The organism is Flavobacterium sp. ov086, assembly GCF_900187965.1.
Taxonomy (GTDB): domain Bacteria; phylum Bacteroidota; class Bacteroidia; order Flavobacteriales; family Flavobacteriaceae; genus Flavobacterium.
This window is the reverse complement of sequence record NZ_FZNL01000013.1, coordinates 57,672-115,342: the sequence shown is the minus strand read 5'-3', so window position 1 is coordinate 115,342 and position 57,671 is coordinate 57,672. Positions and strand designations below refer to the sequence as shown.

Genomic DNA, 57,671 nt, shown 5'->3' with positions numbered 1-57,671 from the left:
GAGTGCCAAGGAAAACGTTTACCAACAATGGAAGAATGGGAATATGCAGCTATGGCCGATGAAAAAAAGATAGACGCGAGAACCAAAGCAGAATTCAACAAATACATTTTGTCGTGGTATGAAAAATCAAAAACATACGAGAATCCAATTGGCAAAACCTTCAAAAATTATTGGGGCGTTTACGACATGCACGGATTGGTATGGGAATGGACTTCTGATTTTAACAGCATTTTTTTATCCGGAGAATCCAGAAAAGACAAAAGCAATGATAAAAATCTCTTTTGTGGTGCTGCTTCTGTCAATGCAACAGATTTAATGGATTATGCCGCTTTTATGCGATACGCTTTTAGAGGAAGTCTTAAAGCACAATATTCAACACGAAATTTAGGATTTCGATGTGCCAGTACAACAAAACTATAATTACAAAATCATTTTAAAAATGAAAAAATCAATAATTGTGTTTTTTATGCTTCTTTTTACTTTACAAAGCTGTAAGGATTCTAAGAAAGAAGAAAACAAACCAAAAGTAGAAACTAAAGAAATAACAGATCTGTCCATTTATAATTTGCCTTCTCAATGGACTACGCAAGATGGGAAAAACATCGAACTAAAAAGCCTTAAAGGGAATGTCCTTGTTATGGTTATGATTTATACTTCCTGCAAAGCTGCGTGTCCCAGATTAGTGGCAGATATGAGAGATATCGAGAAAAAACTAGATCAAAAAACCAAAAAAAATGTCAAACTTATTTTGGTAAGTATAGATCCGAAAACTGATACACCTCAAAAATTAAAAGCTTTTGCAATAGTCAATAAAATGAATCAAAACCCTTGGATATTTCTTCGTTCTACAGAAGAAAACACACGTGAATTTGCTGCTGTTCTGGCAATAAATTACAAACAAATTTCTCCTATGGATTTTTCTCATTCTAATATTATAAGCGTTTTTAATCCTGATGGCGAATTGATATTTCAGCAAGAAGGCTTGGGCGTGAATAATGCAGAGACAGTGAAAACAATAAATAACGAAGCTCAAAAAATATAATTTTTAAGGTTGATTCGGAAGAAAGCAAGAGGCGATTTTAATTAATCGACTCTTGTTTTTTTTGTTTTTAGTATTGAAGTAATCATTAATATCAAACCGATGATTATAAAAATACTGGCTCCAAAAACACTTTCGTAATACCCAAAAAGTAATCCCTTATTTTGATAAAAAAAGATTCCTTGTAAAAACAAGAATATTTCAGTCAACGCATATCCCAGAAAAAAAGATTTTATTCCAATTTTAAACCAATAGGATTGACTTGATAAAAGTTTGTTCTGAAACAATATACCCAATAAAAATCCTGTTATGATTCCTAATGTTGTTAAGTGAATAAATCCAATAACCCAATTTCTAATTTGATGTGAAACTTCAGCAAGATCAGGTATAACAACCATTAATTGTATTCCAATTTTTAGAAATAAAGACCATAATGCCAAACTATAAGCCAATTTCGCTGTTGCATCTAAATTCGTTTTGAACTGCTTTATTTGAGGTTTCAGCATTCTGTAGAAATAAATAAAAGAAACCAATTGCAACAGAACTCCAACTGTATTGGTCGCATTCAAAATACTATTTTTAATATACCAGCTTACAGGAAATGCAACCGTAAGCAAAGTAGCTATTATAAGTAATGTCGAAAAAATTCTAAATTCGTTTACCGCTATTTTATTTTTAAACTGTTTAAGAAACAAAGCCAAAACAGCAAATAAAAACCAGCCATTAAATTGAAAATGCAGAAAAAACTGAATGGCTATTTGATAAAAAGAACTTTGTTTTCCCAACATATTTATTGTTGGTCCTAAACACCAAACTCCAAATGTAGAAAATACCATAAACAGAATTGCCATTTGCAAAAGTCTTTTATCACATATTCTGCCATTAGAACAATCTCTCCAAACTAGCCAGCAAAAAACATAACTCAATAAAATATGTAACGTCGAAAATACAATCGAAAACAAAGCATATCCTTGAATTGGAAATGAAATCATCATTCCGATAACACTAAATTCAGTAATCCAGAATAATTGATTATAAATTGGTTTCTGACTTTTATCTTTTGGAATAAAAAAATGAACTACCAAAACGTAAATCATCAAATAAACCCAGCCCAACATCGCAACATGAGAATGCGCATGAAGCGTATAAATATAGTTTATACTTTTTAAAGGAAACAAAAAAGAGAAACGCATTAACAATCCCATAACTGCCGCTATCAGAAAATTAAAAAAGCAACATATTATCCAACTTCTTTGTGAGTTCATTACAGATCTGGTTTTATTTTCTTTTAAATAAAAATGCACTAAGAACAATCCATTTTGATAGGATTCGCTTAGTGCATTTCTTTCTAACCTTATTATTCTAAGCGAACTCTTGTTCTAAAATTACAGCTTTAGGAAACAAAATATTATTCTCAAGATGAATATGCTTGTGCAAATCTTCTTCAAACTCTTTTAGCATTGCAAAAGTTACTTTATAAGTGGTACAGCCATCACTTGGCGCAGTATAATTATTAGTTAAAATTGCGATTTCTCTAAAGCGTTCTCCTTCATTATCATGTTCCTGCATCATCATTGCAATTGGATTTGATACCGTCCCAAAAGAAGGTTGAGATAAAACACCATTAGCTTCTTTGGTTTTAACCATTCTTTTGATAAAAGGGAATAACATCAATTCTTCTTTTTTCATATGTTGAGAAAGCTCGCCCGCACCTGCTGTAAACAATTCATTTATTTTAAACAATTCCGGATGACCTGCGCCATGAACACTGCATAATTTATCTAAAAACTGAATAAGAACCGTTGTTTTCTCTTCTACATAACGGTGATGCGTTTTCTCAATATAATCTACTAATAAATCTAAAGGCCAAGAATTAAAGTCAATTGTATTCCCTTTTTCAGACTGAAGAACATCATAAACATTTTGCAGTAAAACATCTGCGTCGATTTCTTGTTTTTCGCAAACTTCAGCAAGAGTTCTGTTGCCTTTACAGCAAAAATCGATTTGATATTTTGTAAATACCGCAGCTGTTCTAAAATCCTGTGCTACAAATGAACCAATTGTTTTATTTTTTAAATTTTCCATTTTACTTTTATTTAATTTATTATTTATTGAAATCACAATAAAAGACAAAACTATCTTTTATTGTGATATTAAAAAACTCCAGCACTTAAAAGCATTAGAGTTTATACTTTATTCTACTATTAAAACACCTTTCATCATTGCATAATGCCCCGGAAAAGTACATAAAAAGTTATAAGTTCCTTTTTTATCAATAGTAAATTCGATTGTATCCTCTTCTCCTCCACCAAGTAATTTAGTATGCGCTACAATTGATGCTTTTTCTGATGCAGGAATATAATCAGTGTCTTTTGCCGCCATTGCTTTTGTTGCAAAAGCAGCTTCATCTGTACCTTCTTGCAAAATCACTAAATTATGTCCCATTGCTTCTTTTGGCGTTTGACCAACATGTTTTAGCGTTAAGGTAATTGGTTTTCCGGCAACAGCATGCAATTCTGTTTCATTAAACTGCATTTGATCGTTTCCTTCAATAACCAAAACATTGCTTACAGCAGGAGTTTCTCCCTCACCAGTTGATTCGTTAGCTTCTGTTTGCTCATCAGTTGGTGCTGTTTCTTTTTTTCCGCAAGAAGTTACTGCTAAAAATCCCATTAGCATTATCATCGAAATTTTAATTCTTTTATTCATTATTAAGTATTTAAATTATAATATTTTATTCGTTTTTAATTAATGTTTTCAAATAAAAATCTCCGGAATTTACTCCCGAAGCCAACTGTTCTAATGTAGTATTGGAAAGCATTGCCAGTAATAATTCACGGATTTTTTTAAACTCATTATGAACCGGACAAGGATGCGTTTCTGAACATTCTTTAAGCCCAATACCGCAGCCTTTATAAATGGCATCGCCATCAATTGCATCTACAATTTGGATTAGTTTTATAGATTTTACAGCTTCATTTGAAACCTCAAAACCGCCACCAACTCCTTTTGCCGAAATAATAATACCATTCTTAGTCAGAATCTGCATTATTTTGGCCGTAAAAGGTTCCGGAGAATCTATTTCTTTTGCCACATCTTTTATCCCGACCCGAATTCCTTCTGACGATTTGGTAGCAATAAATATAGAAGCCCGAATGCCGTACTCACATGCTTTTGAAAACATAAAAAATGGATTAAATTGATTACAAATATATTCAAAGAAGCATTAAAAGACAAATTTATCCTTAATTAATTTTTATAAAAAATATCTTATTTATAATCAAAATAATTAATATCCGGAAAAAGACTTATTTAAGATCAAATTCCCATAAAACCAATTTTAGTTTTACCTTTGAATTTATCTAATTTTTTTAATACCTAAATAATGGCTTTAAGCAACTCTAAAGATCTAAAATTAGCCGTTCTTATTGATGCCGACAACGTTCCGTACAGCAACGTAAAAGGTATGATGGAAGAAATAACGAAATTTGGAACACCAACTACAAAACGTATTTATGCAGACTGGACCAAACCAAATTCTAATGGCTGGAAAGGTGTTTTACTCGAACATGCCATCACTCCTATTCAACAATACAGTTATACTGTTGGAAAAAACTCCTCAGATTCTGCCTTAATTATCGATGCAATGGATTTGCTTTATTCCGGTAAACTAGATGGATTTTGCATTGTTTCGAGCGATAGCGATTTTACCCGTTTGGCAATTCGCCTTCGTGAATCTGGCATGAAAGTTATTGGTATTGGCGAAAAGAAAACGCCAAACTCCTTTATAGTAGCCTGTGACAGATTTATTTATATTGAAGTTTTGGATGGAGCAATCCAGAAGAAAAAACCAAAAGTTACCGCTGCCGCTGATGCCAAAAAACCTGTAGAAAAACCCGCCGAAAAAGCTTTACATAAAATTGACAAGCAAACCATCGAACTTATTGAAGCCACTATTGAAGATATTGAAGACGACGATGGCTGGGCATTTTTGGGCGATGTAGGAAATTTAATCGTTAAGAAGAAACCTGAATTTGACCCAAGAAACTATGGTTTTTCTAAGCTTACGCCAATGTTAAAATCTTTGACTGAAATTCTTGAAATCGACGAAAGAGAATCAGACAAAAAAGGAATTAAACATGTTTACGTTCGATTACGTTTCAACTAATTATTAAATTATCATATATTAAAATTTTAAAAACATGAGAAAAAAATTCTTTATCTACGGATTCTTATTGTTTCTAATTGTTGCAGTAACTTATTACTATACTGACCGCGGTTTTTTACTCGTTATTCTTTTGCCAATACTATTAATTGTTGGTGTTTACAATACAACTCAAACTAAACATGCTATTCTAAGAAATTTCCCGGTTTTAGGCTATTTCAGATATTTATTTGAAATGATTGCTCCTGAAATTCAGCAATATTTTATCGAAAGATCGACTGATGGAAAACCATTCTCCAGAAATCAGCGTTCCTTAGTGTACCAAAGAGCCAAAAATATCGATTCAAGCACACCTTTTGGAACACAACAAAACTTAAATCATGATAGTTACGAAGGAATAAAACATTCTGTTTTTCCCGCAAAAGTTAACGAAGAATTACCTCGTGTATTAGTAGGCGGGAAAGATTGTAAACAACCCTATCTTGCTTCTTTATTTAATGTTTCGGCTATGAGTTTTGGTTCGCTAAGCGAAAATGCGGTTCGCGCCATAAACATTGGTGCTAAAAAAGGAAATTTCTATCAAAATACTGGAGAAGGTGGTTTAACCGAATTTCATCTTGCAGGCGGTGGCGATATTACGTGGCAAATTGGAACAGGATATTTTGGATGCCGAAATGCTGAAGGAAATTTTGATCCTGAAAAATTCTCAGAAAAAGCCAATCTTCCTAACGTAAAAATGATTGAGATTAAGCTTTCGCAAGGTGCAAAACCAGGTCATGGTGGTGTACTTCCTGCGGCTAAAAACACCGTACAAATTGCAAAAATAAGAGGCGTTGAACCACATACAATGATTCTTTCTCCTCCCGGGCATCATGCTTTTTCAGACAGCAAAGGACTTATTCATTTTATTGCGCGATTGCGTGAATTATCAAACGGAAAACCTATTGGATTTAAATTATGTATTGGTAACACCAACGAATTTGAAGCTATTTGTCACGAGATGATTGCCGAAGATATTTTTCCTGATTTCATAACCGTTGATGGTGCCGAAGGAGGTACCGGAGCTGCTCCGTTAGAATTTGCAGATGGCGTTGGAATGCCTTTTGAACCGGCTTTAATCTTTGTAAACAAAACATTGGTCAGACTGAATATTCGAGATAAAATACGCATTATTGGCAGCGGAAAAATTATTTCCGGATATTCTATTTTACATGCCGTTGCTTTGGGGGCAGACATGTGCAATAGTGCTCGTGGTTTCATGTTCTCCTTAGGTTGTATTCAGGCATTGCGTTGTCATAATAACGAATGTCCTACCGGAGTTGCAACTCAAAACAAAATGCTTATGAAAGGTCTTGTTGTAACCGATAAATCAGATCGTGTTTATCATTTCCATAAAAATACTTTGCACGCTGCAAATGAACTTTTGGCTGCAGCCGGCAAGAAAAATTTTGCTGATGTTGACATTAACATCTTTATGCGTGGCGACGAATTTGGAAACCTATCCGATTCTTATTTTCCGGATATTTTAACGAATGTAGCTAAACACATTAATGACAAAAAGTCTCTTTGAATTCACAAAGAAACTTTTCATTAGAAATATTTTCATCAAATGCTGTTTAAAACAACATTCTTGTTATTTTAATAATCCGGCTATTTCTTCCTTATTAATTATTTGCTTCATAAGAACGGTATTGTCATTCGCCAGATAATAAGCATCAAATTGCACTCCTTCTTCAACCAATTGCTTAGGAATCTGATCTTTATTTATCATTTGTTTCAACAAGTTTGGAAAGTCTTTATTAGCCGAAGCTTCATTCGATACATTTTTTTCTAAACTGGTTTCAAAACGCAATTCAATTTTATTGTCGTTTATATAGCCCCTTGCAGTTGTAAGTGTTACGTGATCACCTTTAAAACTTTTGGCAGCAGCATTATAGGAAACAACATATTCCTGAAGTTTTTGTTTGGTATTTTTACAGCTTACCAGCATTAAAACAACCATAATTGCAAACGAGATTTGACTTATTTTCCTGATCATAATTTTATAATTTTATTTTAATTTCTGAAGTCTTAAAAGTGCTTCAAGATAATAATAATCGGCGTAATTTATAGAACAATCTATTTCACTTCCGCCAGGTTTGTGTCCTGTTGAATGAAGTAAAAAAGCAAAGTTTACATCGTGACTTTGATAATGATCTGAAAGCGAAACAATCATTTTTTTAGATTTAGTCAGATATTCGTTTTTTAAAGTTTTATCTTTTGTATAAGAACTCAGCTCAATTAATGCCGAAGATACAATTGCAGCTGCAGAAGCATCTCTAGGCTCATTTGGAATTCCCGGCGCATTAAAATCCCAATACGGAATTAAATCATCAGTTGTTAATCTATCTAAATAAACACGCGCTACTTTATGAGCAAAATCTAGAAATTTAGAATCTTTTGTTTCTCTGTAAACCATTGTAAAACCATAAATCGCCCAAGCCTGACCTCTCGCCCACATACTGTCATCGCTGTAACCTTGTGCAGTTCTCCCTTTTATTTTTTTACCAGTTTCATAATCATAAATTATAACATGATAGGATGAATAATCAGGTCTGAAATGATTATTCATGGTAGTTTCGGCATGTTTTACTGCAATATCATACAACTTCTTATTTCCTCCGTTTTTAGAAGCCCAGAAAAGCAACTCTAAATTCATCATATTATCAATAATCGTATTGTGCCCACCCATTTTATTATGTGGCCAAGACTGAATCGTTCCAACTTTTGGATTAAAAAGTGTTGCCAAAGTATCGGCTGTTTTTAGGATAATATCTTTGTATGCCGGATTTTTAGTCAATCGATATCCGTTTCCAAAACTATTAAAAATCTGAAAACCTAAATCATGATCGTTTGCTTTACTTACCGATAGTGGTTTTAAAAATTGGCTAAATTTATCCGCTTCTTTTCCCCATTTTTTATCTCCCGTTGCTTCATATAAATACCATAATTCTCCCGGCCAGAAACCGCTTGTCCAATCTTTATAATCAACAAACTTCCATTCCTTGCTTCCTGTTGCAATACTTCTTGGAGATGTTCCATCATTCGGAATTACTTTTAAAGTCTGAGAAGCCTGATTTGCACAATATTCGAACTGCTTTTTAATATTAAATGAATTGTCTTTTTGAGAATAACCAATATTTCCTAAAAGAAACAAAGTTAAAATCAGTATGGTAAATCTTGTATTCATGTGGTTATTTTAATATGAGGTTTATAGAATTGATAAATTTATAAAATAAGAACAACCAATCCGAATCTTTGTATTTTTGTTTACCCAAAAAAGTACTAACGATACCAACCAAAGTTAAATTTTGAAGAAATCCAGAATCTATTATTCCATTTTATTTCTAATGACAATTTTTCTTGGAATTCTGTCAAGGAAAATTTCGCAAATCCCTTTAATTACTGGCGATTTTCTGTATGCCGTTATGATTTACTTATTGGTCCGAATTGTATTTACAGATAAAAAAGCCTTATATATTATAGTCGTCTCCTTATTAATATGTTATTCTATAGAATTTTTGCAGCTTTATCAGGGAAACTGGATGATCGAACTTAGAAAAACTCTTTTTGGCAGATATGTTCTCGGACAAGGTTTCCTGTGGAGTGATATTCTTGCCTATACTTTTGGGATTGCCAGTGCTTTTTGTATTGAACAAATTGTTTTGAAATACACTAATCGAGTGTCTGCGTGATTTTATCAATATTCAAACTATTTGCCATCGCTGTAAATATCTCATAATAGACAGATCTGTTATCATAAAGTTCATCATGCTCACCTTGTTCTATACATCTTCCTTTTTCTAAAACTATAATATGAGAAGCGTCGATGATTTGAGAAATACTATGCGAAATAATAATTACTGTTCTGTCTTTTTTTATAGCATCCAGCGATTTCTTTATTTGCTCTGTTGCAATGGCATCCAAACTTGCTGTGGGTTCGTCTAAAAAGATAATTGGCGGATTTTTCAGAAACAATCTCGCAATCGCAATTCGCTGTTGTTGACCTCCGGAAAGCAAATGCGCATCAGAATCATATCCTTTTGGCAATTGCATGACTTGCTCGTGAATATAAGCTTGTTTTGCCGCATCTATAACTTCGTCTTTTGTAGCTTCAGGATTTCCGTAGAGAATATTCTCCGCAATTGTTCCTTTAAAAATGTGATTCTTTTGCAAAACCAATCCAATATTCTTTCGGAGAAAGTCTGTATCATAATCATTCAAATCAATTCCGTCTAAGTAAATTTTTCCCGAAGAGGGCAAATAAAATTTATCCAGCAAATTAATAATCGTGCTTTTGCCGGCGCCGCTTAAACCAACCAAAGCTGTTGTTTCATTTGGTTTTATAGTGAAATTAATGTCCGAAAGTGCTTTGGTTCCATTTGGATAGGCGAAATCAACATCTTTAACTTCAATCAATCCTACTATTTTCTCCGGAATATAATCTCCGGTAGTTTCTTTTTCATTCTCCGATTCTAAAATATCAAAGAAACCTTCCGAATAAATTAAAGCATCATTTACTTCATCATAAATTCGGTGTAATTGCCTGATTGGAGAAGAAACGTTATTAAACAACATAATATGGAACATAATTGCACCAATAGTCATCTTATTATTCAAAACAAAATAAGCGGTAAGAATAATGATAATTACCACTCCTATTTGTTCAATAAAACCTTTGATACTTTCAAAAATGAAACTCGTTTTTCTGGTCGCTAGTTGATTTTCGGTCATTTCAAATTGAATTTTCTGATGCCGATCTGCTTCCATTGGTTCCCGAACAAAAGACTTAATAACCGTAATAGATTCAATTAAACTGATGACTCCGTTGTTCTTTGTTTCGCGATAATTGCGCATTCTTCTTCTAAAACCACTTAATTTACTGGCTTGTAATTGACTTACATAAAAATAAATCGGAATAATACACAAACTCACTAATCCAACATAAATATTAGCGTAAAACATAAGCACTAAAGCAACGAGGGAATTAGCAAATAAAGGCAGAATATCAATAAAAAAGTTCTGAACCAATTTTGTCAAACTACTGATTCCTAAATCTATTCTGGTTTGAAGTTTTCCGCTTTCATTTTCACCTGAAGTGTAAAACTCCATTCTATAACTTAAAATTTTCTCTACAATAGTTTGAGAAATATCGCGGGTTATAAAGATGCGTAGTTTTTCTCCATAAAATTTCTGTCCAAATTGCACTACTGAATAAATCAGTTCTTTAGAAAGCAAAACGATGCTTATTATACCTAATAAATGAAAACCCTTTGACAACGGTTCGTGCGCTACCATTAAATTACTAATTTTATCAACGGTATACTTTATTATTAAAGCATTTACCTGTGCGGCAAACGAACCCAAAAAAGTAAGCAGTAAAGTTGCAATTACCATTTTTCGGTATGGTTTTACAAATGGGGTTATTTTTTTGTATAATGCGGATATCTCCATTTATTTTTTATTTTTTGGGCAACTATCAAATATAAGAATTCTAAATTTGTGTTTCAAAAATAGTCGTACCTTTAAATCAATATTTATGAAACTCGTTTTCGCATCAAACAATCAAAATAAAATCAAAGAAATTCAAAGTATCCTAAACGGATCTATACAATTATTAAGTCTTGAAGAAATTGGTTGTTTTGAAGAAATAGAAGAAACTGCTGATACAATTGAAGGAAATGCAATTTTGAAAGCCAATTACGTGACCGAAAAATATGGTTACGATTGTTTTGCAGATGATTCAGGTTTGGAAGTTACCGCTTTGAATGGAGAACCAGGCGTATATTCGGCCAGATACGCAGGTAAACAACGCAATGCTGATGATAATATGAATAAACTTTTGGATGCTTTAAAAGATAAATCAGATCGCAGCGCACAGTTCAAGACCGTTATTATATTAAATATAAAAGGAGAACAACATTTATTTACCGGAATCGTTAAAGGAAATATTACTTTTGAAAAAACAGGAAATCAAGGTTTTGGATATGATCCGATTTTTCAACCGGAAAATTATTCAGAAACTTTTGCCCAATTGCCTTTAGAAATCAAAAATAAAATTGGGCATCGGGGAAAAGCAACTCAGCAACTGATTGATTTTCTGAACTCCACAAAATAATTGTTTAAAATACAACATTTTAGAGTGCTAATTTTATATTTCACGACGTTTTTTCGCGGAAATTTCTTCAATATGTTATGAAAATGATTTTACACTAAACATAACTTTTTGATAATCAAATCATAACAAATATATAATTCTTAAAATAGCATTAGTTTATCTGAATAATTAACAGTAATTTTGCACCCTATTTTAAAAACACATATGAATAAATTTGAACAATTAGGATTGAATGAATCGTTACTGAAGGCGATTTTAGATCTAGGATTTGAAAATCCGTCAGAGGTACAGGAAAAGGCGATTCCCCTATTATTGGAAAAAGACACAGATATGGTTGCGTTGGCTCAGACAGGGACAGGGAAAACGGCAGCTTTCGGTTTTCCGCTAATTCAAAAAATTGATGCTGACAACAGGAATACACAAGCATTAGTTTTATCGCCAACACGAGAACTTTGTTTACAGATTACCAACGAACTTAAAAACTACTCAAAATACGAGAAAGGTATTAATGTGGTAGCAGTTTACGGCGGGGCTAGTATTACAGAGCAAGCTAGAGAGATTAAAAGAGGAGCACAAATTATTGTGGCTACTCCAGGAAGAATGCAAGACATGATTAACAGAGGTTTAGTAAACATTAAAAATATAGATTACTGTATTCTTGATGAGGCTGACGAAATGTTGAACATGGGATTCTATGAGGATATCGTATCTATTTTATCAGATACTCCAGATCAAAAAAACACATGGTTGTTCTCTGCAACTATGCCACAAGAGGTTGCCAGAATTGCTAAACAATTCATGAGCGAACCGGTTGAAATTACAGTTGGAGCTAAAAATTCAGGTTCTGCAACGGTTTCTCACGAATTTTACTTAGTAAATGCACGTGATCGTTATGAAGCTTTAAAACGTTTAGCCGATGCAAACCCAGACATTTTCTCTGTGGTTTTCTGTCGTACTAAAAGAGATACTCAGGCTGTAGCCGAAAAATTAGTTGAAGATGGATACAGCGCTGCTGCATTGCACGGAGATTTATCTCAGGCGCAACGTGATGGTGTAATGAAATCTTTCCGTGGAAGACAAATTCAGATGCTTGTTGCTACTGACGTTGCTGCACGTGGTATTGACGTTGATAATATTACTCACGTAGTAAATTACCAACTTCCTGACGAAATTGAAACATACAATCACCGTTCTGGACGTACTGGTAGAGCTGGAAAATTAGGAACTTCTATTGTAATTGTTACAAAAAGTGAGTTGCGTAAAATTTCTTCTATCGAAAGAATCATCAAACAAAAATTTGAAGAGAAAACTATTCCATCAGGAATCGAAATCTGCGAAATTCAATTATTGCACTTAGCAAACAAAATTAAAGATACTGAGGTTGATCACGAAATTGACAACTATTTACCAGCAATCAACAATGTTCTTGAAGGTTTATCTAAAGAAGAGTTGATTAAGAAAATGGTTTCAGTAGAATTTAACCGTTTTATTGCTTACTATAAAAAGAACAGAGATATTTCTAATCAGTCTTCAGGTTCTGAAAGACGCGAAAGAAGTGATTCTGAGCCAAGAGAATTCAACAACAACGGAGCAGTTCGTTATTTTGTAAACATTGGTTCAAGAGATAATTTCGATTGGATGTCACTTAAAGATTACTTGAAAGAAACATTAGACTTAGGTCGTGATGATGTTTTCAAAGTAGATGTAAAAGAAGGTTTCTCTTTCTTTAACACTGATCCTGAGCACACTGATAAAGTAATGGAAGTATTAAACAACGTACAATTAGAAGGACGTCGTATTAATGTTGAAATTTCTAAAAATGACGGTGGCGGAAGACGTGACCATAATGGACGTAGCGGCGGAGGTCGTAGTTCTGGTGGACCAAGAAGAGAAGGAAGCTTTGCTCCAAGACGTGAAGGTTCTGGTGGTGGAGGTTTTAGAAGCGACAGAAACTCTGCTCCTAGAGAAGGTGGTTTCAGAAGCGACAGAAACTCATCTGCTCCAAAAAGAGAAGGTGGTTTTAGAAGTTCAGCTCCAAGAAGCGAAGGTAGTTCTGACAGAGCTCCTAGACGTTCTGAAAGCTTTGGTGATTCACCAAGACCAAGAAGACCAAGAAGAGATTAATTATTTAATATCTTAAAATATAAAATCCCAAATTCCAGACATAATTGGAATTTGGGATTTTTTCTTATATAGAGAACCTTACACTCTATGAATGAGTTTTGCAATTCAAAACAATGTAATCTAATCTTTCTTATCACTTTTTATTTAAATACCAAAAGCAACACTGCTTCCTTTGTTAATTTTCTGATAATTATATTCAAAGACTGCAAAATATTTAATCCTGATTTACTACTTTTAGTGCTTTAAATCAGGATATGAAATATTTCGCAGTTTTCTTTTTCACACTACTATCAGCCGTTGGTTTTGCACAAAATACAGAACCTACAGTCCCGCAAAGAGTCTCAGGCTATATTATTAATGATAATAGCAAACAACCTCTTGCCAATGTAAATGTTATCAATACAAATAAGGTACGGGGCGCTATGTCTGATGCTAAAGGGTATTTTGAAATTGATGTGCAGCCAAATGATACTATTCATTTTTCTATACTTGGATTTCAATCTTTACGCGTTAGAGTTACTAATGACTGGATAAAAAATAAAGTAACGCGAATTCAACTTACTGAAAAAGCTATTGCACTTGAAGAAGTAATCATTGCCCCTTTTAACCTGACCGGCTATCTTGAAGTCGATTCTAAATTAATTCCAACCAAAGAAAACTACCGTTATAGCATTTCTGGTCTTACACAAGGTTATGAAGCGGGTGAATATTCTCCAAATGCTTTTGGAAAAGTACTAGGATCTATCTTTAATCCTGCCGACGTATTGTATGGTTTCTTTGGAAAAAACGGAAAAGAACTCAAGAAGTTAAAAGAAATGAAGAAAGATGATACGATTCGAAACTTATTAGAATCAAAGTATGATCGTGAAACTATCTCAGTACTTTTAGGGATTAGCAAAGACGAAATTCCTGAAATTTTGCAGCGTTGCAATTATTCTGATTCTTTTATACAAACAGCTAACGATTTACAAATTATGGATGCAATTAGTGGCTGTTATGAGCAATATAAAATACTAAAAAAGAATTAAACTTTACTTTTAAATCAAAAATATACAAATCCTCATTTACAATAGTAATTGAGGATTTTTTGTTTTTTCGCTATATTTGATTACTAACTGAATAAAACACAAACTATGCCTTTAGTACCTTTTCAAAATATTGACTGGAGCTTAATTGCCAAAACAGAGCATTCCGGAGAAACTGGAACAGCATATTGGCAGACCTTACAATTAGAAGGTTTACGTATTCGAAAAGTTACCTATTCTGAAAATTATATTGCCGATCATTGGTGTCAAAAAGGACATATTGTACATTGTCTGGAAGGAGAATTAATTAGCGAACTGGAAACCGGAGAAAAGTTTAAACTTTCTAAAGGAATGACTTATGTCGTTTCAGATAATGCAAGCTCTCATCGTTCAATAACTACCAATAGAGTTGAGTTATTAATAATCGATGGAGATTTTTTAAAATAACATTGCAAACAAATCAAAATACACAAATCCTCAATCTCAAAGCTGAGGATTTTTTTATGCTTTTTAGAAATAATAAAACTTTAGTTCTTTATATATTGCAACACTTACCTTAATAAATGTAGGGCTTCACGTTTTTTTTGACTAAATTAGATTTTGCTACTTTTATCAAAATTCAGATTCCAAACATAACCATACCGAATACAATGACTGATATCACACAAAAAATTCTAAACTTTATTGATCTTCACAAAGGCGAAGAAAATAAAAAATTAGTAATCGAAAACATCACAAGTGCTGTATCTTTTAGAGGTTCTAATATCTGGATTTTAGCATGTGCTATTATCATTGCCTCTGTTGGATTAAATGTAAATTCGACCGCTGTGATTATTGGTGCCATGTTAATTTCGCCTTTAATGGGACCAATTGTAGGTGCGGGTTTTGGTTTAGGAATGTATGATTTTGAACTAGTAAAAAAATCAGTTAAAAATTTGCTGATAGCAACTGTTGTTAGTTTAACCACATCGGCAATTTATTTTTATATAAGCCCTTTTAAAGAAGCACAATCAGAATTATTGGCCAGAACTTCTCCAAACATTTACGATATTTTAATTGCCTTTTTTGGAGGTTTAGTGGGTGTGATTGCCGTAACTCGTGTCGAAAAAGGAAACCCTATTCCGGGTGTTGCCATTGCAACCGCCTTGATGCCTCCACTTTGTACGGCCGGATACGGACTGGCCTTAGGAAACTATCTTTACTTTTTTGGCGCACTATACCTTTACACGATCAATTGTGTTTTTATTTGCATCGCCACTTTTGTAATCGTAAAATATTTAAATTATCCTGTTACAAAACAACTCGATATAAAGCATCAAAAGCGAGTAAAATACGGTATTACAATTCTAATTTTACTTTTAATTATTCCGAGTATATATTTTGCGTATCAATTATACATTCAAAAGAGCTACACTTCGAGAACAGAAATTTTCATACAAAAAGAATTCCTGGATAACGATTATCCTATTATTTACAAAAAAATAAGATACAGCACAGATCCCAGAAGAATTGAGTTAGCCTTTTTAGCCAAAAAATTCAGTGATGCTGAAATTGTCGATCTTAATAAAAGACTAGCTTATTATGACTTACCAAACACAAAATTAATCATCAGGCAAGATACTGTCAATTTGAGAAAGGATATCATGAATCAGATTAATAGCAATCAAAATATTGTTGATCAAAAAGACATTATAATCAACAACCTTCGAACTCAATTATCACAATACCAATTTAATAACAATCAGATTAGTGCCGAAGCCAAAATATTATTTCCTACGGTAACTTCTCTTACAATTGGAAATTATACAAGTGAAAATGAAGCAAATAAGCCAAAAAATATTCCGGTAATTCTTTATCAAAGTAAAAAAGGTCTGGATTCGCAAACCCAACAAAAGATGAAATTGTGGCTAAAAGAAAGACTTGCGAAGGACTCAATCGAAGTTTATCAGCAAAATAATTAAACATAAACCAAAAATAGAACCTATATTTACTTTAAAATAAGTTAATTATCTAAATCAAAATATTATGGCAAAGAGTCAAGATGCTAAAAAAACAGCAAAAAAAGAACCGTTAAAAACGGCTAAAGAAAAAAAAGAGGAAAAGAGAGAAAAGAAAAATTCTCCTAAAAGAGATTAATTTTTAATTTTCAGTTGCAGTTTTCAGTCTCAAAAAAAAGAAACTGAAAACTGTGACTAAAAACTTATTACTTTATTTAACTGGTATATTCGAAAGAATCTCTAATACAAACTTCCAGTATTTTTGAGCCGATGAAATACTTGCTCTTTCGTCTGGAGAGTGCGCACCGTGAATAGTTGGTCCAAAAGAAATCATATCCATATCAGGATAATTTGTTCCCAAAATTCCACATTCTAAACCAGCGTGACAAGCTACAACTTTTGGCTTCTCATTATTTTGTTTCTCATAAATCCCAACCAAAGTATCCAGAATTTCAGAATTTACATTTGGCGTCCAACCTGGATAAGAACCTGCAAGCTCAACCTCACAACCTACTAATTCGAAAGCAGAACGAAGAGAATTAGCCAAATCAAATTTTGAAGTTTCTACAGAAGAACGTGTCAAACATCCAACAGATATTTCACCATCTTTTACAATAACTCTTGCAATGTTATTTGAAGTTTCAACTAAATTATCCATGTCAGCACTCATTCTGTAAACTCCATTATGAGCAGCATAAATAGCACGAATAATCCCTTCCTGAACACCTAAATCCATTACTTTTGCAGGCAAATCGCATTTTACAATTTCAATAGAAAGGTTTGGTTCAGTCGTTTTGTATTCTGTTTTAATATCATTGATGATTTCCTGCATATCAAAAATATATGCTTCATCAAACATTTCAGAAATAATAACTTTTGCTACACTTTCTCTTGGGATTGCATTACGCAAACTTCCACCGTTAATTTCTGACACTTGTAAACCAAAGTTTTCAAAAGCATCAAATAATAAACGATTCATAATTTTGTTAGCGTTTCCTAAACCTTTATGAATATCCATTCCTGAATGTCCGCCATTTAGACCTTTTACGGTAATAATATGACCAACTGATCCCTCCGGAACTTCTTCTTCATGATAGGTTCTTGTAGCCGTTACATCGATTCCACCAGCGCAACCTATATCAATTTCGTCATCTTCTTCTGTATCTAAATTCAAAAGAATCTGACCTTGAAGAATTCCTCCTTTTAAGTTTAAAGCTCCTGTCATTCCAGTTTCCTCATCGATTGTAAACAATGCTTCGATTGCTGGATGCGGAATATCTTTACTTTCTAAAATAGCCATAATTGTTGCTACTCCAAGTCCGTTATCAGCTCCAAGAGTTGTACCACGCGCACGAACCCAGTCACCATCTACATACATATCAATTCCTTGGGTATCGAAATCAAAAACAGTATCTGCATTTTTTTGGTGCACCATATCAAGGTGTCCCTGCATTACGATTGCTTTACGATTTTCCATTCCCGGAGTTGCAGGTTTACGGATAATTACATTTCGAATTTCGTCTTCAAAAGTTTCTAAACCTAAGCTATTTCCAAAGTTTTTCATGAACTCGATCACACGTTCTTCTTTCTTTGACGGACGCGGAACTGCGTTTAAATCCGCAAACTTATTCCATAGCGCTTTAGGCTCCAGATTTCTTATTTCCTGACTCATTATATTTTGTTTGAAGTTTAACAATTAAGAGTCCCAAAGTTACAAAGTTTAAAGGGAATGTGTTGTTGTTTTTGCCACGAATTGCACGAATTAGCACAAATTATAAGAATCAAAAAATTGGATTACTCGAATATTTTAAAATTTTGCGAACTATTAAAACAAATCAAATTAGTGAAAATTAGTGAAATTCGTGGCAAACTTTTTTCAATCATTTAATATTGTATCTATATTTACGTATCCAAAATTTATGCTGTGAAATCAAAATACATCTTACCTTTATTATTTCTCGTACAGATTATCATTTTAAAGATTCTTCGATTTTTCCCGGAATTCATTGAAAGTTTTTACAGCAACGGATTATACTTAAAAATATCTTACTTTTCGAGAACACTTTTAGGCAAAATCCCTTTTTCTGTTGGAGATTGTATCTACTCGATTTTGATTTTATTAGTTATCAGATGGTTTTGGAAAGTTAGAAAAACATGGAAACTGCAATGGAAAGATAATCTCCTGAAAGTTTTAAGTTGTCTCTCTGTATTTTATTTTTTCTTTCACTTGCTTTGGGCGTTGAATTATTACAGAGAACCTCTTTTCGAAAAAATGAAGATTCAAAGAGAATATACTGACACTGAATTATTAGCTTTTACTAAAAAGCTCATTGTTAAAACAAACGAAATTCAACTTCAAATCACTAAAAATGATAGTGCAAAAATTGTTTTTCCGTATTCGCAAAATGAAGCTTTCCAAATGAATTTGAATGGTTATAAAAATCTGGCGCAGGAACATTCTTTTTTTAAATATGAAGTCTTAAGTATCAAAAAATCTCTTTTTAGCCTTCCGTTGACATACATGGGTTTTGGAGGTTATCTGAATCCCTTTACAAATGAAGCTCAGGTAAATGATTTGCTGCCAATGTATAATTTCCCACTTACGAGTTGCCACGAAATGGCACATCAAATGGGTTTTGCCAGCGAAAGCGAATGTAATTTCATTGGAGTTTTGGCTTCTGTAAAAAATGATAATCTATATTACAAGTATTCAGGATATAGTTTTAGTTTGCATTATTGCCTGAGCATCTGGAAAGTCAAGGACGAAAAGATATTTCAGCAATTAAAAAAAACGGTTCATGGCGGAATTTTGAAAAACTATCAGGAAAGTTATGATTTCTGGAAAAAGTATCAAACTCCTATTGAAACCGGATTTGAGATCTTCTACGATAATTTCTTAAAATCAAACAATCAAAAAGATGGAATGGACAGTTACAGCAAATTTGTAGATTTAATGGTGAATTATTATAAAACCCGAGAATTATAAAAGTTTACCACGAATCAAGTAATGATGAATAGGCAAAAAAAAACAATACATTGTCAATGACTAAAAAAAATAACATGGAGGTATTGAAGGAATTTACTATTGAAACTTGCGAAAAGGAAAATATAAATAAAATAATTGATGGAATAAATGAATTTAATTGGAGTAAAGTTCCAGCAAATTCAAATATCTGGGAACCAATAGAATTAGTAGCGAAAACCAAAAACGGAATTGAAATTGGCGGAATACTGGGAGGTATTGGATATTGGAATGGACTTGAAATCAAAGTTTTGTGGATAGAGGGAAAATACAGAAATAAAGGTATCGGAACTTGGATTCTAAAACAGGCTGAAAAAATTGCTACAGAAAAAGGAGCAAAAATCTCTATGCTTGATACATTTGATTTCCAAGCAGAAAAATTTTACTTAAAAAATGGTTATGAACCAATCGGAGAAATAAAAGATTTTCCAAAGGGCCATAAGCGTATATATTTCTCTAAAAAGTTGACTTAATACAACCTAGTTCCCAAAACAAATAACTCTTATCTGTGCACCATTAAATTCAAAAAACAACAGTAATTTGTGAAAATTTGTGAAATTCGTGGCGAAAAAAAACATTTCACTGTAACAAAATTGTTTTCAGTACTACTAATACATTATGAGCGATAATCTAGAACAGTCATTTGTTGCGCAATTGCAGGCAAATCAGAATATAATCCACAAGATTTGTAGATTATATACTGCTGGCGAAGATGCTCATAAAGACTTATTTCAAGAGATTACCATACAATTATGGAAGGCGTATCCTAAATTTAGAGGCGATAGTAAGTTTTCGACCTGGACGTATCGCGTTGCCTTAAATACCGCCATAACCCTATATCGAAAAACCAAAAGAACCGTATCGACAGTAGAATATGAAAGTCATCAGCATTTTGTAAAGGATGTCGATTACAATTATGAAGAGGAAGAACAGATTAAATTGATGTATAAAGCCGTTTATCAGCTTAATGACATCGAAAAAGCATTAGTTTTTATGTATTTAGAAGACAAAGATTATCAAGAAATAGCCGAAACCTTAGGAATCAGCGAAGTGAATGCGCGCGTGAAAATGAACAGAATTAAAGGGAAACTTAAAAAAATACTAAATCCTTAAAAATTATTATGAAAGAACTGGATTTACTAAAAAAAGACTGGCAAAAGAACTCGGATTCTTTTCAACAAATTTCTGAAACAGAGATCTACAAAATGATTCACAAAAAATCGTCTTCGATCGTGAAGTGGATTTTGATTATTAGCATTTTGGAGGTTTCCTTTTGGACTTTTTCAAACTTTTTCATCAATACTGATGATGTTTTACAAAAAATAAATCATCCTGAAATCGTGATGGCGCTTGAGTTTTTGACTTATTTCAATTATGTTGTTGTATTAATTTTTGTTTTCATTTTCTACAAAAACTACAAAACAATTTCGACAACAGTTGCTACAAAATCTTTAATGAGCGCTATTCTAAGAACTCGAAAAACGGTTCAGTATTATGTGTGGTATAATCTGGGAATGATTGTTATAACCGCTATTTTGAGCTTCTTTATTGCATTTGTTTACAATCCGGACATGGCATTTTTAAGAGAAAAATTAGCCATAAACGGAAAAGCAATGTTTGTTACTATTGGAATCTTAATCCTGGTTATATTAGGTTTCTTTGGGCTGTTCTGGTGTTTTTACAGATTGCTTTACGGAACTCTATTACGCAGATTACACTCAAATTATAAGGAGTTGAAGAAGATAGATTTTTAGAGGTGAGATTCAAAGGTTCAGAGTGTCAAAGGGTCAAAGGTTTTTTTATCAAACCTGAAACTTGAAACCAATAAAACCTGAAACAAAAATTTAAAATTTAGTGTTCGTTTTCTGAAGCCTTGTAACTCCATCTTCTCATTTCGTTAAGTTCTTCCTCTACTTTGATTTCTTCGGCTGGAATTACTTTTAAGAATGATGGATGCTGCTCAATTGCGTACTCTACTTTTTCTACGATTTCTTCGATAGTATCATTTTCATAATCAATATCAAGAGGTTCTTTGATGATGAAAGATTGCAGAATCCCTTTTTTCTTCATTCGCAAACCCTTTTTGTCAAACGATCGGCGAAAGCCATCGATAACAATAGGAATTACAATTGGTTTGTGTTGTTTGATGATATGAGCAGTTCCTTTTCGAACAGGTTTAAATGATTTTGTGGTTCCTTGCGGAAACGTAATTACCCAGCCGTCTTCTAGCGCAATTCTGATATTTTCAGTATCATTTGGGTTAACCTCACGTTTTTCAGTAACATCTACACCTTTAGCACGCCAGGTTCTTTCGACAGTAATTGCACCAACATAAGCTAAAATTCTTGGCAATAAACCGGCCTGCATGGTCTCTTTGGCAGCAACGTAATAAATATTCATCTTTGGCTGCCACAAATAACCAATGTTCTTAATAGTATCTTGACGTCCGCTTAAACTTGCGTTAAAGACGTGAAACATAGCTACAACATCGGCAAAATAAGTTTGGTGATTTGAAATAAACAAAACATTTGTATCCGGAAGCGTTTTAATAATTTCAGATCCTTCGATTTGTAATTCATTAAAACCTCTATATCTTCTATGCGTCATGGCGCCCAAAACACGGATCAACCATTTTTTGATGAATAATATATGTCCAAAAGGATTTCGTTTAAACAATCCCATAGCTGTTTATTGTATTTTTTGTTAGGACGCAAACATACAAAAATTATTCTTTTAGCGACACTTCAAAACAATTTCGGAAATAAATTGTTATTATAATGAATATCAAATTGTTAATTTTATGTTTTACGTATTTTCTTCAAAAGTTAATTTCAAGACATCTCTAAGCTCACTTAAAATCATAGCGGTTGCTCCCCAAACAATATGGTTTTGGATATTAAATGCCGGAACTAAAGTATTATTGGCGTAAGAAGTTGACAATGTGGCTTCGATGATAATTTCGTCGTTCAAAAAAACAGATAATGGCAGCTCTATAATATCAGCAACTTCTCTGACATCTGGATAAAAGGAGAGTTCTTCTTTCGAAATTCCTAAAAACGGATGCACTAAAAAATTACTCGGCGGAATATACATTGGAGAAAAATGCTTAATTATTTCTATTTTATTCGGCATTACCCCTACTTCTTCGTGTGTTTCTCTTAAGGCTGTTTCTGCAAAATCTGCATCAGTAGCTTCATACTTTCCTCCGGGAAAAGCAATTTGCGACGAATGAACTCCATTATAAGCATTTCTGACAATTAAAACCAAATGAGTTTTTCCATTCTTTGGATAAAAAAGCATCATCACAGCAGCAATTCTAGGATTCTCGGCTTTGAAATCCATATTTTTTAAAGACTCTATTCTTTCTTTAGGAGCCATTTTTATATGTGCCGAAATTGCCGGAAGTTCAATCGGAATTAAATTAGGAACATATTGTAAAAAATATTGAAAATCCATGAGCAAAGTTTATTTTTGTACTTTCAAATAAAATATAAATATACTCTAGAAAACGCGGTTCCACAAGTTTTCTAAAAACCAAAGCCATAAAAATGTACAGTAAAGAAGAATCGCAGAAAATAAAAAGAGAATTTTGGGTGGCTTTCGCCGAAAAATATCCACGTAAATGGGTGCTTTATGATACCAAGATTAAAGATTTCTCTTTTAAATTTTATGTTGACAATAAAAAAGCACAGGTTTTAATTGACATCGAACACCGAAGCGACGAAAAACGAACAGCTTACTTTGAAAAAATAGAAGCTTTAAAAAACATTCTGGAAGAAGAATTTATCAAAGATTTGGTTTTCGAAAAAAACTACACTTTAGAAAGTGGTAAAACCATAAGCCGAATTTGGATCGAAAAACAAGGTGTTGGTTTTAGCAATCGCAATAATTGGGATGCTATTTTTGATTTCTTTTTCGAAAATATGAATGCTCTTGAAATGTTCTATTTAGAATATGATGAGTTTATAAAAGATATTTCTTAAAAAGTCGCTAAGATGCTGAGCCTCTAAGTTTCTAAGTTTTTTTATATAACAAACCCGACAGGTTTTTAAAACCTGTCGGGTTTGTTATATCATGACGATATGATTCTTATTTATTTCGAAACTTTAAACTGTAATTTTTCTAACACCTTTAATCAATAACCAAAAAACCATTGCAAATTCGGCTACAGAAGAGGTTAATCCAACAATTATTCCTGTTACTGAATAATGATAAGCGGGAAATAATACAAAAGTAAAAGCATCAAGTACATAAGCAGATCCTCCGATAATTAATAATATCCCTAAAATTTTAGGCATAAATCCGGATTTGTACACTAATTGCCCAAAAGGAATCAACCAAAGTCCCCAAAAGATTCCGATAACTACATTTCCGTAATTATACATTTTAATAAATGCCATTATCAATGACTGCAATTGAGCAGGCGGAAAACTCTTCATAAAATTTTCTTTCAATAACAATAGAGCAAACAACTGATTAAAAATAATAAGAAACGCAATTGGAACTCCAACAATTACTAACGCAAACATCGTTCTGGATAAATGTTTACTTACTTGCTGGAACAATTTATAAAGCTGTAGAACTAAAAACACAAATAAAGTCTGGCAAACCAAATTGCTCATAATCCCAGCCCGAAACAAAAACTCATGACGTAAAATAGTTCGCATTGTGAGGGGCAAATTACCGGAATCTATCAATTGCATAGGCATATACATAATACCAAAAACTCCCGTTATAACAATAAGCAAGTAGATTAATCCTGCAATTCTTGCTGTTCTTTTTAGATTGATTTGTTCCTGATTCATATCTTAAGTTATTGATTTACTGAAGACCTAAGATACTATTTTTATGTTTTGAAATTTAATATACTAATGATAGACATTTACAAACAAGTTTTATCTTTTTAACGCAAAGTGCCCTCTTTTATCAATTCCATTTTCGAAAACAATATGAAACCAATAATCTGAAGCCGGCAAGGGTTTTCCTAGATAACTTCCATCCCATCCTGAATTATTACTGAATGTTTTTAACAACATTCCATATCTATCGTAAATGTACAAAGTGTATTTTTTACTTTCTAAACCGTTAATCCCCCAAAGATCATTTACCCCGTCACCGTTTGGAGTAAAAAACTTAGGAATATCATAATCATCTATAATCTCACAAGCTACACCTACATTCGAAACATTTAAAACTATTTTTGTTTTGGCAGTACATGAGGTACTTTTCTCAGTAACATTCACAGTTATTTCTTCATGATTTTTAACAGTGTTTTTATAAGACTCATTTATAAAAATACTTATATCATTCTTATTATAATCATAGTATGAAAAATCATAAAGCGAAGCATTATCGACTAAAAGAGAATTAATTTTTGACAGATCAAATGTTGCATATCCTGTTCCACTATAATCACATTCTTTCAACTCTGGAATTGCATTTAAACTCACAGAAGAAATAGTGCTTAATTCAAGTTTGGTTTCTTCATAGCAGCTTGGATTATTTTTATTTCCAACTCGTACACTAATTTTTTCGTTATAAGGATATTTATTAGAATAATTAGTTGGTAAGGGAGATACAAGATTATTACCTAGTTGATCTTTATAAGAAAAAACAAAATCTTCCGGATTTTCTATCAAATCTTTTTCAATAGATGACATATCAAAATGAGAGGAAAATCCGTTTCCTAAATCAGCACAAGATATTAAAACGGGAATAGTATTTAATACAGGCTTTTTTGTACTTACGTAATTATATGTATTAAAAATATAAACTGTTCCCGCGTAACCTATGTAATTTTGGCCATTTGCATCTAAAGCATCCCAAAATGCTCCTATAAACAAATCATCTTTAAATAAAGAAATTGAACCTGCGAACCAATCGCTATTGCGTTTTACATTTGACTGTACAATTTGCGATTCTGTCCAATTACCATTGACTCCTTTTTGAAACATGTAAACACGGCCGAAAACTTTTGATAAATTTCCAGTCTTATCATACTCATATTCAGTCGCTCTAACAGCAATTCTGTCTTCATAAACATCCATTTGATTGCCAAAATTAAAAATCTTAGCAGAACCGTCAGAAGCTCTAATTTTTTGGTTTCCAACCCATTCGCCATCAACATTTTTATTAAAAATATAAACAGATCCTAACATAGTAAGAGGCCCTCCTCCATCTCCACTTAAATTGGAATCATAATCATCTTCACTTTGAGCTGAAACCATAATCCCATTTTCATTAACCTTTACAATTTCACCAAATCGATCCTGAAGTCCTCTAAAATCATACGCAATTAATTTTTTCGTTTCTTTCCATGTGTTAGAACCATTATTTTTTTCGAATACATAAGCTGCTCCTGCCCAATTAGTACCTTCATCTACTGCTCCAACTACTATTGTATTTTTATAAATAGCTACAGAATTACCGAAAGTATCTCGTCGTTCTCTATCACTGGCAACAATTTTTTGTACCAATGTCCAAACTCCATCAGTACCTTTAAAAAAAATATAAGCTGCTCCAGCATTCTCTAAATAATTATTTAGATTATTATCTGTACTATTATATGATGATCCTACAACCATGAAATTTTCTGATATGGCAATCTTAGAACCGTAATTATCCAACAAAGAATTTTCATCCCTAGTTATTTTCTGCGTAAATATGTATTGACCACTAGTATCCCTTTCGTACATATATACCGCATTTCCCTGGGAAACTGAAGGATCACAACCTACAATAGCAAGTATTTTTCCTTCCATAAATAATACCGAACCAAAACCACAATAATTTCTTGCATCAGGTTGCGAAAGTTCCTGATATATTGTCCAACCATCACAATCTTGCTTTGCGATATAGACTTTACCAGCATTTTCGACATCACCAATATCTACCTGATCAGCACCATAAGCAGCATAACCATCATAAGTTACAACAGAAAAACCAAAATCATTATCTGTTGCTCTGACAGGCTCAACAATTTTAAAATTTTGCTTCCATTCTTGAGAAAATACATTTAATACAGTTAGGAAAAAAAATGCAGTAAAATACTTAATTTTCATATTTAATTACTTGGGATCAATAAGTTTATATCTACACACTAAAAATATTATAAACAATAATATGATCGTCGTAATTGATATAAAGTTGTTTTCGATAATCTTGTTTTTTGCGGGTTATAATCGAGAGTTTACAATCTTTTCCGTCATTGTCTTTACACATAAAAGAGTAAACAATATCAGTATCGTTTTCTTCACGTTCGATATAATCTTCAATATTGAAAAGCTGAATTTCCATGGAATACACCACAATTCGGTGTTTGTTGGTATCTAAAATAACCGATAGATTTACCAAATCAAGATTGGACCATTCGCCCCATTTTCCTTTTTCATTTTTTTCTAAAACACTAAATCCCGATGTTTTAAATTGATAAGACTGAGCTTGAGCTTGTTGCAGACCAAATGACAAAAAAAGGATTAATATGGAGATGCGTATAGTATTCATAAAAATATTCTTGCAGGTAATTAAAACTCAAATTTAGCTTTTTCTTTCGAAGCAACTTCAAAATCAGCTATCATTTGTTTGATAATTTGTTCTACCGGCAAAATTTCATGAATAATTCCTGCTATTTGACCAATTTCAAGTTCGCCTTCTTCAAGATTGCCCTCAAACATTCCTTTTTTGGCTCTTGCTCTTCCTAAAAGTTCGATTAATTCTTCTTTCGAAGGGCATCTTTCATATAAAGCCTGAACATCCTGATAAAACTTATTTTTGATCAATCGCACCGGTGCCAATTCCTTTAGCGTTAATTGTGTATCGCCTTCTTTTACATTCACAATCGTTTGTTTGAAATTAGCATGCGAAGATGATTCTATTGATGCCGCAAAACGACTTCCAACCTGAACACCGTCAGCGCCCAAAATCATTACCGCCAACATTCCTCTTCCCGTAGCGATTCCGCCAGCAGCAATAATTGGAATCTGGATTTTTTCCTTAACCATTGGAATCAATGTTAACGTCGTTGTTTCATCGCGTCCGTTATGTCCACCCGCTTCAAAACCTTCTGCTACAATTGCATTAACTCCGGCTTCTTGTGCTTTTAAGGCAAAAATACTGCTGCTAACTACGTGAACAACCGTAATTCCTTTTTCTTTTAAAAAAGAAGTCCATGTTTTAGGATTTCCCGCCGAAGTAAAAACGATTTTAACGCCTTCTTCAACCACAATATTCATGATTTCTTCAATGTTTGGATATAACATCGGAATGTTAACCCCAAACGGTTTGTCAGTTGCTTTTTTACATTTCTGAATATGTTCTCTTAAAATTTCAGGATACATTGATCCTGCTCCAATAAGTCCTAAACCTCCTGCGTTGCTAACTGCTGATGCTAATTTGTAACCACTATTCCAAATCATTCCGCCTTGAATAATTGGATATTTAATATTGAAAAGTTGCGTAATTCTGTTCATTCAAAAATGCTGTTATTGTTTAATTATCTTTCCTGTTTTATGCAAACCCTCGGCATCAAAAGCATAAAAATAGAGTCCGCTTTGTAAAGATGCTACAGAAAGAATTGGATCTTGATTTGTTATTTGTTTTTCGATTACTTTTTGTCCTAAAACAGAATAAATTTTTACCGAAGCAGTATTATTTTGATCAGAAAACAAAAACGAAACTGTGGTTTGAGCTGGATTTGGATATATCGAAAAAGCAGAAAGTGCAGTTTGATAATCTTCAACACCTAAAGTTGATCCGAAATTTGGAATTCCGTAACCATAATTATTATTTGGTGCCGAATATCGATCAGAAGATTCAAGTACCATTTGTCGGATTTGTTTATTTGTTTTAGTCGGATAAGCCTGCCACAAACAAGCAATCATTCCTGCCATAATTGGGCACGAAAATGAAGTTCCGTTTACAGTATTAATATTTCCATTTGTGTCAGAAACAACAGCCGCCGTCCCTTGCGCCATAACATCCGGTTTTATTCGATTATCAAAACTTGGTCCAATAGAACTGAAACCAGATCTCACCTTGGCCGCTGTAACAGAACCAACCGTTATAACTGAAACTGCATCAGCCGGACTACCAATATGAGGTTCTGTCGTGTTTCCTTCATTTCCTGCCGAAGCTACTACCACAATTCCTTTGCTAAAAGCAATTTCGGCTCCACGAGAAATAAAATTTGTAGTCCCGTTCATATCGCTATAAGTATGGGTATAATTAGGATTATCAAATTCAAAATATCCTAGCGAAGTTGTAATAATATCTACTCCAAAATAATCAGCTTTTTCGGCTGCTTCAACCCAAAGTGATTCTTCTACAGGGTTTTCAGTAGCATCATTTTCAGTAATAAACAAATAAAATGACGCACTTGGAGCAGTTCCTACCAAAGCATTTACTTTGTAACCGCCAATCGTAGAAAGCACCATTGTACCATGATCATCACCTGTGTAAAAGTTATCGTTTCTGGTTACAAAATTATATCCGCCTAAAATCTGATTATTAGTAATAAGATTCTGAAACGGTTCAGCAGTATTTACGCCAGGAAAACCTGCATCTAAAACTGCAATTATTTTTCCTGTACCTGTAAAGTTTTGTTGGTGTAAAACCTGACCATTAAGCATCTGTATTTGATTTGCCGAGTTTCCGTAAGCATAATCAATTGTGGTTTTAAGTTTATCTTTTGTCTGCGAAATTTTATTCTCCGAAACCTTTTTACCGGTTGCATTCAAAGTTTTATCTGCAAAAACTACTTTATCAACAAATGAAAGTAATTTTAAAGCTGAAATATCAGTTTGAGTTCCACGAATATGAAGTGCATTCATCCATTTGGATTGTGCCATTACAACAATTCCTGTCGCACTTTTTACCTGATTGATATAAGTTTCTTCTAATGGAACATCTCTAAGATCTAACGGAATATTCTGATTGGTTCTGCGTTCTAAAGCGCGTGCCGAAAGCATCTCAGACGGATTATCTAAAAAATGCTGAGAATTTGGTTTATCTTTAAAATATACCCAAGCGTCTTCTTGCGAAAACATTACAGTCGAAAAAACCAATAAAAGAAATGTGTAGTAGTGCTTCATAGTTTACTTTTTTAGAAGGAAATCCTTTGTAAAAAAGTATAAAGCTAAGAAATTACTCCCGAACCAACTAATTCATTATCGAAATACCAAGCCACAAACTGACCTTCTGTAATTGCAGATTGTGGTTCTTCAAAACTAACGTACATTCCATCTTCGAATTGGTGTAAAGTTGCTTTTTGCAATGGTTGACGATAACGAATTCTCGCCATAACTTCCATTGTTTCTCCAACTTTTAAAGCCAAATCAGTACGAATCCAGTGTACTTCAGATTTTTCGATAAATAAAGCTTTTTTAAATAAACCAGGATGTTGACTTGTTAAACCTGTATAAATAGTATTAGTTTCAACATCAGTCGCAATGATGAATAACGGATCTGTTGTTCCGCCTACATTCAATCCTTTTCTTTGTCCAATTGTAAAATAATGAGCACCTTGGTGTTTTCCAACTACTTTTCCCATTGTTGGAAGATAATCTCGCTTTTTAGCTTCCAATTTCAATTCTTCTTCCACTGATAAACCAGATGATTTTTCGATGGTATAAATAGAATCATTTTTATCAATCTGAACAATTTTACCCTCTTTTGGCTGCAATTTTTGTTGCAGAAATTCCGGTAAACGAACTTTCCCGATGAAACATAATCCTTGAGAATCTTTCTTTTCAGCAGTTACCAAATCCATTTCAGCAGCGATTTCGCGAACTTCTGGTTTAGTCAAAGCACCAATTGGAAACAATGATTTAGCCAATTGCTCTTGTGATAACTGACATAAAAAATACGATTGATCTTTATTATTGTCTGCTCCGGCGATTAATTGGTAAACGGGCTTTCCATCAACTTCGATTTCATTTTTTTGACAGTAATGTCCAGTTGCAACATAATCAGCGCCAAGACTTAAAGCAATTTTCATGAAAACATCAAATTTGATCTCGCGATTACAAAGCACGTCAGGGTTTGGAGTTCTTCCTTTTTCGTATTCGTTGAACATATAATCAACGATTTTTTCTTTGTATTCTTCACTTAAATCGACAGTTTGAAACGGTATTCCAAGTTTTTCAGCTACTAATAAAGCATCATTACTATCTTCTAACCACGGACATTCATTAGAAATAGTAACGGAATCATCGTGCCAATTTTTCATAAAAAGCCCAATAACTTCGTACCCTTGTTGTTGCAATAAATAAGCAGCAACACTAGAATCTACTCCACCAGAAAGTCCAACAACTACACGTTTCATTCTAAATCGTTTATATTTTTACAAGGGTGCAAAGATAACTCAAATTATAGATTATTAAGATAGTTTTGATTAGTTTATATAATGCCACAGTAGATAAAACTTATTGTTTTTTTTAATTACTTTTAATTATCAATAAAAACATCATGCAAAAATACATTTACAGTCTGTTTTTTCTATTCATTGCAGTTACTTTAAGTGCTCAGAGATATTCTGCGTCATTATCAAATTATGAGGCTTATAAAGCATTTAGAGGCAAGCCTTTATCAGATAAATTTTCGAATATAGAATCTGTAAAAGTTATCTATGATCTAAAAAAACAAAAAATGTACTACTTCAATAGTAGTCTGATTCTTTTGCATTATGACTTTGTTACCAATTATTTAGGATATAGCCAAGACTTAGAAATTTTTAACAATGAAAATTATAGTGATACGATGAAAGACAGAGATTTCTTTCTTGGAAATCTTAATCATATCAAAGGAACCGAAAAATGGATTCTCGAATTAGCAGCTTCAGATCATATGCCACTTGAATCAATTGAACGATTTTATAATTTAATCGTAAAATCGACTTTTATTGGTTCAAATCTAAAATTCTACCTTAACAATCCTACTCAAATGGAATGGTTTCAACAACAAAAATTCAAGATTCCTTGTGTGAAATCAGATTATATTTTTAACGAAATCAAATATCAGGAAGTTGTTGCGGGAACAAATATTGGTATTCTGAAACAATATAAAATCAAAGACTTAGAGACCATAAAACCAAATCCAGATGAGATTATTGTTTTGGACGGAACGCCCGATATTTTGCCCAATGTAAGAGGAATTATCGTGAATGAATTGCAAACTCCATTAAGCCATTTAGTGCTTTTAGGCAAAAACAGAAAAATTCCGATAATGGCTTACACGACAGCTTTGCAGGATAATAATATCAAAAGATTACTTTCGAAAAAAGTAGAACTAAAAATCGAAATTGATACTTTTTACATCAAAGAAACCACTAAAAAGATTGAGCAAAAAGCTATTACCAAAAAGAAAAAATTAATCATTGACAATAGTGTTACGGACTTAGTAGATCTAGCTGTAATTCCAAAAAAGGGAATCAATTATATTGGCTCTAAAGCGCAAAACATGTCTTATTTAATCGCTATTTCAAAAGAAATTCCTTTTAAAACTCCCGAAGATGCGCATGCTATTCCGTTTTATTTTTATACCAAACACATTCAGAAAAAATCAATTTCACCTTTAATTTCAGAGCTTTTAGAAAATCCTCATAAAGATTCTACAGTTTGGATTAACAAACAATTAAAAAAGATTCGCGATGCAATAAAAAAAGAATCAGTAGATCCGGATTTAATTGCAAAACTGAATCAAACTTTTAAAAATGCCGCCTTTAAAAATTTCAGATTCAGATCATCGACTAATGCCGAAGATTTAGATGATTTTAATGGTGCCGGATTGTACGACTCAAAAACCGGAATTCTAGGCGACAGCATTAAGACATTTGAAAAAGCGATTAAACAAGTTTGGGCAAGTGTCTGGAATGAAGCCTCATATAACGAAAGAGAACTTTTTGGCATCGATCAGCATAATATCGCAATGGGAGTTTTGGTGCATCGTTCTTTTCCGGATGAACTGGCAAATGGCGTTGTAATTACAAAAAATATCTTCCGAGAGAATTTCCCGGGTATAACTGTTAATGTTCAAAAAGGAGAAAACTCAGTTGTAAAACCTGAAAAAGGAGAAATCTGTGAGCAATTTGTCGCTTATCATTTCAATTCAGGAAAAGACGATACAGATTTTGATGTAGATTATACTTCAAACTCGAACTTAAACAATAATGAACCCTTATTAAGCCGAAAAGAAATGAGCAGACTTTTTCTTGTCAGCTCAAAAATTGAAGAGAAAATGTATCGTTATTGGAGAAAAAACCGATATCATCCGGTTGATATCGAGTTCAAGATTGTTGGAGAAAACAGAGATTTATATATCAAACAAGTTCGTCCTTTTAATGAATAATCAATAAAATACCTGAACATCAATTTCGTTTGAAACAGTATTTATATTCACAATTTTAAAATCAAAATCATCAATATTTATTTTTTGTTGAACTGATTTTCGAATAGTTTCATTATCCAAAGAAAAACCATTTTCCAAGGCAATTTTCACATCAACTATATTCAGATATTTAGAAGCTTTTTTATTAACTATAACAGAAGCAATAATATAAAATCCAATAATTGTAAACTGAAAAAACAAAAGCACTTCTATCTTTTCATACGGATACATAATGTCTAAAATAGAAAGTGTAATTGTAGCAAAAAGAAAAATGATCGCGTTTACTGTGAACGATTGGGTTCTAAATCTTAAAATCGAGAAAATAGCAAACAATCCAAACCCAATTCCAACGCCAATCTCGATTTTTGTAAACAAATAACAAAGCGAAAAAGTACAAAGTCCAACAATAACCATCAGCGGATTTATGGTTTCATTATCTTTTCTATTGGAGAAAAAATACAAAATCAAAATTGAGAAAAACAATAATAAAAATCGTCCTGAAAGCTCGTTTAAATCCATTTAATTGAAATGTTAGGTCAATCAAATTTAGAAAAAAGTTTGTCACGAATTTTTCTTTTTTGATATTTAAAAAAAAGTTGCCACGAATTACACGAATTTTTACTAATTTTTCTTCGCATAGTCGAAGTAAAAAATAATTCGTGAAAATTCGTGTAATTCGTGGCAAAAAATAGTCCGCTTTAAGCGGACTTATATAGAGATCTATTCAGTTTTAGGCTTTGAATCTGCCTGATAATTGCTTTTTGGATCACTCATATTTACTTCTTTGGTTAATTTACCTTTTAAGTAAAATTGCCATCTTCCCACTTTTTTTCCATTCAAAAATTTCCCTTTAGAAGCAACAGCTCCTTCCGAATCATAAAAAATAGCATCACCATTATATTGGTCATTTACATATGTAGTTTGTTCTAAAAGAGTTCCATTTTGTCCGTATTTTTTATAAATACCTTCTTTTAGTCCATTCTTATACGTCATTTCTTCCGCAACTTTAGCATTTGGATAATAAACCGTTCTTGAACCTTCCAGTTTACCGTTTTTGTAATTCTCAAGCGTCATAAGCACTTTAGAAGCTTTATGATAATACTTCCATTCGCCTTCATTACTTCTGCCAATTACTTCACCTTCACTTACTTTGTTTTTATTCTGATCATAAAAAATATTATAAGCGCTTCCATCATTGGCACTAAAATCACGAGTAGCCACAACATCGCCTTTTTTAGTATCATCAAAATATTTAAATATACCCGTTTCTTTTCCGTGACTAAAAGTGCCTTCATATCGAGGACGTTTAGAAACTTCATAAGTTCCTTTCCAAACACCATCTTTCTTTCCGTTGGCGTCCAGTTTATTAAAATCTTGTGCCGATACTAAAACAGCATTTAAGAAAACTAAAGCAATTACTATTTTTTTATAAATCATATGATATTCGATTTTAAACTTTAACGAAAATGACTTTGATAAAGTATATTTCAGATATAAAAAAATCCCGATTACTCGAGATTTTTTTACTTATTATTTCTTTTTACCTTTTGCAGCTTCTTGTTGTTCCATCACTTCTTGAAGACGTTGTTGAAACTTACTTTGCTTTTTAGGCTCTTTTAATTTATTCTCTTGAATTTGAGCATGAATTTTGTCCGTATCAACAATATAGTTTTTGATTACAAACATAATTCCAATTGTAATTAAGTTTGAAATAAAGTTATACAAACTCAAACCTGCACCATAACTATTGAAGAAAATTAACATCATTAATGGTGAAACATAAATCATAATTTTCATCATTTTTGCCATATCCGGCATACCTTCTTGTTGAGGCGCAGCCATTTGCTGATCTCCAGAAGTCATTTTCATGTAGAAGAAAATCGCAATTGCCGCCATAATTGGAAACAAACTAATATGATCTCCATACAACGGAATGTGGAATGGTAATTTTACAACAGCATCAAATGATGATAAATCGTCTGCCCAAAGGAAACTTTTTTGTCTTAACTCAAAAGCTGATGGGAAAAACTGGAATGATGCATACATAAACGGAAGCTGAATCAATGCCGGGATACATCCTGCCATTGGGTTTACTCCTGCTTTATTGTACAGTTTCATTGTTTCTTGTTGTTTCTTCATTGGGTCTTTTTTGAATTTTTCTCCCAACTCTGTAATCTCCGGACGTAAAACTTTCATTTTAGCCTGTGACAAGAATGATTTATATGTAATTGGCGACATCGCCAATTTGATAATAATTGTAAAAATGATAATTGCAATTCCTAATGACAATCCAATTGTAGAACTTAAGAATCCAAATAATGGAATGAAAATCCATTGATTGATCCATCCGAAAATTCCCCAACCTAATGGAATAATTTTTTCGAAGTTTTTATCGTATGATTTTAATACTTTATAATCTGATGGTCCAAAATACCAGCTCATTTTATAGTCAACTTCTCCATTAGAAAAAGCTAAAGGAACTGTTGCTCTAAATTGCTTTACAAATGTTGTATCTAAACTTTCGTCTTTTACTAAATCATCAGATTGCAACTTTGATTTTTCGAATGGTTTATCAGTAGATAAAATTGCAGCAAAGAAATGTTGCTTAAAAGCAATATAACTTACTTTTTCAGGAGTATCTTCTTTTCCTACACCGTGACCTACTGAACTGTATTTTTCATCACCATATTCATATTCAATCTGAGCATATCTCTTTTCAATAGAAACGCTTTTCTCGTTTCTGTAACTTTTTAAATCCCATTGTAAATCTAATGGTTTAGCAGAATTTAAAACTTTATTCAATCCTTGAGAACGAACATCAAAACCAACTAAATAGTCGTTTGCTTTCAGGATATATTTATATTCTAAAAATTCGTTTGCACCAGCCTTCAAACGCATAGTCAGAATTTGATCTGCTCCGTTTTTAGTTAACGTTGGTTCAAAATATAAATCCTTAGTGTTTAAAGTTCTGTTATCAGTTGTTTGTAACTGAATATTTAGATTAGAATTATTATCTTTAATTAATTCTACTAATTGACCTGAATTTTTCTCAAACCTTTTGAACTCTTTCAACTTAGCTTCTACTATATAACCACCTTTGTTGGCGATTTTAAGTATCATTTTTTCGTTTTCAATAGTCGTGAAAGCTTCTTTTGCAGAAGGAAGTGTCGCTGAATAAGCAAAACCGCCTAATGTTTTTTGCAATTGTGCCAATTGAACTGTATCACCAGGAGTTGTAGCCGCAGCAACTGGTAAAACAGCTGTTTTAGTTTTATCCGCTTTAGCTTGTGCTTCTTGTTTAGCAACTAATTCTTTCTTGGCTTTTTCAGCAGCAATCTCTTTATCAGAAGGTTGATTTTGGTACATAATCCAAATCAAAATTCCAAATATCAATACAAAACCAATGATTGAATTAAGATCAAATTTTTTTTCTTCCATTATAATTTAAAAAAAGTTATTCGTTAAAGGCTATTAGTATGAGTTTAACTCAAAAGTTACATCCTTCAGAATATTAATTATTATTTTTTGTGCGCATTTACCGCAGCAGCCACAAAGTTTACAAAAATTGGATGTGGGTTTGCCACTGTACTTTTGTATTCTGGGTGGTATTGAACACCAATGAAAAACGGGTGATTTTCAAGCTCTACAATTTCTACTAATCCTGTATCAGGATTTACTCCAGAAGCTTTTAAACCTGCCTTTTGTAATTCATCAGCATATTTATTGTTGTACTCATAACGGTGACGGTGACGCTCTGAAATTGTCTTTTGACCGTAAATTTTATACGCTAAAGTGTTTGGTTTAATATCACATTTCCAAGCACCAAGACGCATTGTTCCACCTTTATCAGTAATTGTTTTTTGTTCTTCCATCAAATTCACAACCGGATGAGACGTTTTATCATTCATCTCAGTCGAATTCGCATCAGTATAACCTAAAATATTTCTTGAATATTCGATAACAGACATTTGCATTCCCAAACAAATTCCGAAGAATGGAATATTGTTTTCACGTGCATAACGAACTGCTTCAATTTTTCCTTCAATACCTCTTTCTCCAAAACCAGGGGCTACTAAAACTCCATCAAGACCACTTAATTTCTCAGCAATATTATCAATATTGATATGCTCAGAATGAATAGAAATTACATTTACTTTGGTTTCGTTTGCAGCACCTGCATGAATGAACGCCTCTAAAATAGATTTGTAACAATCCTGCATTTCTACATATTTCCCAATCAATCCGATATTTACAGTATGTTTTGGATTTTTTAATCTGCGTAAGAAAGTATTCCAGTTTTTTAAATCCGGAGATGCTTTTTTAGGTAAATCTAATTTTTTCAAAGCCACAACATCTAATCCTTCTTCAAGCATTAAATTTGGAACTTCGTATATTGTTGAAGCATCAATTGACTGAATAACTGCTTCTTTTTTAACATTGCAAAATAAAGCTAATTTTTGACGTAATTCCTGAGACAATTCATGCTCAGTTCTACATACCAAAATATCTGCTTTGATTCCACTTTCCATCAAAGTTTTTACAGAGTGCTGTGTAGGTTTTGTTTTTAACTCCCCTGCAGCAGCCAAATAAGGAACTAATGTTAAATGAATTACAATTCCGTTATTTTCACCTAATTCCCAAACTAATTGACGAACAGACTCTATATATGGTAGTGATTCAATATCACCAACCGTTCCACCAATTTCAGTAATAACAATATCATAATCGCCGGATTTACCCAACAATTGCATTCTGTCTTTGATTTCATTTGTAATATGAGGAACAACCTGAACTGTTTTTCCTAAAAACTCTCCTCTTCTTTCTTTTTCAATAACCGAAAGATAAACTCTTCCTGTAGTAACGTTATTTGCCTGAGAAGTAGGAACATTCAGGAAACGCTCATAGTGACCTAAATCTAAATCTGTTTCAGCACCATCATCTGTTACATAACATTCTCCGTGCTCATACGGATTTAACGTACCTGGATCTACATTTATGTAAGGATCAAATTTTTGAATAGTTGTACGATATCCTCTTCCTTGTAACAATTTTGCTAAAGATGCCGCGATAATTCCTTTTCCTAATGAAGAAGTCACACCGCCTGTAACAAAAATATATTTTGTTTGATTCATTCTGTTGTTGTTTGTATTGTAGTTGTGTAAAAAACTTGGCAAAAGTACAAATTTAATTAGATAATTTATCAATTAGAGAATGAGATAATTTGCAAATTTTTAATTAGATCAATTACTTGGTTTTGTAATCGATAATTTTAAGATTTTATTAGGATTATTTTTGAAGAATACTCTTATTTAGGTTTGGATATTGTTTTCCCGGTTTCATTTCTTTTATAAAGATATTATTTAGCGCTATGCCTTAAATTATCAAAGAAACGTTCGATTAATCTTCGGTCGGCAGTAATGATTTCAGCAGTTCCTTTTGCTTCAGCATGAAAATTCAATTCTACTCCATAATTGGTTTTTAAACCAGAAGGCAAATCTATATCTACCAGATACGAATTAACTTTATTTTGATTATCTGATAGTGTTTGTTGGTTTGTAACCAATGAGATTCTTTTAACTCTTCCTTTTATAGAACCATATTCATTAAAAGGATAATTGTTAAGTTTTATAATTACTCTTTGTCCTATTTTGACCTTCCCTGAACCATTTTCAGGTAAATTTACCTGACCAATAATTTCATTATTATTAGGTACAATTTTAAACAATTCCTGTCCTGATTGGATATAATCATTGCTTTTTATGAAACTTAAAAAATCAACTTTCCCATTTATCGGAGCAACAAAAACATAAGTACGCTCCCATTTTTTTATAGCATCAATCAAATCATAATAACTATTGAACATCGTTATAATCAGTTCTCTTTCTTTTGTAGATTTTTCTATGGCAATGGTCTGATCTCTGTTTTGAGCTTCTTTTATCTGATAACTTGTGTTATTAATTTCTTTATCAATTGCATTATAATCTAATTCACTATTAGCTTTTGCAATAATAGAACGTTCTATATCAGCTTTAGAAGTCACATCTTTTGTATATAAAGTGGAATCTTTTGTAAAAAGACTTTGAGAAGTTTTATATTTTACTTTTTGATTTTGATAATCATTTTTTAACTGATCAAATTTCTTTATCTGTAACTCTAATAACTTTTGATTTATTTGTTTCTGAATTTCATAAGGTTGTTGAACTGTATAATCTAAATATTGATACAAGGAATTTAAATAGCTAAAATATTTATTATTCATTTCTCCTAAAGATAAGTTTTCAGGAAATAAATGACGATAACTTTTGTAATCAATCTTATGAATATTGATCTTATGAAGCATTCCATCTAACAATTGAACATCCTTTAAATTGGCTTCATTCTTTATATAAGCAATATATTCGCCAGTTTTTACATTAGCTCCAGATGTGTTTTTTAGTAAAATAATATTTCCCGATGTTGAAGTAATTAATTTAATTGGTGCTTGTTGTGTATTTATAACTATTTGTCCTGCCAATACTGAAGGATATTTTATTAACCATCCAAATAACAATAACAACAAAACTAATCCTATAGCTACGGCACTAATTATTAAGCCAAATTTAGTTGGCATCCTTTCAATTATCGAGGCTACTTCTTCGGTTCTGTTTTCTTTAAGCGTTTTATGAAATCCTTTACTAGCCATTTATTGTATCTCCTATTTGCGTTTTTACTAACTGATAATAATGTCCTCCTTCTCTTGTCATCAAAGTATCATGATTTCCAATTTCAGATATAAAACCATTTTTAAGTACAATAATTTGATCTGCTTTTCGAATTGTACTTAATCGGTGTGCAACAATAATTACTGTTTTATTTTTAAAAATCTCTTCTAACGCTACTACAATCTTTTGCTCATTGATAACATCCAAGGAATTTGTTGCTTCATCAAAAAATAAATAATCCGGATTTTTATATAAAGCTCTGGCAATTAAAACACGTTGTTTTTGTCCGCCACTTAAACCTCTTCCGTTTTCTCCCATCATAGTTTGATAACCTTTTGGCATAGCTTCAATTTCTGCTGCTATATTTGCTACTGTCACTGCTTTTTTCAACCTTTCATAATCAATATTTTCATCATCTAAAACAATATTATTTTGTATTGTATCACTAAATATTTTTCCATCTTGCATTACAGCACCACAGCTTTCCCTCCATTGTTTTAAATTAATATTTTGGATATTTAAATTTCCCATAGCCAATTCTCCATGAGTAGGTTTATATAATCTCAAAATAAGTTTAAGCAAGGTTGTTTTCCCACTTCCACTATCTCCTACAATTGCTGTAACTTTTCCTTCCGGAATCATTAATGATATATTGCTTAAGATGTAATCGCTGTTTCTGCTATATTGAAAACTGACATTCCTTAAAAATAAACTTTTGTCTTCCGGAAGTTTGATACTATTATTAGCATCGTTTTCCTCTTCATTTTCGAGTTCATGAATTTCGTTAAGCCTCAAAAAACTGATTTTGGCATATTGTCCCGATTGTATAAAAGAAATAAACTGCATAATAGGACCATTTAACATTCCTATTATAAATTGAGTTGAGATCATTACTCCAAATGTGATATCTCCTTTGATTACTGATTTTGCACAATAAAAAGTAATAACCAGATTCGTTAATTGATTGATAAATTGCGCTCCCAAATTTTGAGCATTTGTAATTCGCAATATTTTTTGATCTATCTTAAATAACTGAACTTGCAAAGCTTCCCACTTCCATCTTTTTTGCTTTTCGTAATTGTTTATTTTAATATCCTGAATACTTCCTATTGTTTCTACCCAATAGCTTTGATTTTTAGTATGTATATCAAAATATTCCCAATCTAGCTTTTTTCTAAACTGAAGAAAAAATAGTACCCAACCAATAAATAATGTACTGCCAATTACATAAATCAAGCATAAAATTGGACTATAAATAAAAAGGATAATTCCAAATATGAAAAAAGTTAGAATTGAGAATACAAAATTCAAAGAGTTATTCATGATAAAATCACGAATACGCTCATGATCCTGTGCTCGCTGCAGAATATCTCCGATGAGTTTATTCTCAAAAAAAGTAATGGGTAATTTCATTAATTTAATGAGATAATCCGAAATTAAAGAAATATTAATTCTTGATGTAAGATGCAGCAATATCCAATCCCGGATCATATTGCTTAACAAGATGCTTACTATAATGGTAATATTGGCAATTAAAACAAGATCGATAAAATCTAAATCATTTGTTTGAATTCCAACATCTATAACTGCTTTTGAAATAAAAGGCAAAAAAGCCTGCAGAATTGTAACGATCAACATTACAACAAACAGGTTTATAAAACTCTTTTTGTATGGAGTGAAATAACCCAGGAAATTTTCGAATGTTTTACGACGTTCTAATTTATCGTTTATAGAACGCTGTTTAAAATCAGCCATAGGTTCCATGGCTAGAACCGCACCTATTTTAGATTCTTTTAACCAACCTGCTTTAAAATTTTCAAATGAATATTTCAATAAACCTTTTGCCGGATCAGAAACAAAAACTTGTTTGTTACTTATTTTATAAACTACGATAAAATGCCCGTCTTGCCAATGCACAATACAGGGCAACGGAATAGTTTGTAATGTATTAAAATCTATCTTGATACTTTTGGTACGCAAACTGATGGCTTCGCATGCGTCACTTAAATCCAAAAAACTAACACCTTCACGCGTTATACCACATAAATCGCGTAAAAAAGGCAGGCTATAAAACCTGCCGTAATATTTAGCTATTATTTTTATGCAAGAAGGACCACAATCTTTTGCATCGAGCTGGAACTCGTGGGGAAAATTGAACATTTTGATTTTTTATTTATAAGGTACCATTAAGAAATTAAGCGTTAGCGACCATTTCTCCCACAAATCAACATTAACACCTTTGTTCTTAGCTGAAACATAAGTGACTAAATTTTTAAAAACAGATAGAATTTCTTTCTTTATTTTTTCTGCCTCTTTTTGATTTCCGCTAACTCTTAATATTTTCACATCCAAATCATTCAAATTGTTAATCTGTAATTGAACAGATGCTTGTCCTTTATATTTCGACATAATTGTAGAAAACTTAAGTCTTCCCATTAAGAGACTACTAAATTTAGGATTTAAACTATTGTCTATAATAAGCAGATATTCTTCTTTTTTATAAATAAACTTAGGTTTCTCGTCAACATCATTTATTGACATTATTGAACCGTTTCTAAAATCAGGACAATTATACTTTATTAACTTTAATGCCTCTCCATCATTTAATAAATAAGCTTGATAGAAATGCTCGCAAGCATTTTCGTTTTCTTCTAGTTTTAATTCTGATCCCGCAAGGTTATACCAACCATTTTTATTCTCAGAGTCAAGATTTGTTACCTTCGTGTAAATTTCTTTTGCCAATAAGAAATTATTATCTAAATATGCTTTTTCTCCTTCTATCATCAATCCATCTATTACATTAGTTTGTGAAATACCGATTTGGCAAAAAAGCAGAAACAATAAATTCAATTTAATATATTTCATAAAATCGTTAACATTTATTTTTTAATTAAATAATTCCTAGCTCGTTAAGATCAAGAAACTTTAAACTTAAGATATGACAGATTTAATATCTGCCATATCTTATTATTATTTCACATGAGAAACCATATTGATTTTAAACATTAAACTTGTGCAAAGACTTAAATCTAGCTTGCATCAATTAATTACAATTAAGCACAATAAATTCTAAAATAAAAGCAATGATATAGGCAATCGTTATAGGAACACTAACACAATAAAACTTAAAGTTTTACTATTAAAGAAAAGATCATCCTCAGAAAAATACTGTAATCTATTACTGAATTTATACATTACAATCCAAAAAATGATCATACTTATTAACCCTATAAAATGAATTATAAAATTTTGATACTTGCTTTCATTTATTAATATTTCCTTAAACACTTTATTCATTATATAATTTAATAAAATCTCGAACTAAAGCAAAGATCATACCCAGGATTATAAACAAGCTTAGATAAAATCTAAAACTCAAACTTTTCGAATAAATATCTTTTTTACAAAAATCTTTTGGATTATGAACCTTCTTAAAACGTATAACCCAAAAGGCAACAAGAAAAAGTATCCCGAAAAAAAAAATTATTAAATGCTCATATTTGTTCATAGTATTCTATTTACGCACTGTACCCATATAATCGAACCATCTATCAGAAGCAACAGAGTACATTTCTACCATCGCTTTATCAAAACCAACCGCACCTGCCCTTTTACTAAAAAGCTGGGTATAAACATCAGGAGCAAAATTTAAACCAGCTTTAATTCCCCATTTTGCATAATCAAAAGGCTCAGTACTTTTTAGATCTAAATACAATTCTGCAACGGTTCCAACTTTAGAAATCCCACCACCAATAGCCATCATTGGGGCTCCAACTATTGCACCAACACCCGTGGTAGATAATGCCGCTCCTCCAATTGTAAGAGAATCTCCGAAATTTTGAAAAATTCTAGAAAGACTTTCTATTGTTTTAAATTCTCCATAAGGATCATGTGTAATAGTCATACTCTGCGCAAGAATACTTCCATCACTAAGGATTCCTTTTCCACCAGTCAAATAATCCATGTTAACAAAATTATTAACTTGAGTAATTGTTGGTTCATTCTTTAAAATAACACGCTCCCAATCTAGATAATCGACTATTCGTTTAATAACATTTGGGTCACTTGTCACAATACCTCTTCCGGTATCAGTCCAGCCTGGAGTATAATATGATGAACTACCCCCTCCTCCTCCACTACTAGATGAAGAGCCTCCTGAACTTGGAACTGTAAATCCAGTAGCCCAGCCTTGTGTATTACCGTAATAACCTCCGGCGCCGCTATAAGCAGGAGGATTACTGCCTCCATACATCAATGATCCATTAGTATTATAACTTCCTCCTCCAACAGATCCGCCAGAGCCACTACCTCCCATTATACATTTCATTTCTTCTTTGCACATTGTATTTTCAATATCTGCAAAACTCATTTTCTTAATTTTCATACTGTCAAATTTTAAAAAGTGAATTTCAAATATAGTAAAAAAAGTATTACAAAAAATATTAAAAATATAACTATTTTCTTAAAAATAATAAATTACTGTCTTTTCATTATTGCCGTTTTAGTAAAATAAAATTTTGAAGGTATTGGTTTTAGTATTTTACGATTTGTGCAGGAAGCTTTAAATTCAATTAAATGATAAAACATGACTTCATACATTTCTTTATATACAAGTCTTCCAGTATTCCATTCTATATTTCCAGGCAAACCCTCCACAATTATGAAATCAAAAAAAGCTTTTAATCTAGACTCTTTTTCCTCTTTTTTAACGATATAAGTCATGCTTTCTATAGGATTGTTTATCTCCAGTATTGAAACTCCTGTTTTCAATTCTTCAAAAAGAAAATTACATTCATCAAAACAGAAGTGAGTTGAATTGCTAAAGACCATCTTATAGTCTTTGCTTTTCATAAATAATTGATTGACATAATCATTATTTCTAAATAAACAAAATGAACCTGTTATGTAATCATGGCGACTACTTATGATTTCATGATTATTTAAGATTTCTTCAGTGATGAAATTGCGGATAGATCCGTAAACAATATCGATATCAGTTATTCCCCAAAAATCATAAGCTTCAATGATCTCAGAAAATAAGAAACCATAAGCTGGTTTAAAATCGCATAATTTATATGGGTAATCAATATTTACTACGAAACCAAGTTTTTCGGATGCAGATTTTTTTATCTCATCAAGTGTTTTATGGATAATTTTTACATTTTCAGGTTTATTATCAACTTTATCCCTGTTATCTGTTATAATATAAAAATCAACAGTTGGGTTAAAAGAGCATGAATGTAAAAAGTAAGGTAGGTACCAAGGATATTTTCCGTACCAGCAAGTAAGACTTGCAATAGTGGTAAGTTTTACCATAAAAAAAAATATTATAATTTTAAAACATCGACTTGTACACATTTATGAATTCAGTCTTGAATTCTGTGGTATCAATTTGTTTTTAAAAATTATAATATTTTTTATATCAAATAAAAATATCATAATTTTAAAATATTGACTTGTACACATTTATAAATTCAGTCTTGAATTCTGTGGTATCAATTAGTTTTAAAAATTGTAATATTTTTATATATCAAACTTAAATAAAAAAAACGATATAGCAAAAGATTTTTCTTACTATTTTTAATTTGGTTTGGGATATTGTTTTTTAATGTTCCGAATTAATTCTTCCAAACCGTTTAATTTTAATTCGTAAACAAGCGCTAATTGCTGCCCTAATTCCCCTTTTGGAAAGCCTTTATTCTGATACCAAACAACATAATATTCAGGTAAATCGATTAAAAACCATCCTTCGTATTTCCCGAAAGGCATTTTGGTGTGAGCTAATTTTATGAGAAGTTTTTTGTCTGGTTCCATGTTGTGAAGAAAAAAGAAGCAAGAAGAAAGAATATAGACTCATTCTTTCTTCTTGCTTCTTGTTGGTACAAAGCTATTCTTATTTTTTATTTCTTTTGCTAAAGATTAAAAAAAATCGCCACGAATTCACGAATTATACTTAAAACTAATTCGTGAATTCGTGGTGAATATTAAAACTTAGTCCCGATAGCTATCGGGATAGCAACTAAGAACCTTAGGAGCTTTCTAGTAATGCCATCTCACGAAAGCTTCCATTGCCGCATATGTTGCCAAACCTAATTGTTGGTACAAAGCAGCTGTCTCAGCGTTTCTGTCTTCGGCTCTTTGCCAAAATTCTCTGGCATCGGTTCCTTGAAAAACAACACCGTCTTTTTGAGATTGGTGTTTGAAGATTCCGTGACGTTTAGCCAAAACCTGATCCGGGCTCATTGGCACGGCCATTTCAACTTCATCAATTCCCCATTCCTGCCAAGCTCCACGGTACAACCATAACCAGCAATCGTCCATAAATGATTTTGGTTTTAATGCTTTTACAGCTTCAAAAATAGCGTCCAGACAAACTTTATGCGTTCCGTGTGGATCTGCTAAATCTCCTGCCGCGTAGATCTGATGTGGTTTAATTTTTTCGATTAAATCCATTGTCAATTGAATATCTTCTTTCCCTATTGGTTTTTTCTCAATAGTTCCGGTTTCATAGAAAGGTAATTCCATAAAATGAATCTGATCGTCTGTCAATCCAACAAAGTGACTTGTAGCTCTCGCCTCCCCTTTTCTGATTAATCCTTTAATGTAACGTACTTCAGGAATGTCAATTTCGCTGTTCTTTTTATTGGTTAAAAAAGTAGCTGCTTTTTGGTAGATATTATCTGCCTCGACACTTTTAATTCCGAATTTCTCGTTGTAATCAATTACGAATCTTGCAAAACGCAACGCTTCATCATCCGCTACAGCAATATTTCCTGAAGTTTGATACGCAACATGTACTTCATGTCCTTGCTCTTGCAAACGCATAAAAGTTCCTCCCATACTAATAATATCATCATCAGGATGCGGGCTAAAAATCAATACACGTTTTCTTGCCGGCTCTGCTCTTTCAGGACGATTTGTATCATCTGAATTTGGTTTTCCACCTGGCCAACCTGTAATTGTATTTTGTAATTTATTGAATATTTTGATGTTGATATCGTAAGCCGGACCAGAATCAGCCAATAAATCGCTCATTCCGTGCTCGATATAATCTGCATCTGTAAGCATCAAAATTGGTTTCTTAAGCTGAAGTGCTAATCCTAAAACCGCTTTACGAGTTAACTTATCCGTCCAGATTACTTTCTCTACCAACCAAGGTTTATTGATTCTTGTTAGTTTTGAAGAAGCTTCTTTATCCAAAATAAAAACAGCATTATTATGCTCCTGTAAAAATGAAGCTGGAACGCGATTTGTAACTTCGTCTTCTACAGATTTCTTTACAATATTTGCTTTTCCTTCTCCCCAAGCCATTAAAATAACTTGTTTGGCTTCCATGATTTTCTTTACTCCAAGTGTGATTGCTGTTCTTGGCGTATTACTCAATCCGAAGAAATCTTTACTTGCAGCAACTCTCGTAATGTGATCTAAAGCTACTAAACGAGTTTTAGAGTTTTGTAACGATCCAGACTCATTAAAACCAATATGCCCGTTACCACCAATTCCAAGAATTTGAAGATCGATTCCGCCCAAAGCTTCAATTTTAGCTTCATAATCGTGGCAATAATCTGCAATTTGTTCTTTTGTTAAAAGTCCATCCGGAACATGAGCGTTTTCAGGTAAAATATCGACATGATCAAACAGTAATTCTTTCATAAAACGAACATAACTGTTGATAGAATTTGGCGCCATTGGATAATATTCATCCAGGTTAAAACTAATTACGTTCTTAAAACTTAAACCTTCTTCTTTATGCAAACGTACTAATTCTGCATATAATCCTTTTGGAGAAGAACCTGTTGCAAGACCTAAAATACAAGGCTTGTTTTCTTTTTGTTTGGATTGAATTAAAGCTGCAATTTCCTGAGCAACCGCTTTTGAAGCATCATTTGAATTTTCAAAAACAACTGTATTGATGTTTTCGAATCGTTTCTCGAACCCCGTTGCTTTGTCGATTTTACTTTTTAACATGATATAGTCTTTTTTTTAATTTCTCTCGTTAAATTTTCCAACTTCGGTATTTATGACCTTTTACAGCATAAAAAAGAATCATTAAATAAGATGGTAACAACATTAAATACGCAATCTGATTTCCGCTTTTTGAAACTGCTGCGGTTCCGTTTGCAATATTTGATGCGTTTATATTTTCTGTGATTATTCCGTAAAACAAAGGAAAAATAGCTCCTCCAATGATTCCCATGATCAAAATTGCGCTTCCAATTTTAGTATATCCTCCTAAATCTTCTAATGCCATTGGCCAAATTGCGGGCCAGCAAAGTGCATTTGCCAAACCTAATAATGCTACTAAAAGCAGTACAACTGGCAAGTTTGGAATTCCAGGCAACTGAATCATTATTTTTGGCGAAATCAAAACTATTACCAATACTAAAATCAAACCTAAAACTCCTGACGCTTTCAAGGCTGTAACTTGCGAAACATATTTAGGTATTAATGTGATTCCTAATATATACCCCACAACCATTGCCGACATTGTGAAAGAGGTTAATTTTAAATAAAAATTCCCTTCTGTTCCATATACTCCAAGTTCTTTTCCGAAACCTCCAATAGAATCTCCGGCTAAAACTTCGGCAGCCAAATACAACATTAAAGTGATTACGCCTAAAACCAATTGCGGACGTCTGAATGCATTTCTGATTTGCTTAAAAATACTCAAATGCGTTACATTTCCGTCTTCATCCAAATCAATTTCAGGAAGTGGCGACAGCTTTACCATCAACGCCAAAATCATAATAATCAATCCCATATAAAGATATGGTCTTTGCAATTGTAATGCAAGTGAATTTAAAGCATTTGTCTTTGAAACAGAATCCAATAATGCAATTTTATCTGCTGTAAACTCCTGCATATTAGACAAAACCAGAGCTGTCAATATAAGCGGTGCAACAAATCCGGCTAATTTATTGGCAATTCCTAAAACACTAATTCTCGCCGCAGCACTTTCTCTTGGACCAATAACGACTACATACGGATTTGATGCAGTCTGCAAAATTGCCAAACCTGTTCCCATTACAAATAATGCAATTAAAAACAATAAAAAAGTTCTGCTTTCGGCCGCTGGGTAAAACATAAATGCGCCCGCTGCAATGATTAATAATCCTAACGAAATACCATTTTTATACCCTACTTTTTCAATTACCCACGATGATGGAATTGCCATTACAAAATAGGCAATGTAAAAAGCAAAAGTTACAAAATAAGCCTGAGAAGAAGTCAACTCACATGCCAACTGAAAAAATGGAATTAAAGGCCCGTTTAACCAGGTCACAAAACCCAGAATAAAAAATAATGCAGTTAAGATTATCATCGGAATAATAGTACTCCTCTTGTCTATATGTAATGCACTTTCAATGTTTGACATAATACTTTTGGTTGATTGTTAATAGATTAGTGGTTTTCTCAATCTAAAATAGCATCAACTTTTTTTTTGCAAATATATCGCAATTAAAATACAGATTGATGCATTTTTTTTGCAATTTCAAAACAAAAATAGTCTAATAAGTTATACTTATCCGTAAATTAGATATCAATTTTTTGTTAATTCTTTTTAGTTGCCCCAGTCCAAAACGGGATAATATTGTTGCAAATAGGCTTTTACATCGGCAATATCTTCTTTTGCTGTTAGATCCGGAACATGCTCAGAAAACGGAATTCCCAAGGTTGTATTTGGGTTTTCTTTTACCGAATTTAATAGTACTGTTGGCAATTCTTTTTCGTCTCTTTCAGGATGAACAGGGCAATTTTTAAGATGTGTATATAAAGTGCTTCCGTTAAATTTAAAAGCATTCATACTCACTCTGATTTTCCCTTCAACATCTTTATAATCGTTTAAAACATCTGCCGAAGGTTTTTCTAAGATGTCTAATAACTGATTATTTTTATCCAATTTGGCAATAGCAAAACGCGAAATTCTTTCAGAAGGAAATTCCAATGCGTCACGATCATAAGCAATAAAAGCGTTTGGACTATTGGTTTCTCTTAAGGCTAATAAGGCTTTCGCCGAATATAAATTATCGCTGTTACAAACCGAATATTGTTGTGAATTCAACTCCGGAAATTGTTCTACGGCCTGAAACAAAGCGTCGGCAGTACCAAATGGTTTTACCCTACCTTCGGGAATATATTGTACGGCAAATGAAATAGTAAGTCCGTGAAAATCATTATTGATATTCTGGCTTCCGTAAAACTCCTTGAACAACTCCCCTTGTTCCCCAATAATAATGTAGATGTTTTTATATCCCGCTTTTTTAGCATTCAATAAAAGATAATCCAATAAAGGTCTTCCGCTTGCACCAACGCCTATTAAACCTTTGCTTCTTTCGTTTGCCTGAGCGATTTCTTCAGGAGATAAATTATCTAAAACTGCTTCTTTTTTCATGCGGGAAGATGCTCCACCCGCAAGAATAACTAAATTGTTGTGCATACTTATACTTTAAATTTCAATGTTTTCAATAACTCTCACACCCGGATCTACAGACACAGCATAAGCTTCCTGAGCTCCGGCTTTTAAAATAGCTTCGATTACCGAATCTTCTTTTTTAGGATCGGCAATTACAACAATACTTCCGCCGCCGCCTGAACCTACAATTTTAGCTCCGTAAGCACCAGCTCGCAAAGCTGCATTGATCATATCATCGATTCTTGGAACTGTAATTTTCAATAAATCACGCAAAACTTCATGATGCTGATTCATTAATTCTCCTATTTTTTTAAGATCTAAAACTGGCTTTTCGAACTCTTTTAAAGCTTCTTTGGTATAATGATAATTTTTTAAAGCGGCTTCAAAAAACGGAATCAATCGGTCTGGCAAACAGTTTCTGTAACGATCTATATCTTCTATTTTAGAAGAGTGTAAATCAAAATCAGGGAAATTTTGCTTGACAATTCCAATAGACATTAAAGCATTTCCTTTTACTTCACCAAGTAATCCAATTGTTTCTTTTGGAACTCCGGAAACTCCGGTAATTAAACCTTTTAATTCTGTTCCAATAATTTTATACGAGAAAGGATCTTTTGTATTTATAAACACAATATTCCCTGCTCCAATACTAAAATGATCCATCATCCCACCCGGTTCACCGTGTTCTAAAACTTCAGATTCATATCCAATTTTCGAAATAAACTCCGGTGTTACTTCATGATCAACTCCAAAAGCGGTAATTAAAAAACGAATCCACGCCATTAATAAAGCTGATGAACTTGATGTTCCTGAATTAATAGGAATATCTCCGGTTATTGTAATAGTATAACCTATATTGGGTACACAACCATATCTGCGCAATACCCGCAATGATGAAGCAAAATAATCTCTGGGTTTTAATTTATCGAAAGTTGCATCAATATCAATGATACGAACTTCACCAATATCAATCATATTCAGAACAAATGCGCGGATCTCATTTTGTTCAGCAGTTAGTTTTATATTTCTATCGATTGCACAGGCTATAACCGGCAATCCTAAATAATCCTGATGATCTCCAAAGAGACATGTCCGGCCTGGGGCTAATGAAGTAATTTTTTTCACTTGAAAATTATATAACAAAACACTGTAAAACAACAAGTTACAATGCTAATTGGTTAAGGATTTATTCTAGTTTTCTGGTTTTGATTCTACGAAACTATAGATTATATTTTTATAAAACAAGAAAAAAACAAAAAATGTGCTCGAACACACTAAATAAATGTTCTCGAGCACACTAAATAATTCTTACAGAATTTTTGAAATAATTAAATCAAAGTTTCTATATTTGCTTATATGGATAAAAAGTACACAATTAAGGATATAGCAAAAATGGCTGGAGTTTCTAAAGGAACTGTAGACCGGGTTTTGCACAATAGAGGAAAAGTATCTCCGGCAGCATTGGATAAAATAAACGAAGTTCTGAACGTTATTGACTATCAGCCGAACTTAATTGCCCGAAATTTAAAAAACACAAAAGTTTACAGAATCTGTGTTTTACTACCTGATCCGGAAATTGACTCTTACTGGCTTCCTTGTGTAAACGGAATTCAGGAAGCGATAACAGAGTTTAAAGCTTATAGTGTGGTTATTGAAACGCATTATTTTAATCCGGAAAGCACTAAATCGTTTTTAAATGCAAACGAAAATATTATAAAACAATCTCCGGATGCGGTTTTGATCGCTCCCTTTTTCTATAAAGAAACACTCGAAGTATTAAAACAATACGACGAATTGAATATTATAGTGAATACTTTTAACAATCAAATTGAAGGCAAATCTATCAAAAGTTTTGTTGGACAGGATTTGTTTAAAAGTGGTCGCGTAGCTGCAAGTTTAATGAACTTGATTTTAAGCGATGGTCAAATTGCAATTATACATATTGACGAAAGCCTTAAAAATGCCGTTCACATGCAGGAAAAAGAAAAAGGTTTTAGAAGTTACTTCAGCGAAAAAAACACTTCTAATTTTGCGCTGACAACTCTAAAATTAAAACATCCAAATGTTGAAACTAAGTTTTCGACTTTTCTGGAAGAAAACCCAAACTTGAAAGGAATTTTCATTACAACTTCAAAAGCCTATCAAATTGCTTCTATCCTATCTTCTTTAAAAGATAAAAAGATTGCTATTATTGGTTACGATTTGGTCGAAAAAAATGTAAACTTCTTAAATCAGGGATTGGTTCATTTTTTAATTCACCAAAATCAAAAAAGACAAGCTTATCTTGGCGTAAGTACTTTAGTAGAGCATTTTTTATTCCGAAAAGATATTCCGGAAACAATTTTACTTCCTATTGATATTATCAATGTAGAGAATGCTTCATTTTATATTTCTTAGTGTTGTTTGCCACGAAGTCACAAAGACGCTAAGTTTATAAATGGCACACGAATTTTGCGGATTAAACGGGTTTTCGCAGATTTATTTTTTACCTGTGTGATAAAAGCTTGCTCGCAGATTTAGCAGATTAAGCAGATTTTTTTCTATCAAACCTTAACTAAAAAAAAACAGCGAAAACCCGTTCAATCCAATTAATCCGCGGGCAAGACCTTTGCACCTTTGCCTCTTTGAACCTTTGCCTCTTTCCCAAAAACCTATTCCATCAAAATAAATTTCCCAAAAGAAGAAGCAATATGAAAATTAGGCGTTTCGGTATTTGGGTTTACCCACGAAATCCAGGTTGCGTCGTATTGCAGATTTTCGACCAGAGAAAATTTTGCCCTAAAAACTCCTGCTTCGATTGTATTGTTCTTAATTAAATTTAAATCTTCTAAGGACTGAATACTAATTCGGCCTTCGACACAAAATGAAGTTTCCTCTTTTGAAGCTTTTACTTCTATATCCTTTTTAGACCATTTCCAGTTAAAATCGAAATTCTTGTTCGGTCGCGCTTCAAAATCCATTATTCTTGCTGCGGTGTCCATTTCAAGGCAATAATAAGGGTTTAAGGAATCATTTGTACGAAAGAAAAGCTCTACTCTATCTGAATTTCCGATGCTATCAAAACTATCATCTTTTCGATCGATATAAATAGCAGTATCAAAAACCCTGAAATTAAAAAAGAGATTTTCAAGATCCCAAAGTGCTCTAAACTCTATTTTAGAGAAAGAATCATTTTTCCAGGGTGAAGAAAAATCAGTTAAACAATTTGCTTTTTCCCACAAAGCCAAATCTAAAATTTCACTCGATTTTTTCTGATTTTTATCTATTAAAGCTACCTGATATTCTTTCACAATTTTAACTCTTAAATTTTGTTAATTTTTTGTTTTCCTAAAAATTGAAAAAGCCCTAAAATGTAGTACCATTTTTGACATTTTTAAGAAGGACTAATATAGTTTAAAGTTCTTAAAAAAAGTAGCTTCTTTTTTAATAAAATAAAATCAGTAAAAATCATTTTTTCTGTTAAATAAATCCATAAGAAAAGCCTGTTTAATTATTATAAATTAGATCTGGTAATTACGAATTTCATAAGATTTTACAAAATCTATATTTATAATGTATATAAATATAGATTTTAACTAAAATAACCTCAAATATAGAAGGGCTTTTATTTCCAAAACATTTTATAATAATCACATCATTTTATGTCAAAAAAAACGTTTTGCATAATTTTATGTGCTCGAGAACATAAATTTTGTGTGTTCGAGCACATTTTTTGTGCTTTTTCTTGTTTTATAAAAATATAATCTATAGTTTCGTCAAGTATTAATCTTAAAACTAAGTTAATTAAGAAAAAAATTAAGCGTTTTTGGCACTCAAAAATGGAAGAAAAGTTGACAAAACAGCCTTCAATTAAAGCGAAAATGAGCGACTGTTTTTAAGAAGAAAATAATTCCATTTAAAACCGAATAAAATGAGACGATAAATTTTCGATCAAAAAAGAAATCTAAAACCTACAAACAAGAAAAAACAAATTAATCATTAACCAAAACCAATTTTAGTATGAAATTATTAACCCAAAAAAAGCCAAGGGATTTTCGGATTAAGAATGTATCCAATAAAGAAATCAAACTCACGATTCTTTCCTTATTAGCTTTAACGTTTCAGGCTACTACAGCTTCATCAATACATACATCAACTAGAAACAATGTAGCTGTGTTTTTTGAAAAAACGGTAAAAGGTAAAGTAACAGATCAAAACGGACTTCCATTACCTGGTGCAAACGTAGTTGTGAAAGGAACCTCTAAAGGTATTCAAACTGATGTTGACGGAAGTTTTGTAATTACAGTTCCTGATAATGCGACCAAACTTATTGTAACTTATATTGGTATGGAGGATCAGGAAATAACAATAGGAAGTGCACCTTTAAAAATTGTCATGAAAGAGGCAGGACAAAAATTAGAGGAAATCGTAATTGGATACGGAAAAGCGAAGAAAAAAGACCTTACGGGTTCTGTTGCTTCGGTTGGAAAAGACAACTTGAACTTAGGCGGAACGGTTTCGAATGTTGGACAAGCTTTACAAGGACGCGCGTCCGGAGTTCAGGTACAGCAAAACAGTTACGCTCCTGGAACTAGTCCAACTATCGTAATTAGAGGAGGAAACTCTATTACGAGTTCAAATGCTCCTTTGTATGTAGTCGATGGTTTTATTACCAGCACAGGGGGATCTATTAGCCCAAATGATATCGAGAGTATTCAAATCCTTAAAGATGCTGCTTCTACGGCAATTTATGGTTCACGTGGTGGAAATGGAGTTATCATGATTACTACCAAAAAAGGAAAATCTGGTAAAATGCAGATTGAAGGCGAAATTTCAGATGGTTTTCAAAACATTATTCAGGAGCCATCCTTATTAAACGGACAACAATACGCTTCTATTCAAAATGCAATTGCTGCTGAAAACGGCAGACCGGCAGTTTTTCCAGCGAGTTTTCCTATTGCCAATACCAATTGGTTTGAGGCTGCTACTCGTCCGGGTGAAGTATTAAACAGAACGCTTACTTTTAGCGGAAGCGATAAAACATCCAAATTTTTCTTATCCGGAAATTATCTAAAACAAACCGGAGCAATAGAAAATACTGATTTCAAAAGATATACTGTACGTATTGGAGCTGAGAAAAAATTTACTGACAAAGTAACCGTAGGAACCAATGTTTATGGTGCTGCGAGCGATGGAAATAATAGTGATTTTGGTGACAATATATTATCACCAATGTTTTCTATCCAAACTGCTCCTCCGGCAATCCCAATTTACAATGCCGACGGTTCTTACTACAAGTATCAAGGAAAAGATAATGCTTTGGCTCTTTTATTAGAACCAACAGATCATATCATTAACCGCCTTGTAAACGGAAATATGTTTATGGATTATGAAATCATCAAAGGTTTAACCTACCACTTTGGAGCTGGTGCTGAATGGCAGGAAAACATTGAGGGTAAATATACACCACGAACTCTTGTTGCCGGTGCTGCGTTAAACGGTACAGGATCTGAAGAAAACAAAACTTATTTTAGATGGACTACAGAACAATATTTAACCTATAAATTTAATATAAAAGAGAGAAATTCTTTCACAGCAATGCTTGGAACATCAAATCAAAAAGATACCTATGAAAGAATGAAAGCTTCGGGATCTGGTTTTGCGAATGATGTATTAACTTATTACAATCTTGAAAGTGCTTCTGTTTATCTAAAACCTGAAACTCAAAAACAAGAAACAAAACTGGGCTCCTATTTTGGAAGGTTAAGTTATTCTTTTGATGACAGATATCTAGCTTCCTTTACCTATAGATTAGATGGATCTTCTCGTTTTGGTCCAAATAACAGATACGGTCAATTCCCTTCAGGAGCTGTTGCATGGAGAATCTCAAAAGAGGCGTTTATGCAAAATTTAGAGGCTCTTTCAGAACTAAAACTAAGAGTAAGTTATGGTGTTACAGGAAGTGATGGAATATTAGATTATTTATACTACGCTAATCTTGCTCCTTGGAATGTCACTATTGGTGATGGCTCTTTTGTAGGCGGTAATGAACCAAAAAATTTATCGAATCCTGATTTAAAATGGGAACAACAAGCTCAAACCAACATTGGTTTAGATATGGGGTTCTTTAACGACAGACTTACTGCTACAATTGATGTTTACAAAAAGAGAACTACAGATGCTCTTTTGGATGTGCCTATTGGAGGATGGTGGGGATTCAATACTCAAACACTTAACTCGGGTACAGTTGATAATAAAGGAATTGAATTGGGTATAAGCAGTGAAAATTTCAAAAATGATAAATTCTACTGGAGAACCTCCTTAAACGTTGCGTACAATAAACAAGAGGTTGTTTCACTTGCAGACAATGTTAAAATAATCAGTGTTAATACTTCTAACCCAAGCGGCACCGTTTCTGGTCGTGAATTTACAAGATTGGAACCAGGAAAAGAAATGGGATTATTATACGGATTTAAATATGCCGGAGTAGTAAAAACGGGAGAAGTTTATGCTCCACAGCCATTATCTAAACCTGGAGATCCTAAATATGAGGATTTAGATGGTGATGGATTAATTACAGCAGCAGACAGAACTTATTTAGGAAATTCAACTCCACATTACATTGTTGGTTTTAATAATGATTTTAGATTCGGGAATTTTGATGTGAATATCTTTTTCCAAGGTGCTCTAGATTACTCTGTTTACAATATGACTAAAATGGTTGGAGAATCAAGCACCAGTACAGATGCTTTGAATCGCTGGGTTGCCGGAACAAATGAAAACACAGATATTCCGAGAGACGGTTACTACAAAAGTACCTACGGAAGTTATGTAAATTCAAGATTTGTTGAGGATGCATCTTATTTGCGTCTGAAAAACTTATCTATCGGATATTCTATTCCGGAAAGCATCTTAAAACCAACAAAATTCATTGATAACATAAGATTATATGCTATAGGCCAAAATTTATTGACAATTACAAATTATTCCGGAAATGATCCTGAAATAAATGGACACGTAGGTAGTGCCAGAGCACAAAATCTTGGTGGAGGAATTGATTTTAACTCTTTCCCGGCTTCGAGAACATTTATATTAGGAATCAAAATAGCAATTCATTAATAGCTTTTTCAATAACATTAAATTCATCACAATGAAAAAATATACAATATTATTGCTTTTACTTGCTGCAGGTTTACAATATTCCTGCAACGAGGACCTGGATCCTAAAGTATACAGCAGTTTGAACACTACAAATGGGTATCAAACCAAATCAGATGCTATTGCCGCCGTTAATTCTATTTACGGCAGATTAAAAGGACCTTCTGTAGGAGATAACTTTTCGTACTGGGCAACCCGACATTTTGCTCTAACAGATATTGCAACAGATTTAGGTCATTGCCAATTTGGTGGAGATCCGGGACAACTATCATTAGGAACATGGAATTCAGCAAATGGCTTACTCCTGGAAGACTGGAATGCCATGTATAAACTGATTGCAAATGCTAATACTGCGATTTATTATATAGGAAGGATGTCTTCAATCTCAGAAATTGAAAAAGCACAGTTTATTGCTGAGGCTAAATTTCTAAGAGCATCTTCTTATATGGATTTAACAGATTCTTGGGGGCCGGTTATTTTAATGACTGAAGATAACGTGGCAAATCCAAA

At 32.7% G+C, this 57,671-nt stretch carries 50 protein-coding genes (2 of these 50 cut by a window edge); 19 read left to right on the top strand and 31 right to left on the bottom strand.

Features of this window, described 5'->3' with window-relative positions; genetic code table 11:
• A protein-coding gene (locus tag CHB81_RS15105) for a formylglycine-generating enzyme family protein (protein ID WP_089352691.1) crosses the window boundary here: on the top strand, positions 1-420 show its 3' portion. 351 nt of this gene lie to the left of the window's left edge; only the last 420 of its 771 coding nucleotides appear in the window; its start codon lies beyond the left edge, outside the window; it ends in the stop codon at positions 418-420.
• A gap of 19 nt (positions 421-439) precedes the next feature.
• Entirely contained in the window at positions 440-1,042 is a 603-nt protein-coding gene (locus CHB81_RS15100) for an SCO family protein (RefSeq protein ID WP_089352690.1), read from the top strand.
• Between the two features lie 41 nt (positions 1,043-1,083).
• Here CHB81_RS15100 and CHB81_RS15095 read toward each other — a convergent pair whose 3' ends face one another.
• The 4 genes from CHB81_RS15095 to CHB81_RS15080 form a co-directional block, all read right to left on the bottom strand.
• Positions 1,084-2,304: a hypothetical protein gene (locus tag CHB81_RS15095; RefSeq protein WP_089352689.1), complete on the bottom strand. Its 1,221-nt coding sequence runs from the start codon at positions 2,302-2,304 to the stop codon at positions 1,084-1,086.
• Positions 2,305-2,401: 97 nt separating this feature from the next.
• Positions 2,402-3,124: an iron-sulfur cluster repair di-iron protein gene (ric, locus tag CHB81_RS15090; protein ID WP_089352688.1), complete on the bottom strand. Its 723-nt coding sequence runs from the start codon at positions 3,122-3,124 to the stop codon at positions 2,402-2,404.
• Positions 3,125-3,232: 108 nt separating this feature from the next.
• Positions 3,233-3,748, bottom strand: coding sequence for an azurin (azu, locus tag CHB81_RS15085; protein WP_089352687.1), 516 nt, complete (start codon positions 3,746-3,748; stop codon positions 3,233-3,235).
• A 25-nt stretch (positions 3,749-3,773) separates the two neighbouring features.
• Positions 3,774-4,223 (bottom strand): Rrf2 family transcriptional regulator, encoded by a 450-nt coding sequence (locus CHB81_RS15080; RefSeq protein ID WP_089352686.1) that lies wholly within the window; start codon positions 4,221-4,223, stop codon positions 3,774-3,776.
• A 201-nt stretch (positions 4,224-4,424) separates the two neighbouring features.
• Between CHB81_RS15080 and CHB81_RS15075 the strand changes: the two genes are divergently transcribed.
• Positions 4,425-5,207: an NYN domain-containing protein gene (locus tag CHB81_RS15075; RefSeq protein WP_089352685.1), complete on the top strand. Its 783-nt coding sequence runs from the start codon at positions 4,425-4,427 to the stop codon at positions 5,205-5,207.
• A 34-nt stretch (positions 5,208-5,241) separates the two neighbouring features.
• A complete protein-coding gene (locus CHB81_RS15070) occupies positions 5,242-6,774 on the top strand; it encodes an FMN-binding glutamate synthase family protein (protein ID WP_089352684.1) in 1,533 nt (510 codons plus the stop codon).
• Between the two features lie 63 nt (positions 6,775-6,837).
• Here CHB81_RS15070 and CHB81_RS15065 read toward each other — a convergent pair whose 3' ends face one another.
• Entirely contained in the window at positions 6,838-7,242 is a 405-nt protein-coding gene (locus CHB81_RS15065) for a hypothetical protein (RefSeq protein WP_089352683.1), read from the bottom strand.
• A 12-nt stretch (positions 7,243-7,254) separates the two neighbouring features.
• Positions 7,255-8,433: a glycoside hydrolase family 88 protein gene (locus tag CHB81_RS15060; protein ID WP_089352682.1), complete on the bottom strand. Its 1,179-nt coding sequence runs from the start codon at positions 8,431-8,433 to the stop codon at positions 7,255-7,257.
• Between the two features lie 160 nt (positions 8,434-8,593).
• On the opposite strand from CHB81_RS15060, the gene CHB81_RS15055 reads away from it, so the two are divergent.
• Entirely contained in the window at positions 8,594-8,938 is a 345-nt protein-coding gene (locus tag CHB81_RS15055; RefSeq protein WP_176427533.1) for a DUF2809 domain-containing protein, read from the top strand.
• Here the strand turns inward: CHB81_RS15055 and CHB81_RS15050 are convergent.
• Positions 8,919-10,697 carry an ABC transporter ATP-binding protein gene (locus tag CHB81_RS15050; protein WP_089352680.1) on the bottom strand — a complete coding sequence of 593 codons (1,779 nt, stop codon included), beginning with the start codon at positions 10,695-10,697 and terminating at the stop codon, positions 8,919-8,921. The genes CHB81_RS15055 and CHB81_RS15050 overlap by 20 nt on opposite strands.
• Before the next feature lie 85 nt (positions 10,698-10,782).
• Between CHB81_RS15050 and CHB81_RS15045 the strand changes: the two genes are divergently transcribed.
• The 5 genes from CHB81_RS15045 (at position 10,783) to CHB81_RS15025 (ending at position 16,471) form a co-directional block, all read left to right on the top strand.
• Positions 10,783-11,361: a non-canonical purine NTP diphosphatase gene (locus tag CHB81_RS15045; RefSeq protein ID WP_089352679.1), complete on the top strand. Its 579-nt coding sequence runs from the start codon at positions 10,783-10,785 to the stop codon at positions 11,359-11,361.
• Between the two features lie 204 nt (positions 11,362-11,565).
• Entirely contained in the window at positions 11,566-13,485 is a 1,920-nt protein-coding gene (locus CHB81_RS15040) for a DEAD/DEAH box helicase (RefSeq protein WP_089352678.1), read from the top strand.
• A gap of 254 nt (positions 13,486-13,739) precedes the next feature.
• Positions 13,740-14,513, top strand: coding sequence for a carboxypeptidase-like regulatory domain-containing protein (locus tag CHB81_RS15035; RefSeq protein WP_089352677.1), 774 nt, complete (start codon positions 13,740-13,742; stop codon positions 14,511-14,513).
• A 105-nt stretch (positions 14,514-14,618) separates the two neighbouring features.
• Entirely contained in the window at positions 14,619-14,957 is a 339-nt protein-coding gene (locus tag CHB81_RS15030; RefSeq protein WP_089352676.1) for a DHCW motif cupin fold protein, read from the top strand.
• A gap of 203 nt (positions 14,958-15,160) precedes the next feature.
• On the top strand, positions 15,161-16,471 hold the full coding sequence (locus CHB81_RS15025) for a DUF389 domain-containing protein (protein ID WP_089352743.1): 1,311 nt from the start codon (positions 15,161-15,163) through the stop codon (positions 16,469-16,471).
• Between the two features lie 247 nt (positions 16,472-16,718).
• Here CHB81_RS15025 and CHB81_RS15015 read toward each other — a convergent pair whose 3' ends face one another.
• Positions 16,719-18,179, bottom strand: coding sequence for an aminoacyl-histidine dipeptidase (locus CHB81_RS15015; protein ID WP_089352675.1), 1,461 nt, complete (start codon positions 18,177-18,179; stop codon positions 16,719-16,721).
• Between the two features lie 252 nt (positions 18,180-18,431).
• Here CHB81_RS15015 and CHB81_RS15010 point away from each other — a divergent pair, with 252 nt between their 5' ends.
• From CHB81_RS15010 to CHB81_RS14995, 4 genes are all read left to right on the top strand, one after another.
• Positions 18,432-19,493: a DUF3810 domain-containing protein gene (locus CHB81_RS15010; RefSeq protein ID WP_089352674.1), complete on the top strand. Its 1,062-nt coding sequence runs from the start codon at positions 18,432-18,434 to the stop codon at positions 19,491-19,493.
• A 56-nt stretch (positions 19,494-19,549) separates the two neighbouring features.
• The gene (locus CHB81_RS15005) at positions 19,550-20,002 is read left to right on the top strand and encodes a GNAT family N-acetyltransferase (protein ID WP_254921116.1); all 453 of its coding nucleotides are present in this window, start codon (positions 19,550-19,552) and stop codon (positions 20,000-20,002) included.
• Between the two features lie 145 nt (positions 20,003-20,147).
• Positions 20,148-20,642: an RNA polymerase sigma factor gene (locus tag CHB81_RS15000; RefSeq protein WP_089352673.1), complete on the top strand. Its 495-nt coding sequence runs from the start codon at positions 20,148-20,150 to the stop codon at positions 20,640-20,642.
• A gap of 8 nt (positions 20,643-20,650) precedes the next feature.
• The gene (locus CHB81_RS14995) at positions 20,651-21,283 is read left to right on the top strand and encodes a hypothetical protein (protein ID WP_089352672.1); all 633 of its coding nucleotides are present in this window, start codon (positions 20,651-20,653) and stop codon (positions 21,281-21,283) included.
• 97 nt (positions 21,284-21,380) lie between these two features.
• Here the strand turns inward: CHB81_RS14995 and CHB81_RS14990 are convergent, their stop codons facing one another.
• Positions 21,381-22,211 carry a 1-acyl-sn-glycerol-3-phosphate acyltransferase gene (locus CHB81_RS14990; protein WP_089352671.1) on the bottom strand — a complete coding sequence of 277 codons (831 nt, stop codon included), beginning with the start codon at positions 22,209-22,211 and terminating at the stop codon, positions 21,381-21,383.
• A gap of 123 nt (positions 22,212-22,334) precedes the next feature.
• The gene (locus CHB81_RS14985; RefSeq protein ID WP_089352670.1) at positions 22,335-22,985 is read right to left on the bottom strand and encodes a CoA pyrophosphatase; all 651 of its coding nucleotides are present in this window, start codon (positions 22,983-22,985) and stop codon (positions 22,335-22,337) included.
• Positions 22,986-23,077: 92 nt separating this feature from the next.
• Between CHB81_RS14985 and CHB81_RS14980 the strand changes: the two genes are divergently transcribed.
• Positions 23,078-23,512 carry a DUF4268 domain-containing protein gene (locus CHB81_RS14980; protein WP_089352669.1) on the top strand — a complete coding sequence of 145 codons (435 nt, stop codon included), beginning with the start codon at positions 23,078-23,080 and terminating at the stop codon, positions 23,510-23,512.
• 123 nt (positions 23,513-23,635) lie between these two features.
• On the opposite strand, the gene CHB81_RS14975 is transcribed toward CHB81_RS14980, so the two are convergent.
• The 6 genes from CHB81_RS14975 to mnmA form a co-directional block, all read right to left on the bottom strand.
• Positions 23,636-24,334 carry a DUF4386 domain-containing protein gene (locus CHB81_RS14975; RefSeq protein ID WP_089352668.1) on the bottom strand — a complete coding sequence of 233 codons (699 nt, stop codon included), beginning with the start codon at positions 24,332-24,334 and terminating at the stop codon, positions 23,636-23,638.
• 90 nt (positions 24,335-24,424) lie between these two features.
• The gene (locus CHB81_RS14970) at positions 24,425-26,590 is read right to left on the bottom strand and encodes a T9SS type B sorting domain-containing protein (RefSeq protein ID WP_089352667.1); all 2,166 of its coding nucleotides are present in this window, start codon (positions 26,588-26,590) and stop codon (positions 24,425-24,427) included.
• 31 nt (positions 26,591-26,621) lie between these two features.
• Entirely contained in the window at positions 26,622-27,032 is a 411-nt protein-coding gene (locus tag CHB81_RS14965) for a hypothetical protein (protein WP_089352666.1), read from the bottom strand.
• A 20-nt stretch (positions 27,033-27,052) separates the two neighbouring features.
• Positions 27,053-27,997, bottom strand: a complete 945-nt coding sequence (locus CHB81_RS14960; RefSeq protein WP_089352665.1) for a nitronate monooxygenase family protein — start codon at positions 27,995-27,997, stop codon at positions 27,053-27,055.
• A 12-nt stretch (positions 27,998-28,009) separates the two neighbouring features.
• Positions 28,010-29,617, bottom strand: coding sequence for a S8 family serine peptidase (locus CHB81_RS14955; RefSeq protein ID WP_089352664.1), 1,608 nt, complete (start codon positions 29,615-29,617; stop codon positions 28,010-28,012).
• 44 nt (positions 29,618-29,661) lie between these two features.
• Positions 29,662-30,849 carry a tRNA 2-thiouridine(34) synthase MnmA gene (gene mnmA / locus CHB81_RS14950; RefSeq protein ID WP_089352663.1) on the bottom strand — a complete coding sequence of 396 codons (1,188 nt, stop codon included), beginning with the start codon at positions 30,847-30,849 and terminating at the stop codon, positions 29,662-29,664.
• Between the two features lie 143 nt (positions 30,850-30,992).
• On the opposite strand from mnmA, the gene CHB81_RS14945 reads away from it, so the two are divergent.
• Positions 30,993-32,870, top strand: a complete 1,878-nt coding sequence (locus CHB81_RS14945) for a PEP/pyruvate-binding domain-containing protein (RefSeq protein WP_089352662.1) — start codon at positions 30,993-30,995, stop codon at positions 32,868-32,870.
• Here the strand turns inward: CHB81_RS14945 and CHB81_RS14940 are convergent, their stop codons facing one another.
• The 14 genes from CHB81_RS14940 to CHB81_RS14865 all read right to left on the bottom strand — a co-directional run bounded on the left by CHB81_RS14940 (position 32,871) and on the right by CHB81_RS14865 (position 51,149).
• A complete protein-coding gene (locus CHB81_RS14940; RefSeq protein WP_089352661.1) occupies positions 32,871-33,428 on the bottom strand; it encodes a DUF4956 domain-containing protein in 558 nt (185 codons plus the stop codon).
• A gap of 201 nt (positions 33,429-33,629) precedes the next feature.
• Positions 33,630-34,346 (bottom strand): toxin-antitoxin system YwqK family antitoxin, encoded by a 717-nt coding sequence (locus CHB81_RS14935; protein WP_089352660.1) that lies wholly within the window; start codon positions 34,344-34,346, stop codon positions 33,630-33,632.
• A gap of 93 nt (positions 34,347-34,439) precedes the next feature.
• Positions 34,440-36,347: a membrane protein insertase YidC gene (gene yidC / locus CHB81_RS14930; protein ID WP_089352659.1), complete on the bottom strand. Its 1,908-nt coding sequence runs from the start codon at positions 36,345-36,347 to the stop codon at positions 34,440-34,442.
• Between the two features lie 80 nt (positions 36,348-36,427).
• Complete coding sequence (locus CHB81_RS14925) at positions 36,428-38,041, bottom strand: CTP synthase (protein WP_089352741.1); 1,614 nt, start codon at positions 38,039-38,041, stop codon at positions 36,428-36,430.
• 224 nt (positions 38,042-38,265) lie between these two features.
• Positions 38,266-39,591 carry an HlyD family secretion protein gene (locus tag CHB81_RS14920; protein WP_089352658.1) on the bottom strand — a complete coding sequence of 442 codons (1,326 nt, stop codon included), beginning with the start codon at positions 39,589-39,591 and terminating at the stop codon, positions 38,266-38,268.
• Positions 39,584-41,770 carry a peptidase domain-containing ABC transporter gene (locus CHB81_RS14915; protein WP_089352657.1) on the bottom strand — a complete coding sequence of 729 codons (2,187 nt, stop codon included), beginning with the start codon at positions 41,768-41,770 and terminating at the stop codon, positions 39,584-39,586. The genes CHB81_RS14920 and CHB81_RS14915 overlap by 8 nt, the downstream gene beginning before the upstream one ends.
• A 9-nt stretch (positions 41,771-41,779) precedes the next feature.
• A complete protein-coding gene (locus tag CHB81_RS14910) occupies positions 41,780-42,475 on the bottom strand; it encodes a hypothetical protein (protein WP_089352656.1) in 696 nt (231 codons plus the stop codon).
• 649 nt (positions 42,476-43,124) lie between these two features.
• Positions 43,125-43,994 (bottom strand): hypothetical protein, encoded by an 870-nt coding sequence (locus tag CHB81_RS14895; protein ID WP_089352653.1) that lies wholly within the window; start codon positions 43,992-43,994, stop codon positions 43,125-43,127.
• A 92-nt stretch (positions 43,995-44,086) separates the two neighbouring features.
• The gene (locus CHB81_RS14890; RefSeq protein ID WP_089352652.1) at positions 44,087-44,926 is read right to left on the bottom strand and encodes a DUF6625 family protein; all 840 of its coding nucleotides are present in this window, start codon (positions 44,924-44,926) and stop codon (positions 44,087-44,089) included.
• 264 nt (positions 44,927-45,190) lie between these two features.
• A complete protein-coding gene (locus CHB81_RS14885; RefSeq protein WP_089352651.1) occupies positions 45,191-45,424 on the bottom strand; it encodes a DUF3820 family protein in 234 nt (77 codons plus the stop codon).
• Between the two features lie 225 nt (positions 45,425-45,649).
• Entirely contained in the window at positions 45,650-47,578 is a 1,929-nt protein-coding gene (nagB, locus tag CHB81_RS14880; RefSeq protein ID WP_089352650.1) for a glucosamine-6-phosphate deaminase, read from the bottom strand.
• 28 nt (positions 47,579-47,606) lie between these two features.
• Complete coding sequence (locus CHB81_RS14875; RefSeq protein WP_176427532.1) at positions 47,607-48,986, bottom strand: sugar MFS transporter; 1,380 nt, start codon at positions 48,984-48,986, stop codon at positions 47,607-47,609.
• Between the two features lie 186 nt (positions 48,987-49,172).
• Positions 49,173-50,048 carry a sugar phosphate nucleotidyltransferase gene (locus CHB81_RS14870; RefSeq protein ID WP_089352648.1) on the bottom strand — a complete coding sequence of 292 codons (876 nt, stop codon included), beginning with the start codon at positions 50,046-50,048 and terminating at the stop codon, positions 49,173-49,175.
• A gap of 9 nt (positions 50,049-50,057) precedes the next feature.
• Positions 50,058-51,149: a mevalonate kinase gene (locus CHB81_RS14865; protein ID WP_089352647.1), complete on the bottom strand. Its 1,092-nt coding sequence runs from the start codon at positions 51,147-51,149 to the stop codon at positions 50,058-50,060.
• Positions 51,150-51,380: 231 nt separating this feature from the next.
• Between CHB81_RS14865 and CHB81_RS14860 the strand changes: the two genes are divergently transcribed.
• Positions 51,381-52,421 carry a LacI family DNA-binding transcriptional regulator gene (locus tag CHB81_RS14860; RefSeq protein WP_089352646.1) on the top strand — a complete coding sequence of 347 codons (1,041 nt, stop codon included), beginning with the start codon at positions 51,381-51,383 and terminating at the stop codon, positions 52,419-52,421.
• 254 nt (positions 52,422-52,675) lie between these two features.
• Here CHB81_RS14860 and CHB81_RS14855 read toward each other — a convergent pair whose 3' ends face one another.
• Entirely contained in the window at positions 52,676-53,314 is a 639-nt protein-coding gene (locus tag CHB81_RS14855; protein WP_089352645.1) for a sugar-binding protein, read from the bottom strand.
• A gap of 709 nt (positions 53,315-54,023) precedes the next feature.
• Here CHB81_RS14855 and CHB81_RS14850 point away from each other — a divergent pair.
• The gene (locus tag CHB81_RS14850) at positions 54,024-57,122 is read left to right on the top strand and encodes a TonB-dependent receptor (protein ID WP_089352644.1); all 3,099 of its coding nucleotides are present in this window, start codon (positions 54,024-54,026) and stop codon (positions 57,120-57,122) included.
• Between the two features lie 31 nt (positions 57,123-57,153).
• A protein-coding gene (locus CHB81_RS14845) for a RagB/SusD family nutrient uptake outer membrane protein (protein ID WP_089352643.1) crosses the window boundary here: on the top strand, positions 57,154-57,671 show its 5' portion. Its footprint extends 994 nt past the window's final position; only the first 518 of its 1,512 coding nucleotides appear in the window; it begins with the start codon at positions 57,154-57,156; its stop codon lies beyond the right edge, outside the window.

Bases quoted from the DNA above. Each gene is read 5' to 3' on its own strand.
- CHB81_RS14935 (WP_089352660.1), bottom strand. From the start codon at position 34,346: ATGATTTATAAAAAAATAGTAATTGCTTTAGTTTTCTTAAATGCTGTT.
- CHB81_RS15005 (WP_254921116.1), top strand. From the start codon at position 19,550: ATGACTAAAAAAAATAACATGGAGGTATTGAAGGAATTTACTATTGAA.
- CHB81_RS14890 (WP_089352652.1), bottom strand. From the start codon at position 44,926: ATGGTAAAACTTACCACTATTGCAAGTCTTACTTGCTGGTACGGAAAA.
- CHB81_RS14870 (WP_089352648.1), bottom strand. From the start codon at position 50,048: ATGCACAACAATTTAGTTATTCTTGCGGGTGGAGCATCTTCCCGCATG.
- CHB81_RS14985 (WP_089352670.1), bottom strand. From the start codon at position 22,985: ATGGATTTTCAATATTTTTTACAATATGTTCCTAATTTAATTCCGATT.
- CHB81_RS14945 (WP_089352662.1), top strand. From the start codon at position 30,993: ATGCAAAAATACATTTACAGTCTGTTTTTTCTATTCATTGCAGTTACT.
- mnmA (WP_089352663.1), bottom strand. From the start codon at position 30,849: ATGAAACGTGTAGTTGTTGGACTTTCTGGTGGAGTAGATTCTAGTGTT.
- CHB81_RS14970 (WP_089352667.1), bottom strand. From the start codon at position 26,590: ATGAAAATTAAGTATTTTACTGCATTTTTTTTCCTAACTGTATTAAAT.
- CHB81_RS14885 (WP_089352651.1), bottom strand. From the start codon at position 45,424: ATGGAACCAGACAAAAAACTTCTCATAAAATTAGCTCACACCAAAATG.
- CHB81_RS15065 (WP_089352683.1), bottom strand. From the start codon at position 7,242: ATGATCAGGAAAATAAGTCAAATCTCGTTTGCAATTATGGTTGTTTTA.
- CHB81_RS15030 (WP_089352676.1), top strand. From the start codon at position 14,619: ATGCCTTTAGTACCTTTTCAAAATATTGACTGGAGCTTAATTGCCAAA.
- CHB81_RS14875 (WP_176427532.1), bottom strand. From the start codon at position 48,986: ATGTCAAACATTGAAAGTGCATTACATATAGACAAGAGGAGTACTATT.
- CHB81_RS14850 (WP_089352644.1), top strand. From the start codon at position 54,024: ATGAAATTATTAACCCAAAAAAAGCCAAGGGATTTTCGGATTAAGAAT.
- nagB (WP_089352650.1), bottom strand. From the start codon at position 47,578: ATGTTAAAAAGTAAAATCGACAAAGCAACGGGGTTCGAGAAACGATTC.
- CHB81_RS15045 (WP_089352679.1), top strand. From the start codon at position 10,783: ATGAAACTCGTTTTCGCATCAAACAATCAAAATAAAATCAAAGAAATT.
- CHB81_RS14925 (WP_089352741.1), bottom strand. From the start codon at position 38,041: ATGAATCAAACAAAATATATTTTTGTTACAGGCGGTGTGACTTCTTCA.
- CHB81_RS15000 (WP_089352673.1), top strand. From the start codon at position 20,148: ATGAGCGATAATCTAGAACAGTCATTTGTTGCGCAATTGCAGGCAAAT.
- CHB81_RS15055 (WP_176427533.1), top strand. From the start codon at position 8,594: ATGACAATTTTTCTTGGAATTCTGTCAAGGAAAATTTCGCAAATCCCT.
- CHB81_RS15095 (WP_089352689.1), bottom strand. From the start codon at position 2,304: ATGAACTCACAAAGAAGTTGGATAATATGTTGCTTTTTTAATTTTCTG.
- CHB81_RS15015 (WP_089352675.1), bottom strand. From the start codon at position 18,179: ATGAGTCAGGAAATAAGAAATCTGGAGCCTAAAGCGCTATGGAATAAG.
- CHB81_RS14990 (WP_089352671.1), bottom strand. From the start codon at position 22,211: ATGGGATTGTTTAAACGAAATCCTTTTGGACATATATTATTCATCAAA.
- CHB81_RS15100 (WP_089352690.1), top strand. From the start codon at position 440: ATGAAAAAATCAATAATTGTGTTTTTTATGCTTCTTTTTACTTTACAA.
- CHB81_RS14940 (WP_089352661.1), bottom strand. From the start codon at position 33,428: ATGGATTTAAACGAGCTTTCAGGACGATTTTTATTATTGTTTTTCTCA.
- CHB81_RS15075 (WP_089352685.1), top strand. From the start codon at position 4,425: ATGGCTTTAAGCAACTCTAAAGATCTAAAATTAGCCGTTCTTATTGAT.
- yidC (WP_089352659.1), bottom strand. From the start codon at position 36,347: ATGGAAGAAAAAAAATTTGATCTTAATTCAATCATTGGTTTTGTATTG.
- CHB81_RS14920 (WP_089352658.1), bottom strand. From the start codon at position 39,591: ATGGCTAGTAAAGGATTTCATAAAACGCTTAAAGAAAACAGAACCGAA.
- CHB81_RS15060 (WP_089352682.1), bottom strand. From the start codon at position 8,433: ATGAATACAAGATTTACCATACTGATTTTAACTTTGTTTCTTTTAGGA.
- CHB81_RS14910 (WP_089352656.1), bottom strand. From the start codon at position 42,475: ATGAAATATATTAAATTGAATTTATTGTTTCTGCTTTTTTGCCAAATC.
- CHB81_RS14915 (WP_089352657.1), bottom strand. From the start codon at position 41,770: ATGTTCAATTTTCCCCACGAGTTCCAGCTCGATGCAAAAGATTGTGGT.
- CHB81_RS15025 (WP_089352743.1), top strand. From the start codon at position 15,161: ATGACTGATATCACACAAAAAATTCTAAACTTTATTGATCTTCACAAA.
- CHB81_RS14975 (WP_089352668.1), bottom strand. From the start codon at position 24,334: ATGAATCAGGAACAAATCAATCTAAAAAGAACAGCAAGAATTGCAGGA.
- CHB81_RS14980 (WP_089352669.1), top strand. From the start codon at position 23,078: ATGTACAGTAAAGAAGAATCGCAGAAAATAAAAAGAGAATTTTGGGTG.
- azu (WP_089352687.1), bottom strand. From the start codon at position 3,748: ATGAATAAAAGAATTAAAATTTCGATGATAATGCTAATGGGATTTTTA.
- CHB81_RS15070 (WP_089352684.1), top strand. From the start codon at position 5,242: ATGAGAAAAAAATTCTTTATCTACGGATTCTTATTGTTTCTAATTGTT.
- CHB81_RS14895 (WP_089352653.1), bottom strand. From the start codon at position 43,994: ATGAAAATTAAGAAAATGAGTTTTGCAGATATTGAAAATACAATGTGC.
- CHB81_RS14955 (WP_089352664.1), bottom strand. From the start codon at position 29,617: ATGAAGCACTACTACACATTTCTTTTATTGGTTTTTTCGACTGTAATG.
- CHB81_RS14965 (WP_089352666.1), bottom strand. From the start codon at position 27,032: ATGAATACTATACGCATCTCCATATTAATCCTTTTTTTGTCATTTGGT.
- CHB81_RS15050 (WP_089352680.1), bottom strand. From the start codon at position 10,697: ATGGAGATATCCGCATTATACAAAAAAATAACCCCATTTGTAAAACCA.
- CHB81_RS14995 (WP_089352672.1), top strand. From the start codon at position 20,651: ATGAAAGAACTGGATTTACTAAAAAAAGACTGGCAAAAGAACTCGGAT.
- CHB81_RS14860 (WP_089352646.1), top strand. From the start codon at position 51,381: ATGGATAAAAAGTACACAATTAAGGATATAGCAAAAATGGCTGGAGTT.
- CHB81_RS15035 (WP_089352677.1), top strand. From the start codon at position 13,740: ATGAAATATTTCGCAGTTTTCTTTTTCACACTACTATCAGCCGTTGGT.
- CHB81_RS14960 (WP_089352665.1), bottom strand. From the start codon at position 27,997: ATGAACAGAATTACGCAACTTTTCAATATTAAATATCCAATTATTCAA.
- CHB81_RS15040 (WP_089352678.1), top strand. From the start codon at position 11,566: ATGAATAAATTTGAACAATTAGGATTGAATGAATCGTTACTGAAGGCG.
- ric (WP_089352688.1), bottom strand. From the start codon at position 3,124: ATGGAAAATTTAAAAAATAAAACAATTGGTTCATTTGTAGCACAGGAT.
- CHB81_RS15080 (WP_089352686.1), bottom strand. From the start codon at position 4,223: ATGTTTTCAAAAGCATGTGAGTACGGCATTCGGGCTTCTATATTTATT.